This is a genomic window from Variovorax sp. MPBD4-3, from assembly GCF_058809745.1.
In genome coordinates this window covers 1-55355 of the sequence record NZ_JBXASW010000028.1, presented here as the reverse complement: position 1 = coordinate 55355, position 55355 = coordinate 1, and the positions used below count along the sequence as shown (strand labels likewise).

Here is a 55355-nt window from a genome sequence, read left to right as displayed (position 1 = left end):
GAAAGGCCCGATCCATGTCATTCCTCAGGCTCACCGACGTGACCAAGTTCTATGGCGCCACCCGCGCGGTGTCGGCCATGAACCTGGCGGTGGAAAAGGGCGAGTTCGTCTCGCTGCTCGGCCCTTCGGGCTGCGGCAAGACCACCACGCTGCAGATGATTGCGGGCTTCGAGGCCGTGAGCAGCGGCCGCATCGAGCTCGCGGGCAAGGACATCACGCATGCCAAGGCCAACACGCGCGGCCTGGGCATCGTGTTCCAGACCTACGCCCTGTTCCCGCACATGACGGTGGCTGACAACGTGAGCTTCGGCCTGGAGATGCGCAAGATGCCCAAGGCCGAGCGCGCCGAGCGGGTGAAGCAGGCGCTGGCGCTGGTGCACCTGGAGGCGCACGCCGGGCGCTATCCGCGCGAGTTGTCGGGCGGCCAGCGTCAGCGCGTGGCGCTGGCGCGCGCGCTCGTCATCGAGCCGCCGGTGCTGCTGCTCGACGAACCGCTGTCCAACCTCGACGCCAAACTGCGCGAGGAAATGCAGTTCGAGCTGCGCCAGATCCAGCGCAAGGTCGGCACCACCACGGTGATGGTCACGCACGACCAGAGCGAGGCCATGTCCATCAGCGACCGCGTGGTGGTGATGGAAGGCGGCCGCGCCACGCAGATCGACCATCCGCAGCGGGTGTACGAGCATCCGAGCACGCGCTTCATCTCCACCTTCGTGGGCAAGGCCAACCTGCTCGACTGCCGCGTGTCGAGCAGCAGCGCCACGCGCACCTGCGTGGAGGTCGGCGCGCTCTCGCTCGACGTGGACGACACCGGCTTCGGCATGGACGCCGCCGCGCTGCTGAGCGTGCGGCCCGAGAAGCTGCAGCTGGTGCCGCCGGGCCAAGGCCGCCTCGACGGCGAGGTGCAGGAGCGGTTCTTCCTCGGCAGCCAGTGGCTCTACCGCATCGCCACGCCGGTCGGCGACCTCACGGTGCTGAGCCCCAACGACGGGCGCGACGCGCTGGACGAAGGCGCCCGCACCGGCATCGACTGGCCGGCGCACTGCATGCGGCTGCTGCCGGCCGAAGAAAGGGCTGTCGCAGCATGAGCGCCTCGAAGAGCAAGGCCACCCCGTGGTGGCTCTCCGGCCCGGCGCTGCTGCTGTTCACCGCGCTGCTGCTGGTGCCGCTGGCGCTCACGGCGGTGCTGTCGTTCAACGTGTACGACCCGGCCACCGGCCCCAAGTCGAGCGAGTTCACGCTCGCGCACTACGCGCTGGTGTTCTCCGATTCGTACTACCTCGGCATCTTCTGGCGCACCTTCTGGGTCTCGGCGCTGGTCACGGTGATCTGCGTGGTGGTCGGCGCGCCTGAGGCCTATGTGCTCAGCCGCATGCGCAACCCGTGGCGCTCGGTGCTGCTGCTGGTGGTGCTGGCGCCGCTGCTGGTGTCGGTGGTGGTGCGGGCCTTCGGCTGGAGCATGCTGCTGGGCCCCGAAGGCGCGGTGAACGGGCTGCTGGGCCTCGTCGGCATCGGGCCGGTGAAGATTCTCTACACCAACGCGGCCGTGATCATCGCGCTGGTGCACGTGATGCTGCCCTTCATGGTGATCCCGGTATGGACATCGCTGCAGAAGCTGGACGCGGGCGTGGAGAACGCGGCGCTGTCGCTCAACGCCACGCCCTTCACCACGCTGCGGCGCATCGTGCTGCCGCAGGTGATGCCGGGCATTCTTTCCGGCAGCCTGATCGTGTTCGGCCTGGCCGCGAGTTCGTTCGCCATCCCGGGGCTGCTGGGCGGGCGGCGGCTGAAGATGGTCGCGACCATCGTGTACGACGAATACCTGAGCGAGCTCAACTGGCCGCTGGGTGCTGCTGTTGCGCTGGTCCTTCTGGTAGCGAACCTCGTTGTGATGCTGAGCTACAACCGCCTCGTAGAAGGCCGCTACAAGAAAGCGCTGGGCTGAAGCGATGAACAGGAACGGCCCCATCGCCCTCGCGTTCAACGCGCTCGTCATCGTCTTCATGCTCGCGCCGCTGGTGGTGGTGTGCATCGTGGCGTTCACGCCCGAGAACACGCTGACCATCCCGACCACGCGCTTCTCGCTGCGCTGGTTCGAGGCGGTGTTCGCGCATCCCGACTTCATGCAGTCGTTCTGGAACAGCCTGTGGCTGGCGCTCGGCTCGGCCACCATCGCGACGCTGCTCGCGGTGCCGGCGGGCATGGCGATCACGCGCTACGAGTTTCCGGGGCGCGATTTCCTCAACGGCCTGTTCCTGTCGCCGCTGATCGTGCCGCACCTGGTGCTGGGCGTGGCGCTGCTGCGGCTGTTCGCGCTGGTCGGCGGCACCGGCAGCTTCGGCTGGCTGGTGATGGCGCATGCGCTCATCGTCACGCCCTACACGCTGCGGCTGGTGGTGGCGGCGCTGGTGGGCTTCGACCGCAGCGCAGAGCAGGCCGCGCTGTCGCTGGGCGCGAGCCAGGCCACGGTGTTCCGCCGCATCACGCTGCCGATGATCCTGCCGGGCGTCACCGGCGGCTGGATGCTGGCCTTCATCAACAGCTTCGACGAAGTGACGATGTCGATCTTCGTCACCGCGCCGAGCACGGTGACGCTGCCGGTGCGCATGTACATGTATGCCACCGAGTCGATCGACCCGCTGATGGCGGCGGTGTCGGCGCTGATGGTGGCGGTGACGGCCTTCGCGATGGTGCTGCTGGACCGCATCTACGGCCTGGACCGCGTGCTGGTGGGGCGCAGATAAATGACGACGACTCCAACCGCCCTGCTTCACCGCGTGGCCGAAACCACCGGCCGCGAGGCCGTGCACTTCACGCTCGACGGCGCTCCGGCCAGCGCGCTGGCCGGCGACACCGTGCTGACCGCCGTGCTCACCCAAAGCGCCCAGCTGCGCCGCAACGAGTTCAGCGGGCTGCCACGCGCGGGCTTCTGCATGATGGGCGCCTGCCAGGACTGCTGGATCTCCACCGGCGAAGGCGAGCGGCTGCGCGCCTGCTCGACCTTCATCGCGCCCGGCATGGCGCTCGTCACCGGAAAGAACGGCGCATGACGACGACAACAGGCGAACTCCGACCCGCGATCGTCGGCGCCGGCCCGGCCGGCGTGCGCGCGGCGCAGACGCTGGTGGCGCATGGCCTGCGGCCGGTGGTGATCGACGAGGCGCCGCGCGCCGGCGGGCAGATCTACCGCCGCCCGCCCGCGGGCCTCGCGCAGCGAACCGCCAGAACGCTCTACGGCTTCGAGTCGAAGCGTGCCGACGCGCTGCACCAGACCTTCGACGCTCTGAGGGGCCGCATCGACCACCGCCCCGACAGCCTGGTGTGGAACGCGCAGGACCACCAGCTCGACGTGCTGCACAACCCGACGCGCGGCACGAGCCGTGTGCCCTACAGCCATCTGATCGTGGCGACGGGCGCCACCGACCGCGTGCTGCCGGTGCCGGGCTGGACGCTGCCGGGCGTGTACACGCTGGGCGGCGCGCAGGTCGCGCTCAAGTTCCAGGGCTGCGCCATCGGCCGGCGCGTGGTGTTCATGGGCACCGGGCCGCTGCTGTACCTGGTGGCGTACCAGTATGCGAAGGCCGGCGTGCAGGTGGCGGCGGTGCTGGACACCGCGCGCCTGGCCGACCAGCTCGCCGCCACGCCCGCGATGCTGTCGCAGCCGGCGGTGTTCGCCAAGGGCGTGTACTACGTCGGCTGGCTGCGCGCGCACGGCATTGCGCTGCACGGCGGCGTGCGGCCGCTGCGCGTGCTGGGCGACGAGGCGCAGGGCCGCGTCACCGGCGTGGCCTGGCAGGACGGCAACGAAGAGCGCACGCTGGCCTGCGATGCCGTCGGCTTCGGCTACGCGCTGCGCTCCGAAACTCAACTGGCCGACCTGCTCGGCTGCCGCTTCGACTACGCGCCGCTGCACCGCGCACACCTGCCGGTGCGCGACGCGGCGGGCCGCGCGAGCGTCGAGGGCGTGTACCTGGCCGGCGACGGCGCCGGCATCATGGGCGCGGACGCGGCCGAGTGGGCCGGCGAACGCGCGGCGCTGGCGCTGCTTTCGGACAACGGCGTGGCGGTCGACACCGCGCGCGCCGCCGACCTCGAACGCAGGCTCGACCGGATCACCGGCTTTCGCCACGGCCTGGAGCGCGCCTTCCCCGTGCCCGATGACTGGGCCGCGCATGCGCCCGACGAGCTCGTGGTCTGCCGCTGCGAGAACGTCACGGCAGGCAGCCTGCGCCGGACGATCGCCGATGCCGGCGCCAGCGAGATGAACCGCCTGAAGGCCCTGTCGCGCGTCGGCATGGGCCGCTGCCAGGGCCGCATGTGCGGCGTGGCCGCGGCCGAGATCCTCGCGCATGCCACGCGGCAGCCGCTGCAGCAGGTCGGACGGCTGCGCGGCCAGGCGCCGATCAAGCCGATCCCGATCCGGCTCGTGCCCGCGGAAGGAAGCGGCGCATGAGCGGCATCAGGAAACTGCAGACCGAGGTCGCCATCGTCGGCGGCGGCATCGTCGGTTCTTCCGCCGCGCTGGCGTTGCGGCGCATGGGCGTCGACGTGGTGCTGCTGGAGCGCGACTTCTGCGGTTCGCGCTCCAGCGGCGTGAACTTCGGCGGCGTGCGGCGCCAGGGCCGGCCGCTGAGCCAGCTGCCGCTGGCGCAGCGCGCGCACCGCATCTGGGGCCGGCTGCCCGAGCTGCTGGGCACCGACGGCGAATACCTGCGTTCGGGCCATTTCAAGATCGCGCGCAGCGAGGCCGACATGGCGTCGCTGGAGCGCTACCGCGCGCTCAGCAGCGACTTCGACCTGGGCCTGGAACTGATCTCCGCCGCGCGGCTGCGCGCCGAATGCCCCTGGCTCGGCACACGCGCCGTGGGCGGCTCGCTGTGCATCGAGGACGGGCAGGCCAACCCGCGGCTGGTGTCGCCGGCCTTCGCGCTCGCTGCGCGACGCGCGGGCGCGCAGGTCTTCGAGCGCCACCAGGTCGACGAGGTGGCGCACGACGGCGCGCTGTTCACGGTGCGCTCGGGCAACGAGCTCGAAGTGCGCGCGCCGGTGCTGCTCAACTGCGCGGGCGCCTGGGCCGGCGCCATCGCCAGCCAGTTCGGCGAGACGCCGCCGATGCGCTCCCGCAGCCCGCTGATGGCGGTGACCGAGCCGTTGCCGCGCTTCATGGCGTGGAGCCTCGGCGTGGAGGGCGGCGGCATCTACTGCCGGCAGGTGGAGCGCGGCAATCTCGTGCTCGGCGGCGGCACCGGCATCACGCTCGATGCCGACCGCGCACGCGCCGAGCGCGACGGCATCGCCACGCTCGCGATGCAGGCGGTGGAACTGCTGCCCGCGCTGCGCCATGCGCACATCATCCGCACCTGGGGGGGCACCGAGGGCTACCTGCCCGACCGCGAACCGGTGCTGGGGCCCAGCCGCACCACGCCCGGCCTGTTCCACGGCTTCGGCTTCGCGGGCGCGGGCTTCCAGATCGGCCCGGCCGCCGGCGAGGTGCTGGCCGAACTGGCGCGCGACGGACGCAGCGACACGCCCATCGACGCCTTTGCCATCGAGCGCTTCGACGAACAACCCGTTTCTTCACCCGTCCCCACCTGAACCTGATTGGAGAGCATCACCATGTCACGCACCGCCAAGTCCCCGAGCCCCGTCCTTCTCCTGGCCGCCCTGCTCGCGGCCGCCGGCACCGCCGGCGCGCAGACCAAGACCCTCTACATCGGCATGAACGGGGGCACCATGGAGAAGGCGTACACGCAGTACGTGTTCCCGGCCTTCGAGAAAGCCTACGGCGCCAAGGTGGTGGTGGTGCCCGGCACCTCGTCCGACATCCTCGCGAAGGCGCAGGCCAACAAGGACAAGCCGCAGATGCACGTGATGTTCCTGGACGACGGCATCATGGTGCGCGCCATCGGCATGGGCCTGTGCCAGAAGCAGAAGCCCAGCCAGTCGCTCAGCGAGATCTATCCCGCGGCGCGCTTCAAGGACGACATGGCCAGCGGCGTGAGCCTGGGCATGACCGGCCTGGCCTACAACGCCAAGATGTTCAAGGAGAAGGGCTGGGCGCCGCCCACTTCGTGGATGGACCTGGCCGACCCCAAGTACAAGGGCAAGGTGGTGTTCCAGTCGATGTCGTCGTCGTCCTTCGGGCTGCACGGCTTCCTGATGTTCAACCGCATCCAGGGCGGCAACGACAAGAACGTGGAGCCGGGCTTCAAGGCCTGGCCCACCACCGTCGGGCCGAACGTGCTGGAGTACATCCCGAGCTCGGCCAAGCTGTCGGAGATGGTTCAGACCGGCGAGGCGGCCATCTTCCCGCTGACGCCCACGGCCGTCGCGGCGCTCAAGACCAAGGGCATTCCGGTGGAGTACGCGCCGCCCAAGGAAGGCGCGGTGGTGCTGATGGTGGGCCAGTGCGTGATCGCCAACAACAGCGAGCCCGAGCTGTCGCAGAAGCTCGCCGAGTTCCTGCTGAGCCCGGTGGCGCAGGCCAACGTGCTGCAGTACGGCGCGCAGATCCCGACCAACCCCAAGACCCCCGCCGAGGGTGAAGGCGCCGCGCAGGTGGCGGACATCAACAAGTGGATGAAGACGGCCGTGACCATCGACTGGGAAAGCATCAACGCCAATCGCCCCGCGTGGAACGCGCGCTGGAACAAGACCATCGAAAAATAGGGCTCGCCCCCAGGCTACGCGCACTTCGTGTCGCTGCGCCAACCCCCTACCGGGGGCAACACCTGAGGCCCGGCAAAGCCGGTTCCTCGGTGTTTCTGGTGTTGGACGGGAGCTATTGCCGGGCCGTCCTGCGCAGCAGCACCGGCAGGCACAGCAGATAGAGCGACGCGGCCGGAGCTAGTCCTGCGCCTCGCCGCAAATCCAGCCGGCGGCCTTCTCCGCCATCATCAGCGTAGGGCTGTTGGTGTTGCCGCTGGTGATGGTGGGCATCGCGCCCGCATCCACCACGCGCAGGCCCCGCACGCCGCGCACGCGCAGCTTCGAGTCGAGCACCGCCATCGGGTCGCCGTCGGCGCCCATCTTGGTGGTGCCGACCGGATGGAAGATGGTGGTGGCGATGTCGCCGGCCAGGCGGGCCAGGTCTTCGTCGGTCTGGTACTGCACCCCGGGCTTCCATTCCTCGGGCTTGTACTTGGCGAGCGCGGGCTGCGACGCGATGCGGCGCGTCACCCGCAGCGAGTCGGCCGCCACCTTGCGGTCTTCGTCGGTGCTCAGGTAGTTGGGGGCGATGGCAGGCGCGTCCTGGAAGCGCCCGCTCTTGATGCGCACCGCGCCACGGCTGGTGGGGTTGAGGTTGCACACGCTGGCGGTGAACGCCGGAAAGCTGTGCAGCGGATCGCCGAAGGCATCGAGCGACAGCGGCTGCACGTGGTACTGCAGGTTGGGCCACTCGTGCTCTGGCGAGCTGCGCGTGAAGGCGCCGAGCTGCGACGGCGCCATGCTCATCGGGCCGCTGCGCCTGAGCATGTACTCGAGCCCGATCTTCGCCTTGCCGACCATCGACGAGGCCAGCACATTGAGCGTGGGCGCGCCGCTGATCTTGTAGACCGCGCGGATCTGAAGGTGGTCCTGCAGGTTGGCGCCGACGCCGGGCGCGTCGACCACCACCTCGATGCCGTGCTGGCGCAGCAGCGCGGCCGGGCCGATGCCCGAGAGCTGCAGGATCTGCGGCGAGCCGATGGCGCCCGCGCTCAGGATCACCTCGCGCGTGGCTTGCGCGGTGACCGTCTCGCTGCCGTTCCACACCTCGGCGCCGGTGCAGCGGCGCGTGCCGTCGGGCAGCGTCTCGAACAGCAGGCGCGACACCTGCGCGCCGGTCCACAGCTCGAAGTTGGGCCTGCCATAGCAGGTCGGACGCAAGAAGGCCTTGGCGGTGTTCCAGCGCCAGCCGTTCTTCTGGTTGACCTGGAAGTAGCCCACGCCCTCGTTGCTGCCGCGGTTGAAGTCGGTGGTGTGCGGCACGTCGGCCTGGGCCGCGGCTTCGGCGAAGGCGTCGAGGATGTCCCAGCGCAGCCGCTGCTTCTCGACGCGCCATTCGCCGCCGGCGCCGTGCATCTCGTCGGCGCCGAGGTAGAAGTCTTCGTGTTTCTTGAAGGCTGGCAGCACGTTCTGCCATCGCCACGACTCGTCGCCCGTGAGCTGCGCCCACTGCTCGTAGTCGCGCGACTGGCCGCGCATGTAGATCATGCCGTTGATGCTGGAGCTGCCGCCCAGCGTCTTGCCGCGCGGATAGCGCAGCACGCGGCCGTTGAGGCCGGCGTCGGACTCGGTGCTGTAGAGCCAGTCGGTGCGCGGATTGCCGATGCAATACAGGTAGCCGACCGGAATGTGGATCCAGTGGTAGTCGTCCTTGCGGCCGGCCTCGATGAGCAGCACGCGCTTGCTCTTGTCGGCGCTTAGCCGGTTGGCCATGAGCGAGCCGGCGGTGCCGGCCCCGATGATGATGTAGTCGAATTGGGTCTCGCTCATGGCGTTTGACTTGTCTCTCTTTTTTGTTCGACGAAATTTCTGGCCGGGATGGCGGCGCCCCTCGCGCCGCACTGCATGCTACTTGGCCGTGGGCATGACGAACTCGGCACCCTTGCCGATGCTCTCAGGCCAGCGCTGCATGACCGACTTCTGCTTGGTGTAGAAGCGCACGCCCTCTTCCCCGTAGGCATGCATGTCGCCGAACAGCGAGCGCTTCCAGCCGCCGAAGCCGTGCCAGGCCATGGGCACCGGGATCGGCACGTTGATGCCGACCATGCCGACCTGGATGCGGCGGCTGAATTCGCGCGCCACGTTGCCGTCGCGGGTGAAGCAGCTCACGCCGTTGCCGAACTCGTGCGCGTTGACCAGGTCGACCGCGTCCTTGAAGTTGGCCACGCGCACGCAGCTGAGCACCGGGCCGAAGATTTCTTCCTTGTAGATGCGCATCTCGGGCGTGACGTGGTCGAACAGCGTGCCGCCCATCCAGAAACCGTCGCCGCATCCTTCGCCCGCCTTGTTGCCGTCGAACTCGCGGCCGTCCACCAGCAGCTTCGCGCCTTCCTTCTCGCCCAGGTCGATGTAGCCGGTGATGCGTTCATGCGCGGCGCGCGTGACGATCGGGCCCATCTCGGCCGCGAGGTTGGTGCCGTTGAGCACCTGCAGCGTCTTTGTGCGCTCGATGAGCTTGGGGATGATCTTGTCGGCCACGTCGCCCACCAGCACCGCCACGCTGATGGCCATGCAGCGCTCGCCGGCCGAGCCGTAGCCCGCGCCGATCAGCGCGTCGACGGTCTGGTCGATGTCGGCGTCGGGCAGCACCACCATGTGGTTCTTCGCGCCGCCCAGGGCCTGCACGCGCTTGCCGTGGCGGGCGCCGGTTTCGTAGATGTAGTTGGCGATGGGCGTGGAGCCGACGAAGCTGATGGCCTTGACGTCGGGGTGCTCCAGCAGCGCGTCGACCGCGGCCTTGTCGCCCTGCACCACGTTGAACACACCGTCGGGCAGGCCGGCTTCCTTCAGCAGCTCGGCCATGCGCAGCGAGGGCGTCGGGTCGGTCGGGCTGGGCTTGAGCACGAAGGTGTTGCCCGCGGCGATGGCCACCGGGAACATCCACATCGGCACCATCACCGGGAAGTTGAAGGGCGTGATGCCGGCGACCACGCCCAGGGGCTGGCGCAGCGTCCAGTTGTCGATGCCGGTGCTCACCTGGTCGGTGAAGTCGCCCTTGAGCAGCTGCGGAATGCCGCAGGCGAACTCGACGATGTCGATGCCGCGGCTGACTTCGCCCTGCGCGTCGGTGAAGACCTTGCCGTGCTCGGCGGTGATCATGCGGGCCAGCTCGTCCTTGTGCTCGTTGAGCAGCTGCAGGAACTTGAACATGACGCGCGCGCGGCGGATGGGCGGGGTGTCGGCCCAGGCCGGGAAGGCGGCCTGCGCGGCGGCCACGGCGGCGGAAACCTGCGCCACATCGGCCAGGCCGACCTTGCCGGTGACGGCGCCGGTGGCGGGGTTGGTCACGTCCTGCGTGCGGCCGGAAGTGTTGGCGGCAGGCTGGCCGCCGATGAAGTGGTCGATGTTCGTGGTGGGCATGGGGACTGTGCTTTCGCGTGACGGGTCAAGAGGGGGAATGCGGCCAGTTTAGGCAGCGTGCCCCCTCGCGCCTAGACACGAAACTTGAATTTATTGTTCACCATGGCGAACAATGGATGCATGAAACCCCAAAATATCGAGTCGCTCTGGACCCACCTGCACTGGCTCACGGTGCTGGCGCAGCAAGGCAGCTTCACCGCCGCCGCGCTGCGCCTGGGCGTGAGCAAGGCGGCCATGAGCCAGCGCATCGCCGAGCTGGAGCATGCGGCCGGCGCGCCATTAGTGCAGCGCACGACGCGCAGCGTGCGGCTCACCGAGGCGGGCCGGCGGCTGGTGGACGACATGCGCGCGCCCTTCGAGCAGATTGCGCACAGCTTCGCCGGCGTGCGCGACCTGGCGGGCGTGCCGCGCGGGCTGGTGCGGGTGACGGCGCCGGTGGCCTTCGCGCGCCAGCAGCTGGTGCCGCGGCTGGCCGACTTCCTGCGCGCGCAGCCCGAGGTGCGCATCGAGCTCGACCTGTCGGACCGGCTCAGCTCGCTCGCAATGGAGGGTTTCGACCTCGCGATCCGCCACACCGCCGCCCCGCCCGACACCCACGTGGCCTGGACGCTGTGCGAGACCCAGTCGGTGCTGGTGGCCAGCCGCGCCTACCTGCGCCGCCGCGGCACGCCGCGCGAGCCCCAGGCGCTGGCCGGCCACGACTGCCTGCACTACCCGCGCGCCCAGGAAACGCCGACCTGGCACTTCGAGGCCAAGGCCTCGGCGCCGCGTATCACGGTGCCGGTGTCGGGGCCGCTGGTGGCGAACAACAGCGAGGCGCTGCGCGACGCGGCGCTCACCGGGCTGGGCATCGCGCTGGTGCCCGACTTCAGCGCGCAGTCGGCGCTGCAGTCGGGCAAGCTGCAGCAGGTGCTGCCGCAATGGCGATCGGTGGGCGCTTTCGGCGAGCGGCTGTATGCAATACGGCCCTATGCCACGCACGTGCCGCAGGCGGTGACGGCGTTCGTGGCATGGCTGCGCGAGGCGCTGGCGGACGGCTTCGCGGCCTGAGCGGGTGGGCGTTCGCCGTGAGAGCCCGTGGCCTCGGCGCGCCCGAGGTGTTAATTAAGAAAAGCTGAAGAAACGGCGTGGTGCCCTACGCGAACGAGGGGTCTGCAACACGTGCACGGCGGATGCACCCGGTTACGATGCGCGATTCGCACCTGGCTTTTGTTAACTTTCCCGCTCGTACGCCCTATGTCCCCTGCCCAATCGCCTGCCGACGCTCCAGCCGCCGACAGCGCGTGGCCCGGCCTCGGACAGCAGGAGCGGGACGGCCGGCAGTGGACCGTGGCCACCGGCCGCTGGACCACGCTGGCGATGTCGTCCAAGCCGGCCTGGCAGGCGCTGTCGAAGAGCCTGGAGGCAGCCCCGGCAACCGACGACCGCGCCTGGGACCTGCGCGCGATCGAGCAGCTCGACCACATCGGCGCGCAGCTGCTGTGGGAACACTGGCGCCACGCCTGGCCCGCCGCGCTGGAGATGGCGCCGCAGCACAAGGCGGTGCTCGACCATGTGGCGCAATACACCGTCGCCACGCCCGAGGAACCCTCGCCCACGCTGAACGACCGCCTGCGCGCGTTCTCGCACAACGGCCCGCGCGCGATGATCGTGATGCGCGACTTCACCAGCCTGCTCGGCCAGCTCGCGATCGACCTCTGCGCGCTGGTCCGCGCGCCGCACCGCGGACCGTGGCGCGATTTCTCCGGGCACCTGTACCAGTTCGGCGCCACCGCGCTGCACATCACGGCGCTGGTCGGGCTCCTGATCGGCGTGGTGCTGGCCTACCTGATCTCGCAGCAGCTGCGGCAGTACGGCGCCGAGACCTTCGTGGTGAACATCCTCGGCCTCTCGCTGATCCGCGAGCTGGGGCCGGTGCTGGCGGCGGTGCTGATCGCCGGGCGCTCGGGCTCGGCCATCACCGCGCAGATCGGCGTGATGCGCGTGACCGAAGAGCTCGACGCGATGCGCGTGATGGGCATCGCCCATGGCTTCCGGCTGGTGATGCCGCGCGTGCTGGCGCTGGCCATCGCCATGCCGCTGATCAGCCTGTGGACCTCGATGGCGGCGCTCGCGGGCGGCATGCTGGCTGCCGACGCGGCGCTCAATATCTCGCCGTCGTACTTCCTGTCGGCGCTGCCGCGCGCGGTGCCCATTTCCAACCTGTGGCTGGCCATGGCCAAGTCGGCGGTGTTCGGCGTGCTGATCGCGCTGATCGGCTGCCACTTCGGCATGAAGGTCAAGCCCAACACCGAGAGCCTGGGGCGCGGCACCACCTCGTCGGTGGTGACCTCTATCACCGCGGTGATCCTGGTGGACGCGCTCTTCGCCGTGCTCTTCAAAGGCATCGGCTTCCGGGGATGACGAGATGAGCATGCCCGTGCGCCCCGACACCGACCAGACCGTGGTGGACATCCGCGGCCTGTGGACGGTGTTCAAGAACGCCGACGGCGAGCAGGTGGTGCATCGCGACCTGCGGCTGCACATCGACCGCGGCGAGGTGCTGTCGCTGGTCGGCGGTTCGGGCACCGGCAAGACGGTGCTGCTGCGCCAGATCCTCGGGCTGGAAAAGCCCACGCGCGGCCATGTCGAGGTGCTGGGCCAGGAACCGGGCGAACTCAGCGCCTCGGGCGCGGCCAACGTGGGCATGCTGTTCCAGCACGGCGCGCTGTTTTCGGCCTTCAGCGTGCTGGAGAACATCGCGTTTCCGCTGCGCGAGCTGAAGCTGCTGCCCGACGAGCTGATCCGCCACGCGGCGCTGGTGAAGCTGCAGATGGTGGGCCTGGAGCCCCGGCACGCCAACATGAGCCCGTCGGACCTGTCGGGCGGCATGATCAAGCGCGTGGCGCTGGCGCGCGCGCTCATCATGGACCCGCCGCTGCTGCTGCTGGACGAGCCCACGGCCGGCCTCGACCCCGAGGCCTCCGACAGCTTCTGCAACCTGCTGCGCGGCCTGCACCGCGAGCTGGGCCTGACGGTGGTGATGGTCACGCACGACCTGGACACGCTGTTCGACCTGAGCACCCGCATCGCGGTGCTGGCAGACCAGAAGGTGATCGTCACCGGCGCGGCGCGCGAGGTCATCGCGTATCCGCATCCGTTCATCCACGAATATTTTCTCGGCGGGCGCGGGCAGCGCGCCCTGGAGGCCCTGCACGACAAGCCCGCCGACGCAACTCTCGCATCGCAGCCCGCCGCGGAGGCGGGCCGCTGAAAGGTAGGTAGCCACCATGGAAAACAAGGCCCATGCCCTCGCCGCCGGCGCCTTCGTGCTCGGCCTGATCGCCGCGCTCGTCGCGCTGGTGATCTGGTTCACGCGCGACAACACCGTGCGCAACGTCTACGAACTGTCCACGCGCGAAGCCGTGAGCGGCCTGCAGCCGCAGGCCATGGTGCGCTACCGCGGCATCGCGGTGGGCAAGGTGACGTCGATCGACTTCGACCCCAAGGTCAAGGGCAACGTGCGGGTGCGCATCACGGTCGACGAGCGCGTGCCGCTCACCACCTCCAGCTTTGCCACGCTGAGCTACCAGGGCGTGACCGGCCTGGCCTTCATCGCGCTGGACGACAAGGGCGAGTCGACCGTGTCGCTCAAGCCGGACAACGACGACCCGCCGCGCATCCCGCTCAAGCCGTCGATGCTGGCGCAGCTGCAGGACCGCGGCGAAGCCATCATCAACCAGGTCGAGGAAGTGACCAAGCGCGCCAACCAGCTGCTGAGCGACCCCAACCAGAAGCGCGCCGCCGATGCGCTGGAGAACATCGCGGCCGCCTCGGCCAGCGCCAACACGCTGCTCAAGACGCTCGACAACACGGTCAAGACCGGCCTGAACCCGGCGCTGACGAAGCTGCCCGACACCATGGCCTCGGTGAAGAAGGCGGCGGGCGACGTCTCGCGCGTGGCCAACAACTTCAACACCACCGTCGTGCGGCTGAACGCGCCCGACGGCCCGGTCGAGCGCCTGAGCGACGGCACCAAGGCGCTGGCGCAGGCGGTCGACTCGTTCAACTCGGCCACGCTGCCGCGCGTGAACCGCGTGGCGGACGACACCTCGCACGCCATCCGCCGGCTGGGCCGCGCGGCCGACAGCATCAACGACAACCCGCAATCGCTGCTGTTCGGCAACGGCGGCACGGCGGCGGGCCCGGGCGAGCCGGGTTTCAGCGCCCCCGCCGCGACGCGGCCCTGAGGGAGAGAAGAGGCCCATCATGACCATGAACGCCACCATCCATGCCATCCGTTCGCTGGCGAAGCCGCGCCGCGCTGCCGCCACGGCGGCGCTGGCCGTCGGCTTCGCGCTGCTGGCGGCCGGCTGCGGCGCGCTGCCCGACAAGCCCGCGCGCGCAACGCTGTACGACTTCGGCCCCGGCCCCACCACTGCCACCGCCACGCAGGCGCAGGCATCGGCCCCGGCGCAGATGCGCCCCACCCTCGCGCTGGCCGAGTTCGAGAGCAACAGCCGCCTCGACGGCACGCAGATCCTCTACCGCCTGGGCTACGCCGACGCCAACGAGCTGCGGCCCTACGGCCAGTCGCGCTGGAGCATGCCGCCGGCGCAACTGCTGCGCCAGCGGCTGCGCGACACGCTGTCGGAGCGCCGCACGGTGCTCGGCCCGGAAGAAAGCGCGACCATCTCGCGCAGCAAGGGCGAAGTGCCCGACACGCTGCGCATCTCGCTCGACGAGTTCAGCCACTATTTCGATTCGGCCAGCGCCAGCGTGGGCCTGGTGCGCCTGCGCGCCACGCTGATCCGCGGCACCCCCGCCGGCGACCGCGTGCTGGGCCAGCGCCTTTTCACCGTGCGCAGCCCCGCGCCGAGCGCCGACGCGCCCGGCGGGGTGAAGGCGCTGGTCTCGGCCAGCGACGCCGCCGTGGCCGATGTGGTGCAGTGGGTCGACCAGTTGCAGAAGTGATCGACTCAACCAACATAGATATTCGAAAAATGCGGAAAATGCTAATATCTATGTATGCCGAAGAAGTCCCAAGCTCTGGCGGCCATGCCTTCAGCCATTTCCGCAGAGCTTCGCGCCCTGGGCGCCAACTTGGCCATCGCCAGGAAGCGCCGAAAACAATCCATTGAGAATTGGGCCGCTCGCATTGGCGTGTCCGCACCAACAGTGGCCCGGATGGAAAGCGGGGATCCGAGCGTAGGCATGGGTATTTACGCGACCGCGCTCTGGATGATCGGTCGCAGCCAGCAACTCCCGACACTCGCTGACCCTTCACAAGATCTTGGCGCGCTCGAAGATGACATCCGTGAGGCACAGCAGCGCGCCGTGAGGCGGGCGCCGTCCATCAGCCAGCGCCTGGCTCAAGACTCGCCGACGCGCGAGGTCGGCAGCGTCAAGCAGATCCTGGAGACTCTTCGCGCTTCGCAAAGCTCCACCGGGATCGATCCCCCGCGACGTCTTCCTGAAATCCAGAGAAGCGAGCACCCGTCTCCCTCCGGCCTGGACCAGGGTCGGATGCAACGGCAGAAGGATGCGGTGAATCTTCGGGGGGACGCGCCTGTGGCTGGATCCCAGGCGAAGTCTCTGCGCGATACCTTGAACGCACTTCGCATCGCAAATAACTCTGGTCTGCCCGCCCCCGGAAAGAAGAAATCGAAGTGACGCCAGCAGACCTTTCAACGTTCGAGCCCCGGGACACGCTGTTCCTGTGGTGGCTAGGGGATCCTGTCAGTCCGCGCCTGATCGGAGAACTGAGGACGTTTCGCGCCATGCGCGGCGTTTCCCTGCGCTACTCGACAGACTGGTTGAATTCGGGCTTTGCAATCAGCGAGAACTGCCCGCTGATAGATCTCGAATTCATCCCGGAAGACGTGGAGACAGCGGTCGGGGCCGTCGACGACGCGCGGCCCGACCGATGGGGCGAGCGTGTCATCAATGCACTCGACAAGCCCCAAAGGCGATCGCTGATGGAATACCTTTTCTATGCGGGAGACGATCGATTCGGCGCCCTCGGGGTGTCCCTGTCAGACGTCGAATATGTGCCGCGCACACTGGGACCGCTGCCTGGAATGGCAGACGTTGCATCGATCCAGGCGATGGTCGAATCCGTGCTTTCGGGCCAAGCCGTGCCGGACGCGAAGCGCCGACTGATCGTGCCCAGTGTGACGATGGGAGGGGCTCGGCCCAAAGCCCTTGTCGACATCGAAGGGGCGCAATGGATCGTGAAGTTCTCCGAGCATGGCGAGGATGTGGACATGCCGCTGGTCGAGCACGCAACCATGACGCTCACGAAGAAGGCTGGAATCAGTTCGGCGGAAACGCGGGCAATCCCGCTAGCCAGGGGGCACGCGGTTGCCGTAAAGCGCTTCGACCGCATCGGCAATGCCAGGGTGCATGCGCTCTCTGCGAACACGGCCTTGAAAGCGGCTGGAGTGCGAGTGCCAGGCTACCCGGAGCTCGCGCAATTGCTACGCCGCCGAGGCGTTGTGAAGAATCAGCTTTTTCGCAAGGACATGGCTGAGCTGTTTGATCGCATGGTGTTCAACATACTCATCGACAACACGGACGATCATGAGAAGAATCACGTGCTCCTTCAATCGGACGCCGCGGAGTACGAACTGTCCCCGGCGTTCGATGTACTGCCTACCGGGCACGCGCTCGGCTACCAGGCAATGCGTGTCGGCAAGAAAAATCAAGACTCCACTATCGAGAACGCGTTCAGCGAGCATGCGCAATTCGGACTCAGCGCGGACGATGCCGCACTGAGCATCCGTCGTGTTGCGGGCGTGGTCGACGGCTGGAAAGATCACTTCGCCGCGGCCGGTGTAGGCGAGCAAGACATCGAGAACCTAGCCAGGCAGATTGATCGTGCCTTCCTGCTAGATCAGCGCATTGCGGTGCGGTGATCGTGGTGGGTGGAGCGCCGGTGTTGCTTGGCGACTGCTTCAGCCCCAACCCGCCAGCAACTTCGGCAACAGGTCTTCCGACTCCCCCCGCAACACCACGGAGGCCGCATCGTCCAGGTGCGGCAGCGGCTCCAGGTTCAGCGTGACGAGCCGTGCACCGTGCGCCAGCGCCGTCTGCGGCAGTTCGGCGGCCGGGTAGACGATGGTGGTGCTGCCCACCACCATGAACAGATCGCACTCCTGCGCGGCCACCTGCGCGTCGAGCAGCACGCCGGCATTCAGCATCTCGCCGAACATCACGACGTCGGGGCGCGCATGCGAGCCGCAGCGCAGGCAGCGGTGGAAGGGCCAGGGGCCGCTTCGGTTGCCGCAGCGGTCGCAGCGCCAGCGGCGCAGCGAGCCGTGCAGTTCGAGCACGTCCTGCCCGCCGGCCAGCGTGAGCAGGCCGTCGACGTTCTGCGTCACCAGCCGCGTGGCCGGCCGCAGCCGCTGCAGCGCCGCGAGCGCGGCGTGGCCCGGATTGGGCTGTGCCGATTCGATCACCGACATGCGCTGCGCCCAGAACTTCGTGAACCCCGACGGATCGCGCGCCAGGTCTTCGGCGTGGGAGAACTGCAGCGCGTTCTGGCTCTTCCAGAGGCCGTCGGCGTCGCGGTAGGTCGGAATGCCGGAGGCGCGGGACAGGCCGGCGCCGGAGAACACCACGATGCGCCGGGCATCGCGCAGCAGCCGTGCGGCCGCCTGTACTGCTTCGAAGGTGGAGGTGTTTTCTGGTGTGACGCGCGTCATCGCTCTGGTTTGGGGGAATTCGCCGGGGCGGGAACGGCGGTGGCGCCCAGGCGCTGCGACACGGTGTCCGCACAGGCCTTGAGCGCGCGGGAGATCTCGCCGTCCCACGCCGTATCGAAGATGCCGGCCGGGCCGATGGCGGTGACGGCCAGCACGATGGCGCCAGTGTGGTCGAACACCGGCGCGGCCATGGCGCTCACGCCCTCGATGACCTCGCCGTCGGAGCGGCTGATGCCGTGGTCGCGCACTTCTTTCAGCTGGCGCTCGAAGTCGCTCCATGAAGGCAGCGGCTGCACCGGCGGCATGCCGGCCGGCTGCGCGGGCTCGGCGCCCTTGCGCTGCTTCTGGCGCTGGCGCTCTTCCTCGAGCAGGCGGCGCACCACCTCGGCGTCGAGGTAGGTGGCGAAGACGCGGCCCGAGGCGGTGTTGGTCAGCGAGAACACCGTGCCGTGCCGCATGTTCACGTGCACAGGCGACGGCGACTCGGCCGTGCGGACGATGGTCGCGCCGCGCGCGCCCCACACGGCCAGCGCCACGGTGTGGCCGATCTGCTGGGCGAGCTGGCCGATCAGCGGCGTGGCGATGTGCACCGGGTCGGCCTGCTGCAGGCTGATGAGCCCCAGTTGCAAGGCCAGCGGGCCGAGCAGATAGTGGCCGCTGGCGCGGTCCTGCTCGATGAGGCCCAGGCGCCCGAAGCTGACCATGTACGGGTGCGCCTTGGCCGCCGTCATGTCGGCTTCCCGCGCCAGGTCCTTCAGCGCCATGGGCCGGCCGTGGTGCACCAGCGCCCGCAGCAGCTGGCCGCCGACCTCGATGCTCTGGATGCCGCGCTGGGCGCGGTCGGTGTCAGTGGCCATGGCTGCCTTTGGCGTCCGGTTGTTCGTTCATGAAGAAGGGATTAGACATTAACTGATCCGGCGCTTACACTCCGAAAATTCGTTAACCGCAAATTCGTTCGACTTAAACGAATCACAGATTCCAACCCACCGACGGAGACACACGATGAGCCAAGCCAAGAAATTCGCCAGCCAGGCCGACATGGAAGAGAAGAAGATCACCTTCAGCCAGATCTCCGAACATGCCTGGGCCTACACCGCCGAGGGCGACCCCAACACCGGCATCGTCATCGGCAACGACTGCGTGCTGGTGGCCGACACCCAGGCCACCCCCGCCATGGCCGCCGACGTGGTGCGCCGCATCCGCGAGGTGACCGACAAGCCCATCAAGTACGTGGTGCTCACCCACTACCACGCGGTGCGGGTGCTGGGCGCGGCAGGCTACGGCGCCGAGCACATCCTGGCCAGCCAGGACACGCGCGACCTGATCGTCGAGCGCGGCGAACAGGACAAGGCCAGCGAAATCGGCCGCTTCCCGCGCCTGTTCCAGAACGTCGAGACCGTGCCCCCGGGCCTGACCTGGCCCACCATGACCTTCACCGGCAAGATGACGCTGTGGCTGGGCAAGCTCGAAGTGCAGCTCATCCAGCTGGGCCGCGGCCACACCAAGGGCGACACCGTCGTCTGGCTGCCGCAGGAACGCACGCTGCTGTCGGGCGACCTGGTCGAGTTCGGCGCCACGCCGTACGCCGGCGACGCCTACTTCAAGGACTGGCCGCAGACGCTGGACAACATCGCCGCGCTCAAGCCCGTGGCGCTGGTGCCGGGCCGCGGCGCCGCGCTCACCACGCCCGAGGCCGTGGCGGAGGGCCTGACGGGCACGCGCAACTTCATCTCCGACGTGTACGCCAGCGTGCAGGAAGGCGTGAAGGCCGGCCGCGACCTGAACGCGGTCTACAAGGAGACCTACGAAAAGCTCAAGCCCAAGTACAGCCAGTGGGTGATCTTCGACCACTGCATGCCCTTCGACGTGAGCCGCGCCTACGACGAGGCCTCGGGCCATGCCGATCCGCGCGTGTGGACGGCCGAGCGCGACATCGAGATGTGGAAGGCGCTCGAAGGCTGATCCCGCATCGCTCCCTCCCCCGCTGGGGGAGGGCTGGGGTGGGGGCAGGCAGAGCGTCCGAAGTGAACGCCGCGTGCCCCCATCCCGACCTTCCCCCAAAGGGGGAAGGAGCAAGACAAGGACAAAGGACACGGAGACAAGTACGTGATCGACTATCAAAGCCTGCGCTTCGACTACAAGCGCCACGCCGACCAGGACGCGGCGGCACCGGCGCGACACCCCGTCGTGATCGTCGGCGCCGGCCCGGTGGGCCTCACGCTGGCCATCGACCTCGCACTGCGGCAGGTGCCCGTGGTGCTGCTCGACAACGACAACACCCTGTCCAGCGGCTCGCGCGCGATCTGCTTCGCCAAGCGCACGCTCGAGGTGTTCGACCGCCTCGGCTGCGGCGACCGCATGGTCGACAAGGGCGTGTCGTGGAACGTCGGCAAGGTGTTCTTCCATGACGAGCAGGTCTACAGCTTCGACCTGCTGCCCGAGCCCGGCCACGAGCGCCCGGCCTTCATCAACCTGCAGCAGTACTACGTCGAGGGCTACCTCGTCGAGCGCGTGGCCGCGCTGCCGCTCATCGACCTGCGCTGGAACCACAAGGTGACCGGCATCGAGCAAGGCGGCGACGGCGCGGTGCTGACGGTGGAAACGCCCCAGGGCGAGTACCGGCTGCGTGCCGGCTACGTCGCCGCCTGCGACGGCTCGCGCTCCCCCACGCGCCAGATGCTGGGCCTGGAAGCAAAAGGCCGGATCTTCCGCGACCGCTTCCTGATCGCCGACATCACGATGGACGCGCACCTGCCCACGGAGCGCCGCTTCTGGTTCGACCCCTCGTTCCACCCCGGCCAGAGCGTGCTGCTGCACAAGCAGGCCGACGGCATGTGGCGCGTCGACTTCCAGCTCGGCTGGGACGCCGACCCGGCGGAAGAGCGCAAGCCGGAGAACATCACGCCGCGGGTGCGCGCGCTGCTCGACAGCATCGGCTTCGAGGGCGTGCAGTTCCAGATCGGCTGGGCCAGCGTCTACACCTTCGCCTGCCAGCGCATGGAGCGCTTCCGCCACGGCCGCGTGCTGTTCGCGGGCGACTCGGCGCACGGCGTGTCGCCGTTCGGCGCGCGCGGCGCCAACTCGGGCGTGCAGGACGCGGACAACCTCGCCTGGAAGCTCGCGGCCGTGGTGCAAGGCCAGGCGCCCGATGCGTTGCTCGACAGCTACGCCAGCGAACGCGAATTCGCGGCCGACGAGAACATCCGCAACTCCACGCGCGCCACCGACTTCATCACGCCCAAGAGCGACGTGAGCCGCCTCTTCCGCGACGCGGTGCTGGAGCTGACCCGCCGCCATGCCTTCGCGCGCACGCTGGTCAACAGCGGGCGCCTGTCGGTGGCCACGGTGCTGCGCGATTCGCCGCTCAACACGCCCGACGCCGACGCCTTCGCCGGCACGATGGTGCCCGGCGCGGCGGCTGCCGACGCACCCGTGGCCCGCGCCGGCGGCAGCACCGGCTGGCTGCTGCGCGAATGCCATGCCGAGCGCTTCACCGCGCTGGTGTTCGGCCAGGGCGACGCCGCCGAGCGCAGCCTGCAGGCGCTGAAGGAATGCGACCTGCCGCTGCACGTGGTGCGCGTGGAAGACACCACGCCCGACGGCGAACTCGCCACGCGGCGCTACGACGCGCGGGCCGGCACCGTCTACCTGCTGCGGCCCGACCAGCACGTGTGCGCGCGCTGGCGCAGCCCCACGCCCACCCTCATCCGCGCGGCCGTCGACCGCGCACTGGCCAAGGCATGAACGCCATGCAAGCACCACAGCAACTGATCACCACGCCCAACCTCGAGGCGCCCGACGATTTCTACGAGGCGCTCATCGAAGCGCACCAGGGGCTTTCCAACGAAGAGAGCCACGCCTTCAACGCCCGCCTGGTGCTCGTGCTGGCCAACCACATCGGCTCGCTGGCCGTGCTGCGCGAGGCCTTCGACGCGGCGCGCGCCGGCTGAGTCCCGGCCTTCGCATTCCAACCTCATCGCGATTTTTCGAAAGAGAAAACACATGACCCAAGCAACCCCGCCCTCCGAACGGCGCTACCAGAGCGGCTTCGGCAACGAATATGCCTCCGAGGCGGTGCCCGGCGCCCTGCCCCAGGGCCGCAACAACCCGCAGCGCGGCCCCTTCGACCTCTACACCGAGCTGATCTCCGGCACCGCCTTCACCGCGCCGCGCCACGAGAACCGCCGCACCTGGCTGTACCGCCGCCAGCCCTCGGTGGTGTCGGGCCGCTACCAGCCGTATGCGCAGCCGCACTGGACCACCGGCGCCGACCGCGAGATCGCGCTGCCGCCCGAGCCGCTGCGCTGGCATCCGCAGCCGCTGGACGGCGCGGACGGCGTCGACTTCATCGACGGCATGCACACCATCGCGGCCAACGGCGACGCCGAGTCGCAGGTCGGCATCGGCTCGCTGATGTACCTGGCCGGCCGCTCGATGGAGCGCCGCGCCTTCGTCAACGCCGACGGCGAAATGCTGCTGGTGCCCCAGCAGGGCCGCCTGGTCGTCACCACCGAGCTGGGCGTGCTCGACGTGAAGCCCGGCGAAATCGCGGTGTTGCCGCGCGGCATGGCCTTCAAGGTGGCGCTGCCGGACGGGCTCTCGCGCGGCTACGTGTGCGAGAACTACGGTGCGCACTTCCGCTTGCCCGAACTCGGCCCCATCGGCTCGAACGGCCTGGCCAACGCGCGCGACTTCCAGGCGCCAGTGGCGGCCTTCGAAACGGAGGAAGGCGGCTACGAGATCGTCAAGAAATTCGGCGGTCGCTTCTGGCAGGCGCCGATGAAGCAGTCGCCCTTCAACGTGGTCGCCTGGCACGGCAACCTGTCGCCGGTGAAGTACGACACGGCGCACTTCATGGTGATCGGCTCGATCAGCTTCGACCATCCGGATCCGTCGATCTTCACCGTGCTGACATCGCCCAGCGACACGCCTGGCACCGCCAACTGCGACTTCGTGATCTTCCCGCCGCGCTGGATGGTGATGGAGAACACCTTCCGCCCGCCGTGGTTCCACCGCAACCTCATGAGCGAGTTCATGGGCCTGGTGCTGGGCGAGTACGACGCCAAGCCGGGCGGCTTCAAGCCCGGCGGCGCGAGCCTGCACAACTGCATGGTGCCGCACGGGCCGGACGAGGAAGCCTTCGACAAGGCCACGAATGCCGACCTCAAGCCGCACAAGCTCGACAACACGCTGGCCTTCATGTTCGAGAGCCGCTACCGCTTCATTCCCACCAACTTCGCGCTGAAAAGCAGCGCACTCGACACAGACTACGCCGACTGCTGGGCCGGCCTGAAAGATCAATTCAAAGCATGAAGACTGTTTTCACCCTCACCCGCCGCGCGACGGCCGTCGCACTGCTGGCCGTGCCCTTCCTTGCGCACGCGGCCGACTATCCGTCGAAGCCGATCAGGTTCGTCGTGCCCTACACGCCCGGCGGCACCACCGACCTGGTGGCGCGCACCGTGGGACAGAAGGTGTCGGAGAAGCTGGGCCAGCCGGTGCTGATCGACAACCGCGGCGGCGCGGGCGGCAACATCGGCATGGACGCCGTGGCCAAGGCCGCGCCCGACGGCTACACCATCGGCTTCGGCGCCATCTCGACCAATGCGCTGAACCCGCACATCTACAAGTCGATGGCCTTCGACCCGCGCAAGGACTTCACCGCCATCAGCCTGCTGGGCACCTCGACCATCGTGCTGGAAGTGCCCGCCGCCTCGGCCATCAAGACCGTGCCCGACCTGATCGCCGCCGCCAGGAAGAACCCGGGCATGCCCTACGCCACCGCGGGCGCCGGCACCTCAATGAACCTGGCCGGCGTGATGTTCGCGCAGATGACCGGCACCGAACTCGTGCACGTGGCCTACAAGGGCAGCGGTCCGGCCATCACCGACATGCTGGGCAACAACATCGGCGTGATGTTCGACAACCTGCCGGCCTCGCTGCCGCACATCCAGGCCGGCAAGCTGCGCGCGCTGGCGGTGGCGGGCCCGGCGCGCTCGCCCTCGCTGCCCGACGTGCCGACCATGGCCGAAGCGGGCCTGAAGGGCTATGCGCTGGAGCCTTGGTTCGGCGTGTACGGCCCGGCCAACCTGCCGGCGCCGGTCGTCAAGGCGCTGAACGAAGCTTTTGTCGAAGCGCTCGCCATGCCCGACGTGAAGGCCAAGCTGGCACAGGCCGGCTTCTCGCCGCGCGGCTCGTCGCCGCAGGAGCTCGCGAAGCTGAGCGAAACGGAATACAAGCGCCTGGGCGACGTCGCCAAGAAGGCCGGCATGTCTGCAGACTGAACAAATTCAAAGAGAGATATCCATGACCGCACTGAACGCCACCCATGACCCGAAGCTGCGCAGCTGGGTCGCCTCGGCCAACGAGGCCGGCAACGACTTCCCCATCCAGAACCTGCCCTTCGGCCGCTTCCGCGCCGCGGGCAGCAGCGAGGCCTTCCGCATCGGCGTCGCCATCGGCGACCAGGTGCTGGACCTGCGCGCCACCGGCCTCGTCGACACCGACGACATGAACGTGCTGATGAACGCCAGCGTGAAGGACCGCCAGGCCCTTCGCGCCGCCATCTCGGCCGGCCTGGCCGAAGGCAGCGACAAGCAGGCCGCATGGTCGAAGGCGCTGCTGGCGCAGGCCAAGGCCGAGATGACGGTGCCATGCCGCATCGGCGACTACACCGACTTCTACACCGGCATCCACCACGCGACCACCATCGGCAAGCTGTTCCGCCCCGACCAGCCGCTGATGCCCAACTACAAGTGGGTGCCCATCGGCTATCACGGCCGCGCCTCGTCGATCGGCATCAGCGGCCAGAGCTTCAAGCGCCCGCAGGGCCAGACCAAGGCACCGGACGCGGAGACGCCGAGCTTCGGCCCTTGCAAGCGGCTGGACTACGAACTGGAGCTGGGCTTCCTGGTCGGCCAGGGCAATGCGCAGGGCGAGCCGATCGCCATCGGCGAGGCGGAAGACCACCTGTTCGGCGTGACGCTGCTCAACGACTGGTCGGCGCGCGACATCCAGGCCTGGGAATACCAGCCGCTCGGCCCCTTCCTGTCGAAGAACTTCGCGAGCACGCTGTCGCCGTGGATCGTGACGGCCGAGGCGCTGGCGCCGTTCCGCGCGAAGTTCGAGCGGCCCGCCGGCGATCCGCAGCCGCTGCCCTACCTCGACTCGCCCGCCAACCGCGAAAGCGGCGCGCTCGACATCACGCTCGAAGTGCTGCTGCAGACCGCGAAGATGCGCGCGGCCGGCGAGGCGCCCGTGCGCCTCACGCGCAGCAACACCACCCAAGCCGCCTACTGGACGGCCGCGCAGCTCATCGCGCACCACACGGTAAACGGCTGCAACCTGCAGCCGGGCGACCTGCTGGGTTCGGGCACGCTGTCGGGCTCCGGCCCCGGCGAGGCGGGCTCGCTGATCGAGCTGACGCTGGGCGGCAAGCAGCCGATCACGCTGGCGAACGGCGAGAAGCGCACGTTCCTGGAAGACGGCGACACGCTGGTGATCCGCGGCTACTGCGAACGCGCCGGCGCCATACGCATCGGCCTGGGCGAAGTCAGCGGCACGGTGGTCTGATTGCTCAGGGCGCGGTGGCGGGCGTCGTCGTTGCCGCGGCCGGCCATGCCACTTCGCTGGCCACGCGCGGCTTGCCGATCGGCGCGGTCGCCTTGCCGATCTTGATGGCCGCCAGGTCGGCCTCGCTGGGGTACTGGTTGGCGAGCCAGTAGTCGAACACCCGGCGCGCGATGGGCGCCGCGGCGCCCGCGCCCCAGCCCGCGTTCTCGACGATCACTGCAATGGCGATCTTCGGGTCGTTCACCGGCGCGAAGCCCATGAACAAAGCGTGGTCCCGCTGGTGCTCTTCGAGCGCGCGGGCGTTGTACTTGGTGTTCTGGGCCTGCGTCACGGCCTGCGCAGTGCCCGTCTTGCCCGCCGCCTGGTAGGCCGCGCCCGCGAACACGCCACGCGCCGTACCGCTGGTGACCACGCTGGTCAGGCCCTCGCGGATCACCGAGATGGCCGACGCCGTGTAGCCGAGGTTTTCCGCCGGCGGCTGCGGCATCGGCACCACCTGCCCGCTCACCGTGTTGCGCGTGGCCAGCACGAGGTGCGGCTTGTGCTTGAGGCCGCCGTCCGCCACGATGGCCGTGGCCTGCGCCAGCTGCAGCATCGTGAAGTTGTTGTAGCCCTGCCCGATGCCCAGCGAGATGGTCTCGCCCGCATACCACTTCTTGGCCTCGGGGCGCTTGTAGGCGTTGCGCTTCCACTCGGTGCTCGGCAGCACGCCGCGCACTTCGCCGCCCAGGTCGATGCCGGTGATCTGGCCGAAGCCCAGCGGCTTCATGGAGTCGTGGATCAGGTCCACGCCCATCTCGTTGGCCAGCGAGTAGAAATAGATGTTGCTCGACAGCTGGATCGCGCGGCGCATGTCGACGCCGCCCAGGTTGCCTTCGGGGCTGCCGAAGCGGTGGCCGCCGAAGTTGAAGTAGCCGGGGTCGTTCACCACCACGCTGGGGCCGCGCTTGCCGGTCTGCAGCGCCGCCAGCGCCATGAAGGGCTTGTAGGTGGAGCCGGGCGGGTAGGTGCCGCGCAGGGCGCGATTCAGCAGCGGCTTGTCGATGGATTCGGTCAGCGCCGCCCAGCTCTCGTTGTCGATGCCTTCGACGAACAGGTTGGGGTCGAAGGTGGGCTTGCTCACGAAGGCCAGCACCTCGCCGGTCTTGGGGTCGATGGCCACCACCGCGCCGCGGCGGTCGCCGTACATGTCCTCGATCAGCTTCTGCAGCTTGATGTCGAGCGACAGCATCACGGTGTTGCCCGGCGTGGCCGGATGGCTGGCCAGGCGGCGCACGGCGCGCCCGCCGGCGGAGGTTTCCATCTGCTCGACGCCGGTCTGGCCGTGCAGCGTCTTTTCGTAGCTCTGCTCGATGCCGAGCTTGCCGATGTAGTCGGTGCCCTTGTAGTTGGCCTGCTCTTCCTCGTCCCAGTCTTCCATCGCGGTCTTCTCGCGCTGGTTGATGCGGCCGATGTAGCCGAGCACGTGCGAGGCCAGCTCGCCCTGCGGGTAGTTGCGGAACAGCCGCGCCTTGATTTCCACGCCCGGGAAGCGGTAGCGCTGGGCCGCGAAGCGCGCCACCTCTTCATCGCTCAGGCGGGTGCGGATGGGGATGGAATCGAAGCTGCGCGAGTCTTCGCGCAGGCGCTTGAAGCGGCGGCGGTCGCGTGGCGACACTTCGAGCACCTGGGTCAGGCTGTCGATGGTTTCCTCGACGTCGTTGACCTTGGAAGGCGTGATCTCCAGCGTGTAGGCCGAATAGTTGGAGGCCAGCACGATGCCGTTGCGGTCGAGGATCAGGCCCCGGTTCGGCACCACCGGCACCACCGCCGTGCGGTTGCTCTCGGCCTGCTCGGCCAGGTCTTCGTGGCGCGTGACCTGCAGGTACACCAGCCGCGCGCACAGCAGCCCGAAGGCGAACAGCACCGCCAGCCCGATGACGATCACCCGGCGCTTGAAGCGCGCGAGGTCGGCGACGACGTTGCGGATTTCGGTCATGGCGGTGGGAGCTTAGGCGCGCGCAGGTGCGATGGCAAATGGGAGCCGAATGCCGCACGAAAGCAGGACGGATTGACTGGGGAACACCGCGGAACGGGCTTTGCCCGGCCGCCGGTGTTGCCCCCGGCGAGGGGGTTGGCGAAGCGACACGAAGTGCGCGGAGCCTGGGGGCGAACTCATAGCGGGCGGTTCTCGTCGGGTTCCGGGGTGCGGCGCTGCGGGGCAAGTAACAGTGCGGTGGCCAGGGGCCAGAGCGCGGCCTCGATGGCCGGGGAGATCAGCACCGTCCAACCCGGAAACACGCCGCCGCCGATCATCCGCGTGACGACCTCGATCAGCTGCGACAACGCAAAGAGCGGCAGCACCTGCAGCGCCTGCGACAGCACCGGATACCAGAGCAGGCGCCGGTGGATGGTGATCGCGAAGAAGCCCAGCGTGGTGTAGGACAGCGCATGCTGGCCGAGCATGGACGACTGGTGCACGTCCATGCACAGGCCGAAGACGAAGGCCGCGCCGATGCCCACGCGGGCGGGCTGGTGCACGCCCCAGAACACGATCACCAGCGCCAGCAGGTCGGGCATCCAGACGGCGCGGCCGATCGGCACCATGTTGACGAGCAGCGCCACCACCAGGCTGGTCCACATGAAGAAGGGGCTGACGGGCAGCAGGAGCTGCTGCTGGCCGGGACGCTTGATCATCGACGTTCTCCCGGCTTCTTTTCGTTCTTGCCCGCGCCGGGCTTGCCTTCCGGCCGCTTGCGCTGGGTGGTGGCGGGCGGCGCCGGCGGCGGCGCGGTGGGCGCGCCGGTGGGCTCGAGCACCAGCACGTAGCGCGCGGCCGTCACATGGGCCAGCGGCACGCAGTAGATGCGGGCGAAGGCCGAATCGGCGCGGCGCTCGATGCGTTCGATCTTCGCGACCGGCAGGCCGGTGGGGTAGATGCCGTCGACGCCGCTGGTGGAGAGCAAATCGCCCTCCTGCAGGTCGGCATTGGCAGCCATGAAACGCAGCTCCAGGCCGCCGCCGTGGGCCGACGCATCGCCGAAAGCCACGCTCCGCACGCCGGTGCGGGTGTTCTGCACGGGAATGGCCAGGTCGCGGTCGATCACCAGCGTGACCTCGCTCGTGAAGGGCAGCACCTGCGTGACCTGGCCCAGCACGCCGCGCGCGTCGATCACCGGCGAGCCGGCCACCACGCCCTGGGTCATGCCCTGGTCGATCACGATCTTGCGGGTGTAGGGGTCGGCCGCGTCGTACATCACCTCGGCCGCGCGGCCCGGCGTGGTCGTGGCCTGGCGCAACTCGAGAAGCTCGCGCAGGCGGGCGTTGTCCTGGGCCAGCGTGTCGGCCTGCGCGGCGCGCTCGGCCTGCATCATGAGCGCCTTGCGGGCGTCGGCCTCGTTGCGCTGGGCGGTCTGCAGGTCTTCGAGGTAGCGGCCGCCGCCCAGCAGGGCCTGCACCGGCTTGAGCGCCACCCATTGCACCGGGTACAGCACCGCGCCGATGCCCGCGCGGATGGGCTGCACGATGTGGAAGCGTGCGTCGGCCACCATGAGGAACAAGGCCAGCGCGCCGAAGAAGATCAGCTTGCTGAGTGCCGACTGCCCCTGGTTGAACAGGGGTGGCGCTGTGCGATCGAGCGTGCCCAGGGGCATGAATTCGGCCTAGTTTTCACCGCGCCATGCGCGAGTTACGGCACAAGAAATTAACACATCACGATGCCAGAAATACCGCGGAACCGGCTTCGCCGGGCCGCCGGTATTGCCCCCTGCAAGGGGGTTGGCGCAGCGACACGAAGTGCGCGAAGCCTGGGGGTGTGCCTCGATTATTCGCTCGTGAAAATGCTGCCCAGGCGGTCCATGCGCTCCAGCGCGATGCCGCAGCCGCGCACCACGCAGGTCAGCGGGTCTTCGGCCACCAGCACCGGCAGGCCGGTTTCCTCGGCCAGCAGGCGGTCGAGGTCGCGCAGCAGCGCGCCGCCGCCGGTCAGCATCATGCCGCGCTCGGCGATGTCGGCGCCCAGTTCGGGCGGCGTCTGTTCGAGCGCGTTCTTCACGGCCGAGACGATGTTGTTGAGCGGATCGGTCAGGGCTTCCAGCACTTCGTTGCTGCTGATGGTGAAGCTGCGCGGCACGCCTTCGGACAGGTTGCGGCCCTTGACTTCCATTTCCTTGACTTCGGAGCCCGGGAAGGCCGAGCCGATGTTCTTCTTGATGACTTCGGCCGTCGGCTCGCCGATCAGCATGCCGTAGTTGCGGCGGATGTAGTTGATGATGGCTTCGTCGAAGCGGTCGCCGCCCACGCGCACGGAGCCCTTGTAGACCATGCCGCCCAGCGAGATGACGCCCACTTCGGTGGTGCCGCCGCCGATGTCCACCACCATCGAGCCCGAGGCTTCGCTGACGGGGAGGCCGGCGCCGATGGCCGCGGCCATGGGTTCCTCGATGAGGTAGACGGAGGTGGCGCCTGCCGCCTCTGCCGCGTCCTTGATGGCGCGGCGCTCGACCTGGGTGGAGCCGCAGGGCACGCAGATGATGATGCGCGGGCTCGGCGTGAGCAGCGTGCGCGGGTGCACCATCTTGATGAACTGCTTGATCATCTGCTCGGTGATCACGAAGTCGGCAATGACGCCGTCCTTCATCGGGCGGATCGCCTCGATGTTGCCGGGCACCTTGCCCAGCATGGCCTTGGCTTCGCGGCCGACGGCCTGGATCACCTTCTTGCCGTGGGGGCCGCCTTCATGGCGGATCGCCACGACGGACGGTTCGTCCAGCACGATGCCCTTGTTGCGGGCGAATATCAGGGTGTTGGCGGTGCCGAGGTCGATCGCAAGGTCGGTGGAAAAGTACCGACGGAAAGCTCCAAACATGTGCGGAATCCTCTGAGCACGGCCTGCGCATCGGCAGGTCGTCGCTCTATTTTTTGGGTCGTTTGACGGGGTGAATTGATCGTTTTTGGCGCAAAAGCCGGCGCGTTCGCGGGGGTTGCGGCAAAGGCGGGATAATAACCGAATCCCCTCTGATTCCCGTATTAGCACCGGCTTCGCGGTGCGATTCCCCCTGCTTTTTTTAGCGTTCCGACCCTATGGCACTTTCCGCTTCCGATATTGCGCGCATCGCCTCTCTGGCGAGGCTGCAGCTTGCTCCCGACGAAAGCGAGCGCATGCTCAGCCAGCTCAACGGCTTTTTCGACGTCGTCGAACGCATGCGTTCGGTGGACACCTCCGGCGTCGAGCCGCTGGCCCACCCCGTGGCGGCCATCGAAGACATCACGCTGCGCCTTCGTGACGACGTGGCGAGCGAGCCCAACAATCGCGAAGCCAACCAGAAGAGCGCCCCGGCCGTCGAGGCCGGCCTGTTCCTCGTGCCCAAGGTGATCGAATGACGAGCAGCAACCCCGAACTGCACCAGATGGGCGTGGTCGCGCTGGCCCGGGCGCTGGCCGACCGCAAGGTTTCGGCCGTCGAGGCCTCCCAGGCATTCCTCGGCCGCATGAAGGCCCATGAATCGCTCGGCACCTTCGTCGACGTCAACGAAGAAGTCACGCTGGCCCAGGCCCGCGCCGCCGACGCGCTCATCGCCGCCGGCAATGCCCCGGCGCTGGCCGGCGTGCCCATTGCGCACAAGGACATCTTCGTCACCACCGATTTCGCCACCACCGCCGGCTCGAAGATGCTCGCGGGCTACCGCTCGCCCTTCGACGCGACCGTGGTCAAGCGCCTGGCCGAGGCCGGCGCGGTCACGCTCGGCAAGCTGAGCTGCGACGAATTCGCGATGGGCTCGGCCAACGAGAACATCGCCGTGCCCGCCGTGGGCCACGACAAGGCCGTGCCCGTGCAGAACCCCTGGAACCGCGAGCGCATTCCGGGCGGCTCCTCGGGCGCCAGCGCGGCTGCCGTGGCGGCGCGCCTGGCCCCCGCGGCCACCGGCACCGACACCGGCGGCTCGATCCGCCAGCCGGCGTCGTTCTGCGGCGTGACCGGCATCAAGCCCACCTACGGCCGCGCCTCGCGCTACGGCATGGTGGCTTTTGCGTCCAGCCTCGACCAGGCCGGCCCGATGGCCCGCTCGGCCGAAGACTGCGCGCTGCTGCTGTCGGCATTCTGCGGCCCCGACCTCGACCGCGATTCCACCTCGCTCGACAAGCCCGCCGAGAACTTCGCCCGCTCGCTGAACGACTCGCTCGAAGGCCTGCGCATCGGCGTGCCAAAGGAGTTCTTCGGCGAAGGCGTGGCGCCCGGCGTGCGCGCGGCCATCGACGCGGCGCTCGCGCAGTACGAGAAGCTCGGCGCCAGGCGCGTCGAGGTGACGCTGCCGCGCACCGAGCTGTCGATCCCCGTGTACTACATCATTGCCGCGGCCGAGGCCTCGAGCAACCTGAGCCGCTTCGACGGCGTGAAGTTCGGCCATCGCGCCAAGGACTTCATCGACCCCGCGAGCAAGAAGAGCGCGCTCACTCAGATGTACGAGCGCACGCGCGCCGAAGGCTTCGGCGACGAAGTCAAGCGCCGCATCATGATCGGCACCTACGTGCTGTCGCACGGCTACTACGACGCCTACTACCTGCAGGCGCAGAAGGTGCGCCGCATGATCGCCGACGACTTCCAGCAGGCTTTCAAGCAGTGCGACGTGATCGCCGGCCCCGCCGCGCCCACCACCGCATGGAAGCTCGGCGAACACGGCGGAGACCCCGTGGCCGACTACCTCGCCGACATCTTCACGCTGCCCGCATCGCTGGCCGGACTGCCCGGCATGAGCGTGCCCGCGGGCTTCGACGGCGGCATGCCGGTGGGCCTGCAGCTGATCGGCAACTACTTCGGCGAAGCGAAGCTGCTGAATGCAGCGCACCGCTTCCAGCAGGCCACCGACTGGCATTCGCGCACGCCGGAGGGCTTCTGAAATGAGCGAGACAGTGAACACCTTCGAAGCACAACAACAGGGCCGCCCGACCGGCCCGCTGGTGCGCGGCTATGAAGTCATCATCGGCTTCGAGACCCATGCGCAGCTTTCCACCGCGAGCAAGATCTTCAGCCGCGCCTCCACCGCTTTCGGCGCAGAGCCCAACACGCAGGCCTGCGCAGTCGACCTCGCGCTGCCCGGCACGCTGCCCGTGATGAACAAGGGCGCGGTCGAGCGCGCCATCAAGCTCGGCCTGGCGCTGGGCTCGCACATCGCGCCGCGCAGCGTGTTCGCGCGCAAGAACTACTTCTACCCCGACCTGCCCAAGGGCTACCAGATCAGCCAGTTCGAGATCCCCGTAGTGCAGGGCGGCTCGGTGTCGTTCTTCGTGGGCGAAGAGCAGAAGACGGTGCGCCTGGTGCGCGCCCACCTCGAGGAAGACGCGGGCAAGTCGCTGCATGAAGACTTCGTCGGCCAGAGCGGCATCGACCTGAACCGCGCCGGCACGCCCCTGCTGGAGATCGTGACCGAGCCCGACATGCGCTCCACCGCCGAGGCCGTGGCCTATGCGAAGGAACTGCACAAGATCGTCACCTGGATCGGCATCTGCGACGGCAACATGCAGGAAGGCAGCTTCCGCTGCGACGCCAACGTGTCGGTGCGCCGCCCCGGCGACAAGCTCGGCACGCGCCGCGAGATCAAGAACCTGAACAGCTTCAAGTTCATGCAGCAGGCGATCGACTACGAGATCCGCTGGCAGATCGAGGAGATCGAGGACGGCCGCGCGATCGAGCAGGCCACCGTGCTGTTCGACCCCGACACCGGCGAGACGCGCGCCATGCGCGCCAAGGAAGACTCGGCCGACTACCGCTACTTTCCCGACCCCGACCTGCCGCCGCTGGTGATTGCCGCCGACTGGATCGAGCGCGTGAAGGCCACCATGCCCGAACTGCCGCGCGCGATGGCAGAGCGCTATGTGCGCGACCACGGCCTGTCGGAATACGACGCCGCCCAGCTCACGCAGAGCGCCGCGCTCGCCGGCTACTTCGACGAAGCCGTGAACGCGGGCGCCACGCCCAAGCTCGCGAGCAACTGGATCACCGGCGAAATGGCGCGCCGCCTGAATGCCGCCGAAATCGGCATCGAGGCCGCGCCGGTGAAGGCGCAGCAACTGGCCCAGCTGGTCAAGCGCATCGCCGACGGCACGCTGCCCAACAACGCCGCGCGCCAGGTGTTCGACGCGCTGTGGACCGGCGAAGGCAGCGATGTCGACGCCATCATCGAGGCGAAAGACCTGAAGCCGATGAACGACACTGGCGCGCTCGACAAGATCCTCGACGAGGTGATCGCGAAGAACGCCAAGAACGTCGAGGAATACCGCGGCGGCAAGGAGAAGGCGCTCAACGCCCTCGTGGGCCAGGTCATGAAGGCCAGCGGCGGCAAGGCGAACCCTGCGCAGGTCACCGAACTGCTGAAGGCCAAGCTGGCCTGATCGAATGAAGCCGGGGCCTTGCGCAAGGCCCCGGTTGCTTCAGCGGTTGTTGCCGCCGTTCTGGGGCGACCAGAGCAGCTTGAGGCGCGCGCGCTCTTCGTCGAAGCGCGCATTCACCCGCTTCTTCTCTTCTTCCTGCTCGCCGATGAAGCGGTTCTGCACCGCCACGCTCTGCGTGTTGTCATCGAGCCTGCGCCGCACCGAGCCGGGCGCCTTGCCCGGGTCATGCTTGTAGAACTCCATCTCCTCGTCGATCTTGCGGCGGTCCTCGGCCAGCTCGGCGATGCGCTTGCGCGCCGCCTGCGTCACCGCATCGATCTGCGCCAGCGCCTCGGCGCGTTCGCGGTCGTGCGTGGCGGCATTCGGATAGCGCACCAGCAAGGCCCGCTCGCGCCGGCGCTCGTCAGTCAGGCGGGCGGCCTGGATGGCGGCTTCGCGGGCGCGGTCTTCGCGCTCCTGCAGCTCGCGCGCCGTGTACGTCGGCTCGACCTTGCGGCGGACGGAGCCGCTCGGGTTGAGCTCACGCTGCTCGCGGTCGCTGCATTCGGCAATGGGCCGGTCGGCGGTCAGCGTGCGGCCGCGGGCGTCGGTACAGGTGAAGATGCCGGGAGAGGCGCCTTCCGGTTTCTGCGATTGCGCATGCAACGCCCCGCAGAAGCCCGAGGCCGCCATGATCGATGCCGCCGCCAGCAGGCGAATCGGCTTGCCGTTGTCGCGTGCGTCGTGCATCGGCTGTACGCCTCAGCTCGCGCCGTAGCGCGTGCGGTAGGCCAGCACGCGTTCGCGATGCGTGCCCAGGTCGGCCGCCGCGCTGCCCGACAGATAGCTCAGCAGGTCGTCCAGCGTGGCGATGGCGATCACCGCCAGGCCGAGCTGGTTGCGCACGTACTGCACGGCGCTGTGGTCCACGTCGACGCCGTTCTCCGTGGCTTTCTCCTGGCGGTCGAGCGCGATGGCCACGGCATGCGGCGTGGCGCCGGCGGCCTGGATGGCGGCGATGGATTCGCGCACTGCCGTGCCGGCCGACATCACGTCGTCGACGATCAGCACGCGGCCCTTGAGCGGCGCGCCGACCAGGTTGCCGCCTTCGCCGTGCGCCTTGGCTTCCTTGCGGTTGTAGGCAAAGGGGTAGTTGCGGCCCCGGCGGGCCAGCTCGGCGGCCACCGTGGCGCCCAGCGGAATGCCCTTGTAGGCGGGGCCGAAGATCATGTCGAATTCGAGCCCGCTCTCGATCAGTCGGTCTGCATAGAATCCCGCGAGACGGGCGATCTTGCCGCCGTCGTCGAAGAGTCCCGAATTGAAGAAGTAAGGACTCATTCGGCCGGCTTTGGTCTTGAATTCGCCAAAACGCAGCACGCCGGCATCCAACGCGAACTGGACGAAGTCCTGTGCGACCGCGCTGCTTTTCTGACTATCTACAGCCATCGGAATTTCCTTGTGTTCAAACTGACCAGTCTCAATCTCAATGGCCTGCGTTCGGCCGCTACCAAAGGCGTGGCCGACTGGGTGGCCGAACTTGCGCCGGATTGTATTTGCATGCAGGAGATCCGCGTCCAGGCCAGCGACGTGGAAGGCCGCTTCGAGGAGATGGCGGGCCTGAAGGGCCACTTCCACTTCGCCGAGAAAAAGGGGTACGCCGGCACTGCCATCTACACCAAGCACGCTCCGAGCCAGGTCGTGGTGGGCTGGGGCGACGCCGAGTTCGACGCCGAGGGCCGCTACCTGGAACTGCGCTTCGACACGCCCGGGCGCAAGTTCTCGGTCATCAGCTGCTACTTCCCGAGCGGCAGCTCGGGCGAGGAACGGCAGGAGGCCAAGTTCCGCTTCCTCAAGGGCTTCTTCCCGCACCTGGTGGCGCTCAAGAAGGAGCGCGAGTTCGTCCTGTGCGGCGACATCAACATCGCCCACCAGCAGATCGACCTGAAGAACTGGCGCGGCAACCAGAAGAACAGCGGCTTCCTGCCCGAGGAGCGCGCCTGGATGACGCGCCTGCTCGACACCGGCACCGAAGGCGCGGGCCTGGTCGACGTGTACCGCAAGCTCAAGCCCGACACCACCGACGAGGCCTACACCTGGTGGAGCAACCGCGGCCAGGCCTACGCGAACAACGTGGGATGGCGGCTGGACTACCACCTGGCCACGCCGGCCATCGGCGCGCTGGCACGCACCGAGCAGATCTACAAGACCGTGAAGTTCTCGGACCATGCGCCGATCACGGTGGAGTACGACTTCACGCTGTAAGCCGGCCCATACCGCTCAGCGCGACAACTCGGGCAGCGCCTTCACCAGCGTGGCGACGAAGGCCTGCATGGCTTCGGTCTCGTGCGCGCCGCGCTTGGTGATGCGGTAGAAGTCGAGCCCCACCTTCGGCTTGGCCAGCACGTCGGTGCGCACGCGGTGGCGGCGGCAGGCCGCGAGCGCGAAGGTCGGCATCACGGCGGTGCCGAAGCCGGCCTCGACCATCGAGATCAGCGTGCCGAAGAAGTTGAACGCGGGCCGCTGCGCGTCGGCGCGGCCGATGGTGGCCAGGTGCTGGTCGATCACCTTCTGGATCGGGTTGCCGGGCGGCAGGCCGACCAGTTCCGCGCCGCGCAAGGACGACCACGGCGCGGTGCCGACGCCCGGTGGCACGTCGGCATCGTCTTCCAGGCGGCTCACCCGCATCAGCTGGAAGCGACCGACGGGCGTGCGCTCCAGCCCGGGGGCGGCCTTGAAGAAGAAGCCCAGGCCCATGTCGGCATCGCCGGCCGCGACCATCGCCTCCACGTCGCGCAGGTCGGCGTCGAACAGCCGCAGGCTGACTTGCGGATGCGCCGCGCGGAAGGTGGAGAACACCTGGGGCAGCAGGTGCGACGACACCAGCGGCGTGGCCGCTATGCGCAGCGTGCGGCGCGCCGCGTCGCCCGCCGCGCCCAGCTCGGCGGCCACGTCGTCGAGGTCGGTCATGAGCCGCTCGACCACCGGCAGCAGCCGCCGTCCTTCGGGCGTGAGGCTCACCACGCGCGTGGTGCGCTCGAACAGCCGGCAGCCGAGCTGCTTTTCCATCTCGCGGATCAGGATGCTGAGGCCGGCCTGGGTGATGTGCGCCTGCTCGGCCGCGCGGGTGAAGTTGCCGATGCGCGCCACGTGCAGGAACGCGCGCATCTGGCGGGTCGAGAGGTTCATAAGGATTCATGATAAATCCATATCACATCTAAATTTCCCAAATGGTTCGACTGCGGTCCTAATGCGCGCCGAGGCACAACGCACCAACACCAACGACCATGAGCAACGAAGTCATCATCCTGGGCGCCGGCATCGGCGGCCTGACCCTGGCGCTGAGCCTGCACCAGGCCGGCATCCCCTGCCGCGTGTACGAGTCCGTGCCCGAGCTGAAGCCGCTGGGCGTGGGCATCAACCTGCTGCCGCACGCGGTGCGCGAGCTCAGCGAACTCGGCCTGCTGAGCGCGCTCGACAGGGTCGGCGTGCGCACGCAGGAGGCGGTGTTCTTCACCGAGCACGGCCAGCTGGTCTTTCGCGAGTCGGCGGGACAGCACGCGGGCTACGACTGGCCCCAGTTCTCGATCCACCGCGGCGACCTGCAGACCGTGCTGCATGAAGAGACGCTCAGGCGCCTGGGCCCCGGCAGCGTGGTGTGCGGCCACCGCTGCACCGGCGTGACGCAGGACGCCGAGGGCGTCACCGTGCACTTCGCCGACGCGCCGGCGGTGCGCGGCGCGGTCGCGGTCGGCTGCGACGGCATTCACTCGGCATTGCGCAAGCAGCTCTATCCGAACGAAGGCGCGCCGCGCTATTCGGGCATCAACATGTGGCGCGGCACCGCGCCCTGGAAGCCCTTTCTCTCGGGCGGCAGCATGGTGCGCGCGGGCTGGCTCGCGGTCGGCAAGATGGTGATCTACCCGATCCGCAACGACATCGACGCCGAAGGCCGCCAGCTCGTGAACTGGGTCGCCGAGATCCACGCGCCGCAGCCCGCCATGCGCGACTGGAGCCGCGCCGGCCGGCTCGAAGACTTCCTGCCCGCGTTTGCCGACTGGCACTTCGACTGGCTCGACGTGCCGGCGCTCATCCTCGCCTCCGACACCATCCTCGAATATCCGATGGTCGACCAGGACCCGCTGCCGCGCTGGACCCACGGCCGGCTCACGCTGCTGGGCGACGCCGCGCACCCGATGGTGCCGCGCGGCTCCAACGGCGCCGGGCAGGCGATCATCGACGCGCGCTTCCTCGCAGGCGCGCTCAAGGACCAGGGCGTGGGCACGGCCGCGCTGGAAGACTACGACCGCGTGCGCGTCAAGGCCACCACCGAGGTGGTGCTGACCAACCGCAGCAACCCGCCCGACGCGATCCTGCGCGAAGTGTTCGAACGCTCGGGCGGCAAGCGCTTCGAGAAGATCGAGGACGTCGTGCCCGTGGCCGAGCTGCAGGCCATCTCGGACAACTACAAGCGCGTGGCCGGCTACGACCCCGTCACCCTGAAGGCGCGCGCTTCCTACCTTTGAGCATCACTGAAAAAGACACGGAGACACCACCATGCGTTCGCTTATCAAGAAGACCCTTGCCACCCTGCTCCTGGCCGCCGGCGCCACCGCCGCCTGCGCCTGGCCCGACCAGCCGATCACGCTGGTGGTGCCCTACACGCCCGGCACCGGCATCGACCTGGTGGCACGCCAGCTCTCGGCCCGCCTGCCCGCGAAGCTGGGCCAGCCGGTGGTCGTCGAGAACGTGGCCGGCGCCAGCGGCAACATCGGCAGCGAGCGCGTGGCGCGCGCCAAGCCCGACGGCTACACGCTGATGGTGCAGGTCAACACGCTGGTCATGAACCGCAGCCTCTACCGCTCGCTGAGCTACGACCCGGTGGCCGACTTCGCGCCGGTGTCGCTCTCTTCGTGGGGCACGCTGCTGCTGGTGACGAACCCGAACGTGCAGAAGGCGACGACCGTGTCGCAGATGGTGAGCGCGGCCAAGGCGGCGCCCGGCAAGCTGACGTACGCCACGCCGGGCGTGGGCACGCCGCACCACCTGTCGATGGCGCTGTTCATGCAGGGCACGGGCACCGAGATGCTGCACGTGCCGTACAAGGGCACGGCCGGCGCGGTGACCGACCTGCTGGGCGGGCGCATCGACTACATGTTCCTGCCGGTGCATGTGGCGCTGCAGCACATCCAGGTCGGCAAGCTCAAGGCCATCGCCACCGGCAGCAGCAAGCGCCTGCCGCAGCTGCCCGACGTGCCGACGCTGGCCGAGGCCGGCGTGACGGCCGACAACGTGGACATGTGGTACGGCGTGCTCGCACCCAAGGGCACGCCGCCTGACGTGGTCGCGCGGCTGAACAAGGAGATCGCGGCGGTGCTCAGGCAGCCCGAGGTGGCGACGTCCTTCGAATCGCAGGGCATGGTGCCCGCAAGCTCGACGCCGGCGGAGTTCGGCGCGTTGATCAGGAAAGACGCGGACCGATGGGCCGCGGTGGTGAAGCGCGGCAACATCACTGCCGACTGAGGCTGCAGCAGCAGGCTCAGCGCGGCGCCGAGGCCTTCCCCGCGTGCCGCGCCAGGTGCACCTGGTGCAGCGTGATCTTGCGCACCTCGGCCTGGCTGGTCTCGATGTGCGCGCGCAGCAGCATCGCGGCCTGGTCGCCGCGGTTCGCGCGCACGGCCTTCAATATCTTCGCGTGCTCGTCGTAGGTGGCGTCGATGCGCGGCTGCTTGGTGAAGTCGAGCCGGCGGATGATGCGGATGCGGTCGGTCACGTCGCCGTGCACGCGGGCCATCTCGGCATTGCCTGCGGCTGCCACCAGCGAGCAATGGAAGGCCTCGTCCCACTGCGCCACCTGCGCCATGTCGGCGCTGCGCTGCGCCGCCGGCACGAGCCAGATGCCGGCCAGCGTTTCCAGCAGGCCGCGGTCGATGTGGCGGTCGGTCTCGCACAGCCGGTGCACGGCGGTGGTCTCCAGCACCATGCGCAGGTCGTAGAGCTGCTCGAACTGGTCGAAGTCGAAGGGCAGCACGCGCCAGCCGCTGCGGAACAGCACTTCGACGAATCCCTCCTGCTGCAGCCGGAACAGCGCCTGGCGGATCGGCGTGCGCGACACGCCCAGGCGTTCGCTGATCTCGTTCTCGGTGAAGCGGTCGCCGGGCACGAGGATGAAGTCGGCCACGTCGCGCTTGAGCTGCGCGTAGACCTCGTCGGCGCGCGTGCGGAAAACGGTGGGGTCGGCGGGAGCGGCGGGGCTGGGTCGAACGGTAGACACGGAGGGGATGTTAGTCGCAGGAAGGCGCGTCACGACGGGCTGTGCAGCACCGCGAGCAAGGCGGCGCTCGGCGCGGTCCAGCCGACGATGCCGCCCTGGGCGCGCACCATGTCGAGCGTGGCCGCCTTGAACGCCGGGAAATAGCTTTCGGTGCAGTCTTCCAGCAGCAGGCTGTCGTAGCCACGGTCGTTGGCTTCGCGCATGCTGGTCTGCACGCAGACCTCGGTCGTGACGCCGCCGAACAGCAGGTGGGTGATGCCGCGCTGCTGCAGCAGTTCATGCAGGCCGGTGGCATAGAACGCGCCCTTGCCGGGCTTGTCGATGACGATCTCGCCGTCGATGGGGGCGAGTGCTTCGATGATCTGGTTGCCGGGCTCGCCGGCCACGAGGATGCGGCCCATGGGGCCCTGGTCGCCGATGCGCAGCGTGGGGTTGCCGCGGTTGCGCTTGGCGGGAGGACAGTCGCTGAGGTCCGCTGCGTGCGCTTCCCGTGTGTGCACCACGAGGCCACCGGCTTGCCTCCACGCTTGCAGTGCTTCCTTGGTTGCGGGGACGATGGCTTCGAGCAGCGAGACATCGTTGCCCAGCGTTTCGCCGAAGCCGCCGGGCTCGATGAAGTCGCGCTGCATGTCGATCAACACAAGCGCGGTGCGGGCCACTTCGAACTCGTAGGGGAAAGGGTTTGCCTGTTCTATACGCATGTGCTTGCTCGCTGTTTCTTCATGCCGCTGCCTTCAACGGCTCGTGGTGCCCGCCGCCCATGTGCGCCCCGATCACGTGCCGTTCGGCTCCGGCAGCCGGCGTCTCGAACACGATCTGGCCTTCGCTCATCACGACGATGCGGTCCGCCAGTTCGAGCAGTTCGTCGAGGTCTTCGCTGATCAGCAGCACCGCCCCGCCCTTCTCGCGCACCTGCACGATGCGCGAGTGGATTTCGGCGACGGCCGCGAAGTCGAGGCCGAACACGGGGTTCGCGGCGATCAGCACGTTGATGTCGCCGGCCAGCTCCCGCGCCAGCACCGCGCGCTGCACGTTGCCGCCCGAAAGGCTGCGGATCGGCGCGCCCTCGCCCTGGGTCTTCACGCCGTACTCGGCGATCCATTCGCGAGCCCGGCTGCGCCAGTACGGAAAGCTCAGCACGCCGCCGCGCGACAAAGGCGGTTGGTCGAAATCACGCAGCGCCATGTTCTCGGCAACGCTGAGGTCGCCGACACAGGCGTTGCGCAGCGGCTCTTCCGGGAGGCTGCGGACCTTGAGCTTGCGGTTCTCCGCGCGGTGCGCACCGTAGGGCTGCCCCATCACCGTGACCTTGCCCGCAAGGCGCGGACGCTGGCCGACGAGGGCCTCCACAAGTTCGCGCTGCCCGTTGCCGGAGACGCCGGCCACGCCAAGGATTTCTCCCGCGCGCACGGACAGGCTCAGGTCGTGCAGCGCCAGCGTGCCGCGGTCACCCTGCGCCTTGAGCCCTTCGACCTTCAATGCAACCGGCGCATCGGCGGGCACGGGCTTCCTCGCGATCGGCGTCGATGCCGTTGCCTGCTCGCCACCCATCATGGCCTGCGCCAGCTGCGCCGGGCTGGTGTCGGCCACGCGGCAGTGATGCACCGCCTTGCCCCGCCGCAGCACGGTGACGCTGTCGGCATACGCCATCACCTCGCGGAACTTGTGCGTGATGATGAGCACCGTGCACAGCCCGCTGCGCGCGAACTCGCGTACGTGGCCCAGCACCTCGTCGGCCTCCTGCGGCGTGAGCACCGAGGTCGGCTCGTCGAGGATCAGCAGGCGCGGCTTCAGGTACAGCTGCTTGAGCAGTTCGAGCTTCTGCTTCTCGCCGGCCGCAAGCTCGGCCGGGCGCACATCGAGGTCGAGGCTGAACGGCGTGGTCGCAAGAAATTCCTTCAGCTCCGCGCGCTTCGTCTTCCAGTCGATCAGCGCCGGCGTCTTGCCACCCGCGAGCAGCAGGTTTTCCGCCACCGTCATGCCCGGCGCCAGCGTGAAGTGCTGGTACACCATGCCGATGCCCAGCGCGCGCGCCACGATGGGGTTGGCGATGTCCTGCTCGCGTCCGTCGATCAGGATGCTGCCCTCCTCCGCGCGCTGGAAGCCGGCCACGCACTTCACCAGGGTGCTCTTTCCCGCGCCGTTCTCGCCGAGCAGCGCGTGCACGGTACCGGGCTCGACGCGCATGGTCACGCGGTCCATGGCGGTGAAGGCGCCGAAGCGTTTGGTGAGCTCGTAGGTGTCCAGCGCGAGCGCGCCTTTGCCTGGGGGGAGGCCGCCGATTGCGTTAGGTGATGTGGCGCTCATGTGTTTTTTCCTTCGCGTCTTTGCATGTTCGGGGTGCGTGCACAGGCCACCGGGTACTCCCCTCCGCGAATGTCCCCCGCCCTTCGGGCTCCTCCTTTGTTTCGCTGCGGGGAGCACCCGGCACCCTGTGCACATCGAGCGCGGCTCTCGTGCTGGCCGATCAACGACGGCTCTGAATGCTCACGCTGGCGGGGTGCCTTGCGCAGCGAAATAAAGGAGGAGGGGCGAAGCCCCGGGGGACATTCGCGGAGCAAGGCACCCCGTCGGCGTGAGCAGCGCCCTGAACAAAGGCAACTCATACAACCGCCAGCAAAGCCTGCGAAGTCGCATGCGCCCCGAACACGCCACCCTGCATCGTGATCATCTTCAGCGCCGCAAGATGATTTCCGTAGTCCGTCGCGGCCGTGCAGTCCGACAACAGCAGGCACTCGAACCCTCGGTCGTTGGCGTCACGCATCGTCGTGTGCACGCACACGTCGGTGGTGATGCCCGCGAGGATGATGTTCTCGATGCCGCGCGTACGCAGGATCAGTTCGAGGTCCGTCGCATAGAACGATCCCTTGCCCGGCTTGTCGATCACCACCTCGCCCGGCAGCGGCGCCAGCTCGGGAATGATCTCCCAGCCCGGCTCGCCGCGCACCAGGATGCGCCCGCACGGCCCGTCGTCGCCGATGCCCACGCCGTTCGCGCCGATCTGCCGCGAACGCCAGCGCTTGTTGGCCGGCAGGTCGCCGAGGTCGGGCCGGTGGCCTTCGCGCGTGTGGATGATGTGATAGCCCAGCGGCCGCAGCGCCGCCAGCGTGCGCGCGATCGGCTCGATGGGCGCCTGCACCAGCGACAGGTCGTAGCCCATCACGTCGACATACCCGCCCTTGCCGCAGAAGTCGGTCTGCATGTCGATGACGATGAGCGCGGTGTTGTCGGGCCGCAGCGCGCCGTTGTAGGGCCAGGCATAAGGCTCGGCGGCCACGTGGCGTTCGGTGGTGTTGGCGATGGTGGCGGTCATGGTCGTCATCCTGCGTAGTTGCGCTGCGGCGGCGCGAAGCCGCAACTCGTGCCGTCGGTCACCTTCACCTCGGCGCTCCACGGCAGCCTGTAGGTGCCGGCGGCCATGTCGTGCATGTAGGTGTAGGGGCAGTCCTGCGCGCCGCCCTTCACCGCCACGTACCCGCGGTGATAGAGCTGGTAGATGTTGTTCTCCACGCCCCAGCCGGTGCGGGCCTCGCGCACGAGGTCGGGTCGCAGCTCGGCGGTGATGATCTCGTCCACGCGGCCACCGCCCTCTACCAGCACCGTGCCGTCGAAGTTGCAGAACATGCCCTCGCCCATCGAGTCGAAGCTGCCTTCGCTGCCGCACAGGCACACGCTCGCGGTGTAGGCGAGGTTGCAGAAAGCGTTGGCCTGGTTGGTGATCTTCCACGCATGGCGGATGGGCGCGGTGTAGCCGGCCGTGCGCAGGATGATGTCCGCGCCCTTGTACGCGGCCTCGCGCGCCATCTCGGGGAACATGCCGTCGTGGCAGATGATGAGCGACAGCTTGCTGCCGTTGGGTCCGTCGCACACCGGAATGCTCAGGTTGCCGGGCTCCCAGGGTTCGACCGGCACCCACGGGTGCAGCTTGCGGTAGTAGAGCCTGATCTCGCCGTGGTCGTCGATGATGAGCCCGCTGTTGTACGGGTTGCCGCCGGGGTTGGCCTCCATGATGGAGAAGCAGCCCCAGATGCGGTGTTCGACGCAGGCCTGTTTGAAGGCCGCCACCTCGGGGCCGTCGAGCGTGCACATGATCTCGGGGTTGGTGTCCATCGAGAGCCCGTGCAGCGCGTACTCCGGGAACACCACGAGGTCCATGGTCGACTGGTTGCGGCGGGCCTTGCCCACCATCTCGCAGATGCGCTGCGTCTGTGCGGCGAGTTCGGCCGGCGTCTTCACGCTCGGCAGTTGCAGCTGCACCAGACCGACGACGACGCCGTGCGCCGATTTGTTGAGGCCTCCGAGACCGCTCATGACATTCAGCTCCTTGTGGAAGAGAGTTCGCCGGGGCTGCCGACGGCCGCGCTGCCCGGCTTGCAGGTGAACACCAGGATCACCAGCGTCAGCACATAGGGCACGGTGTTGAAGAGGTGGTAGCCCCAGCCGATGCCGATGGATTGAAGCGCCGGCCCGATGGCGCCCGCGCCGCCGAAGAGCAGCGCCGCGCCCACGCAGCGCAGCGGGCTCCAGCGCGCGAAGATCACGAGCGCCACCGCGATCAGGCCTTGCCCGCTGGAGATGCCTTCGTTCCAGCTGCCCGGATAGAAAAGCGTGAGCGACGCACCGCCGAGCCCCGCGATGAAGCCGCCCGCCGTGGTGGCCGCGATGCGCAGGCCCGAGACCGAGTAGCCGAGCGCGCGCGTGGCCTGTGCCGAATCGCCCGCCATGCGCACCAGCAGGCCGGCACGCGTGCGCGCGAAGCCCCACCAAAGCAACACCGCGAGCGCCACGCCGATGGGCACCAGCGCATTGAGCTGAAGCGCCGAGCGCACCACCGTGTTGTCGCTCCAGAAGCCCAGCGGAATCGCGGGAATCTGCGGTGCCTGCGGCTGGATGAGCGGCTTGCCCAGATAGAACGCGAGCCCGGTGCCGAGCAGCATCAGTGCGATGCCGGTGGCCACGTCGTTCACGCGGTCGAGCGAGCACAGCAGGCCGTGCAGCAGCGCGAGCGCCGCGCCGGCCACCGCGCCGACCAGCACGCCGAGCCAGGCCGAATCGGTGAGGTACGCGCCGCCGAAGGCCGCCATGGCCGACAGCACCAGCACGCCTTCGAGCCCGAGGTTGATGCGGCCGGATTTCTCGGTGAGGCACTCGCCCAGGCTCACGAACAGGAACGGGGCACCCACGCGCAGCGCGCCGCCGACGATGCCGGCCACCAGCGCGATCCATTGGTCGGCAGTCATGCGATGTGGCTCCTGTCGTAGTGCTTGGCCTCGGGCAGCATGCGGTCGCCGAACTTCTTCCAGTTGACCGTGCGCAGTCCCTCGCTCGCGAGGATCAGCACGAAGGCGATGCCCTGCAGCACCAGCACCGATGCATCGGGCAGGCCGAGGCGCCGCTGCAGCAGGCTGCCCGCAGCGCCGAAGCCGCCGAACAGGATCGCCACCGGCACGATGGCCACCGGGTTGTGCCGCGCGATGAACGACACCAGGATGCCCGCGTAGCCATAACCGGCGATCAGCGAGGCGTTGGCGTTGGTGTGCACCGCCGCCACCTCGACCGCGCCCGCCAGCCCCGCGCACGCGCCGCCGAGTCCGCAGGCCGAAAGAATGAGCCGCGTGGCCGGCAGCCCCACCAGCTGCGCGGTGCGCGGGTTGCCGCCCACCACGCGCACCGAGAAGCCCGAGGCCGTGGCGCGCAGCCACCAGCCGAGCCCCAGGCAGGCCACGACGCCGATCACCAGGCCCCAGTGCACGTCGGAACCGCCGATGCCGCCTATCAGCAGCCCGTCGTTCAATGCATGGGTCGAAGGCTTGTTCAGGCTCGCCGGGTCGCGCAGCGGCCCCTCGACCAGGTGCTTGAAGATGCCGATGGCGATGTAGGCCAGCAGCAGGCTGCTGATGGTCTCGTTGATGCCGCGAAACTGCCGCAGCCAGCCCGCGAGAACGATCCACACCGCACCGGCGACGGCGCCCGCGATGCACACGATCACCGTGCCGGCGGCATTGGCGGGCAGCGGCACCGCATGCGCCAGCGCCGCGCAGGCCAGCCCGCCCAGCACCAGCGCGCCTTCGCCGCCGATGATGATGAGCCCCGCGCGCGCGGGCAACGCCACGCACAGCGCGGTGAGCATCAGCGGCGCGGCGCGCTGCAGCGTGTTCTGCCACGAGAACCAGTCGCCGAACGCGCCCTTGAACAGCGTGGCCCAGACCTCCACCGGGTCGACGCCCGCGAAGGCCACCAGCAGGCCGAACACCAGCAGCGCCGCCGCGATGGCGAACACCGGCAGGGAAAACTCCTTGAGGACACTGCGCATGATGAAGTCTGCTTTCAGGTCAGGGCCGTCGCGCAACCGGCTTCGCCGGGCCGCTGACGGCGCCCCCTTGCCAAGGGGGTGGGCGAAGCGGCATGCAGTGCGCGAAGCCTGGGGGATGTCATCCGATGCTTCCGACGACGCCTTCGACGAGGTAGTTCATCTTCTCGAGCTCCAGGTCGGTCTGCTTGAGCACCTTGCCGGCCGGCACCACCACCGCGCCCTTGTTGTCCTTGATGCCGTCCTTGAAGATGTCGAAAGTGCCCGCGATCATCTTCGCCTTGATGTCGTCGGCCTGCTTCTTCGCGGCGTCGGGCACCATGGGACCGTAGGCGGACATCTTCACGTAGCCCTCCTTCAGGCCGCCGCGCAGGAAGTTCGGATGCGGCTTGCCGGCCTGGGCGGCGTCGATGATGGTCTTGTAGGCGGTGAGCCAGTTCCACTCGGCGCCGGTGAGGTACGCGTTGGGCGCCAGCTTGGCCTGGCTCGCGTGGTAGCCGCAGACCATCTTGCCGCGCTTGGCCGCCGTCTCGACCACCACCTTGGGGCCGTCCACGTGCATCGTGAACACGTCGCAGCCCTGGTCGGCCAGGCTGTTGGTGGCTTCGGCTTCCTTCACGGCCATCGACCAGTCGCCCGTGAAGATCACGCTGCAGGTGATGTTCGGCTTGACCGAGCGCGCGCCCAGCGTGAAGGCGTTGATGTTGCGCAGCACCTGCGGAATGGGCTTGGCCGCGACGAAGGCGATCTTGTTGCTCTTGGTCATGTGCGCGGCGATCACGCCGTTGAGGAACTGGCACTCGTCGATGTAGCCGAAGAAGCTGCCCACGTTCTTCGGGTGCTTGCCTTCGGTCCAGAGGCCGCCGCAGTGCGAGAAGCGCACGTCGGGGTTCTTGGGCGCCACCGCGAGGATGTGCGGGTCGAAGTAGCCGAACGACGTGGGGAACAGCAGCTTGGCGCCGTCCTGCGAAATCATGCCGGCCATGGTCTTCTGCACGGCGGCGGTCTCGGGCACGTTCTCTTCTTCCACCACCTTGATGCCGGGCATCTTCTTGACTTCGGCGGCCGCCTGCGCGTGGGCCTGGTTGTAGCCGTAGTCGTCGCGCGCGCCGACGTAGATCACGCCGACGGTGAGCGGCTTGGCCTGTGCGCCGGCAAGGGCGCTCCAGCTTCCGAGCGATCCGGCGGCGCCCAGCGCGGCCAGGGTCTTGAGGGAATCGCGGCGATTGAGAGGGCTGGTCATGACGTACTCCGTTGCTGGAAAACAGGTTGAAGGATCGAGGGAAAAAAGAAGTGCCTGGGGGTCTCAGCCCAGCAGGCTGACGTGGGCCGAAACCACGCGCCAGCCCTCGGGCGTGCGCATCCAGGTCTGGCTCTGGCGGCCGGTGCGCTCGGCGCCTTCGCGGCGGAACTCGCAGTTCGCGGTGGCGAAGTCGCGCCCGTAGGTGGTGATGACGGTGACGAGCAGTTCGCGCGCAAGGCCCTGCGAGGGGCGCGACGCGCGAAAAGCCCGGATCTCGTCGTAGCCGTAGAGGTTTTCGGTGGCGCCGTAGCGCAGCGTGGTCGGGCTGTTCCAGAACAGTTCGTCGAGCACCTCGACCTTGTTGTTCACCAGCGCGTCCTCGTAGCGGGCGAAGGCGGCCTGCACCTCGGCGAGCACATCGGGCAGGTTGACGTCGCTTGCGTTCATGCGGGTGTCTTCTCCACATTCAGTGCGGCGACGGGCGCGTGCGCCACGCCCGCGGCTTCGAGTGCCGCGGCCACGCGCAGCACGAGGTCTTCGCGCCAGGGTGCGGCAATCACCTGCACGCCGATCGGCAGGTCGGGAAGATCCGGCAGGTTGGCGTGCGCGCTCCATACCGGCACCGCGCACACCGGCAGGCCGATGCATGAGAAGGGCTGGGTCAGCAGCCCCATGTTGGGCCGCACCGGCAGCACCTGGCCGTTGACCTCGAAGGTCTCCGCGCCGATCGGCGTGGCCGCGCTGGGCGTGGCCGGTGCCAGCAGGATGTCGTAGCGGGCGAACAGGCGCGCCACCGCCTCGGCATACACCCGGCGCACGCGCTGCGCGCGCGCCACCCATGCGGCAGGCAGCAGCGCACCGGCCAGGAAACGGTCGCGCGACAGCGGCTCGAAGTCGTGCGCGCGGCGGCGCAGGTCGTCCAGGTGCAGCGCGGCGCCTTCGGCGTTGGTGATGAGGAAGGCGGCGGCGCGCCCGGCCTCCACCAGCGGCAGTTCGACGCTGGCCCGCGAGACGCCCGAGCCCAGCGCATCGGCGACCAGATCGACGGCAGCCAGCGCCTGGGCCCCGGCGCGCTGGTGAAAGTAGCCGCCGAGCACGCCGATGCGCAGGCCCCGCGCGCCCTGCGCCAGCACGCCCGACACCGGTTCGACGCCACGCTGGGCGCAGCCGGGGTCGTGCGGGTGGCCCGCGTCCTCGGGTCCCTGCAGCGCGTCGTAGACCAGCGCCAGGTCGCGCGCCGAACGGGCGAAGGGGCCGAGATGGTCCAGGCTGGACACGAACGGAAAGCTCCCGGTGCGCGGCAGCCGCCCGAAGGTGGGCTTCATGCCGAACACGCCGCACAGCGACGCTGGCACGCGGATCGATCCGTTGGTGTCGGAACCCAGCGTGAGCGGCACCTGCCCCGCGGCCACCGCGGCGCCCGAGCCGCCCGACGAACCGCCCGCGATGCGCGTGAGGTCATGCGGGTTGCGCGTGGGGCCTTCATGGCTGTTCTCGGTGGTGAAGCCGTAGGCGTACTCGTCCATGTTGAGCGCGCCCACCAGCACGGCCCCCGCGCGCTCCAGCCGCCGTACCAGCGCTGCGTCTGCGCGTGCAGGCGCGGTCTGGTACTCGATCTTCGAGCCAGCGAGCGTGGGCAGGCCGGCGATGTCGAACAGGTTCTTCACCGCGAAGGGCACGCCGAGCAGCGGCAGTTCGCGGGTGCGCGCGCCGTTCGTCGACGCCAGCGAGGCATCGACCTGCGCCGCGCGGCGCAACGCGCGCTCGGCCAGCACGGCGGTGAAGGCGTTGACCCGGCCATCGGTGGCGTCCACGCGCTCGAGGCTGGCCTGCACCAGCGCGGTGGCGCTCGCGGCGCCGGAGCGCACCGCTTCGGCCATGGCCGTCGCGTCGCGCCCGAGCAGATCCGCCGCGCTCATGCTTCCTTCTCCTCGGGTTCCACCGGCGAGAAATGCACCGCCGGCTCGGCCGACATGGGCAGCGGCACCGACTCCACCACCGCGGCGAACTCGGCCGCGAGCGCGAAGTAACGCAGCACGCCGGGGCGGTGCGCGGGCGACAGGGGCAACGCGAGCGCCGCGGCGGCGGCGTCGACGTAGCTTTCGATCTGCGTGGGTGTCATGGTCGGCTCCTTGTGTCGATGCCCTAGCGGCGGACTTCGCGCTGGAAGATGTCGAGGCTGAGCTTCTTCATGGCCACGAAGGTCTCGGTGCTCAGCGTTTCCACGGTGCGCGGGCGGGCATCGCCGTAACGCAAGATCTCGGCCACCCGGGTGGGCCGCTTGGTCAGCAGCAGCACCTCGTCGGCCAGGTACACCGCCTCTTCGAGGTCGTGCGACACCAGCAGCATGGTGGTGCCGGTCTGCATGAACACCTCCTGCAGCTTCTCGCGGATGAAAAGCGTCATCTCGAAGTCGAGCGCCGAGAAAGGCTCGTCGAGGAACAGCACCTCCGGGTTGGGCGCGAGCGCACGCATGATCGACGCAGTCTGCTGCTGGCCGCCCGAGAGTTCGTACGGAAAGCGCTTGAGGTCGAACTTCACGTCGAAGGACGCCACCAGCTCTTCCATGCGCCGGTCGACCTCGGCCTTGCTGCGCCCTTCGAGCTTCAGCGGGTAGGCGATGTTGTCGATGGTGCGCATCCACGGGAACATCGCCTCGCGGTAGTTCTGGAACACGTAGCCGATCTTGGTGTCCTTGCGCTGCTTGCCGTCGAACAGGATCTCGCCCGAGTCGATGGGAATGAGCCCCGCGATCATGTTGATGAGCGTGGACTTGCCACAGCCGTTGGGCCCGAACACCGACACGATGGCGTGCTTGGGAATGTCGAGGTCGAAGTTCTCGTACAGCGGCCAGCCCGCGAAGTACTTGGTGAGGCCGCGGATGGTGATGTGCGTGCCGGCCGGGCCGGGCCTGAAGGCCGGCCTGGGCACGTCGGCGTACACCGGGCCGTTGATGACGATGTCCTGCGTGACTTTCATCTTCCGCTCCAGTGCACGATGCGGCGTTCTGCAATCAGGAAGAGGATGTTGAGCGCGTAACCCAGCGCACCCGCCGCAAGAATCGCCGCGTACATGCTCTTCACGTTGAGCACCTGCTGCGCGTCGATGATGCGGTGGCCCAGCCCCGTGTCGGAGCCGATGAACATCTCGGCCACGATGACGATCACCAGCGCCATCGACACCGCCGAGCGCAGGCCCACGAAGCTGGGCTGCAGGCTTTCCCACACCAGCACGTCCTTGAAGATCTGCCAGCGCGAGGCGCCCATGACGCGCGCCGCCATCACGCGCTGCTTGCGTGCGTTGATGACGCCGTAGGCGCTGTTGAACACCACGATGAGCAGCGCGCCGAAGGCCGCGATGGCCACCTTGTTGACGTCGCTCACGCCGAAGATCAGCAGGAACAGCGGAATCAGCGCGGACGACGGCGTGGAGCGGAAGAAGTCGATCAGGAACTCCACGCTGCGGTACGCCTTCTCGTTGCTGCCCAGCAGCACGCCCAGCGGCACACCGATGGCCGCCGCGATGACGAAGGCCTGCACGGTGCGCCACACGGTCATGGCGAAGTCGGTGAGCAGCGGACCGCCGGCCAGGCCGGTGATGAGCGCGGCGATGGTGTCGGCCGGCGTGGGCAGAAGGATGGGCTTGATGAAGCCCAGGCGCACCACCAGGTCCCACGCGATGAACAGCACCACGGGCCCGATGAAGGGCAGCAGCCGGTCGCGCAGCGGCGGCTTCGGTGCGACGGTGGCGGCGGCACCGCCCGGCGGGGTCCACGGCGCGGCCGTGGTGACGTTGGCTTCACCCATTGGGAACTCCTTCAGGACTGCTTTTTCGGGAACACCGAGGAACCGGCTTTGCCGGGCCTCAGGTGTTGCCCCCGGTAGGGGGTTGACGAAGCGACACGAAGTGCGCGAAGGCTGGGGTCGAGCCTCATGTCAGGCCTTGCAGAGGAGTGTGTCCACCGCGACCTTCTTCTCGAAGATGCCTTTCTCGGTGAACAGGTCGTAGAACTTCTGGAAGTACGCGACGTCGCTGGGCTTGAACTCGTTGTAGAGCATGTAAGACGCGAGCGGCACTTCGGCCGTGAGCTTGCCTTCGATGGCGGTGTAGCCCTTCATGAACTGGCGCGCCTCGTCGGGCTTGGTGCGCACCAGGTCCACGCCGCGCGCATAGGCGGCGATGTACTTCTTAGCGATCTCCGGGTTCTTCTTGATGAACTCGGTGGTCAGGCTGGCTGCGCCGCCGTGCCAGGGCGCCATCGGGTCGCCGAGGATGTACCTGGCAACCACGCCGGCCTCGATGACGCGCGTGGTGCCGTTCATGCGGCCCACGGTGCCGGTGGGCTCCAGCGTGTAGCAGGCGTCGACCTGGCCCGCGACCAGCGCGGCCACGTGCTGGCCGATGGGCAGCTCGCTCACGGTCGCGCCCTTGGCGCCCGCGCGCTCCAGCATGGTCTTGCACAGCGTGACGTTCTGGATGCCGGGGCCCGAGGCGACCTTCTTGCCGGCCAGCTCGGCCATGGTCTTGATGGGGCTGTCCTTGGCGACGATGAATTCGTCGAGCACGTACTTGGCGTTGCTCGGGTTGGTGCAGAAGATCTTGAACAGGCCCGGCTGCGCGATCTCGCCGATGGCGAGGTTGGCCGAGCCGGTGCCGTTGGCGCTGCCGTCGCAGCGGCCGGCGAGCATGCCTTCCATCACCTGCTGCGCGCCGGCGAACTTGAGCGGCTCGACGTCGAGGCCGGCTTCCTTGAAGTAGCCCTTGTCGACCGCCGCGAAGAACGGCAGGCCGGCGGCCACGGGCCAGAAGCCGATGCGCAGCTTTGCCGCAGCCTGCGCACGCACGATGGCGGGCGCGGCCAGCACGGCCAGTCCGGCGGCGCCGGCCTGCAGCAGCCGGCGGCGGCTGCCGCGGTTCGACGCGGGGGGTTTTTCTTGGTTGCTCATCGGAACTCCTGATCAGTTGGAACTCGGGGTGGCGCGGCTCGCGACGTATGCGCGCCAGCCGCCATGGAGGGTCACGTCCTGCGCGCCGGCCAGGGCATGGCCCTCGCAGATGAAGCCTTTGACCCAGCTGCCGTCGGCCAGCTGGACGCTGCCCAGGCCCAGGGGCGGCGGAATGAGGGCGAGAAAGCTGCCGACCTGCGCCAGGGGCACGGCCCACACTTCGAGCGCGATGGCGGCGCCGCCTGCATCGCCTTCGGCCACGCGCTGCAGGCCGGGCTTGGGCGGCACGGTGCCCGGCAGCGCGTAGAGGCGGTAGAAGGGCGAGGTCGTCGTGGCACGCAGCAGCTTGGCTCCACGTTCAGCGAGCTGGCTGTTGAGCGGCATGCCCGAGAGATGCGCGCCGACCACTGCAATGGACAGGGTGTCCGCGCCTGGCGCGGCAAGGCCGGGAATGGCGCGCGGCGCGGGCAGCGGCTCGCCGGTCGCGCCTTGGGCGAGCCCGGTGGCGTGGTGGTAGCGCTGGCCCAGGTCGGCCAGCGCGAGGTCGCTGCCGCAGGGGCCGATCAGCGTGATGCCGAAGGGCAGGCCGTCCGCGCGCAGGCTGCTGGGCACGGAGAGCGCGGCGTAGTCGAGCAGGTTGACGAAGTTGGTGTACGCGCCGAGGTTGCGGTTGAGCGCCACCGGGTCGGCGCGCATCTGCTCGCGGGTGTAGTGCGTGGGCGCGGTGGGCACGAGCAGCACGTCGATGTCGCGCCACATCGGCTCGACCTGCTGCGCGATGGCGCGCAGCCGTGCCTGGGCCTCGAACACGTCGGCGGCGCCGTAGTTGCGCCCGCTCGCGAGGATGCCGCGCACGGGCTCGATGACCTCGTCGCCGTGCGCATCGAAGAACTCGCGCACCGCGGCGTAGCGCTCGGCGACCAGCGCGCTTTCATAGAGCAGCGCGGCGGCCTCGGCGAGCGGGGCATAGGAAATGGTGACGGGCGAGCCGCCCATGGCCAGCAGCCGCGCGGTCGCGTCGTTGAACGCCCGTTCGGCGGCGGTGTCGCCGAAAAAGCTCAGCCTGTCGGGCACGCCGAAGCGGAAATGCGCGGGCAGCGGCTTGCGGCTCAGGGGAATGTCGCGGGAGTAAGGGTCGCGCGCGTCATGGCCCGCGGCGGCCAGCAGCACGTCGACCGCCGTGGCGACGGTGCGCGCGAAGATGGAGACGCAGTCGGCGCTCTGCGCCGCGGGCACCACGCCGAAGGTGCTCAGCAGGCCGCGCGAAGGCTTGAGGCCGACGATGTTGTTGAGCCCGGCCGGCACGCGGCCCGAGCCCGCGGTGTCGGTGCCCAGCGCGAAGTCGACCTCGCCGGTTGCCACCACATAGGCCGAACCCGAGCTGGAGCCGCCCGAAACGTACCGTGCGTCGAAGGCGTTGGGCACCTCGCCGTACGGCGAGCGCGTGCCGTTCAGGCCGCAGGCGAACTGGTCGAGGTTGGTCTTGCCGGCCAGCGATGCACCGGCTTCGAGCAGGCGCTGCACCACGGCCGCGTGGACCGTGGGGAGCCGGTCGAAGGCCGGGCAGGCCGCCGTGGTGGGCACGGCGGCCACGTCGATGTTGTCCTTGACCGCGAAGCGCAGTCCGGCGAGCGGCAGGGCGAAGTCCAGGGCCTTGCCGGCCGCCGCATCCGCCAAGGGCGCGGCGAATTTCGCGATCCAGGCGGCGTCGGGCGACCCGCTTTCCCGGTTTTCTTCATGCACCATCATTAGGCATCCAAACATGTGTACAAGTTGAGATGCAAACGGCGTGCCAGCGGCTGCCGAGGTCGCGCAGCCCGCTCGATAGGTATCAGCCGTTGGGTGTCATGTCGTGAAACACCGCGGAACCGGCTTCGCCGGGCCGCAGGTGTTGCCCCCCTGCAAGGGGGTTGGCGCAGCGACACGAAGTGCGCGAAGCCTGGGGGTGAGCTATTTCCTTGCGTCGCGGTAGAGCTTCTCGACCTTGGGCAGGTTGGCTTCCAGCTTCGTGATGCGGTCCGGCCCGCTCGGGTGCGTGGAAAGGAAGTTCAGGCTCCCCTGGTTCTTCGACGCCGCGGCCATCTTCTGCCACAGCGACACCGAAGCCTTCGGGTCGTAGCCCGCGCGCGCCGCGAGTTCCAGCCCCACGAGGTCGGCCTCGGTCTCGTCGCTGCGGCTGAACTTGAGGGTGATGAGCTGCGTGCCCGCGCGCGCCGCCAGGTCGCCCACCTGGCCCCAGCCGAGCATCTGCGCACCCAGCGAGAGCACCGCGCCGGTGCCCGCGCTCTTGGCCATGCGGGCGCGCGCGTGTTCGCGCAGCGCGTGAGCCATTTCGTGGCCCATGACCATCGCGACCTCGTCGTCCGTGAGCTTGAGCTGGTCGAGGATGCCGGTGAAGAAGGCGATCTTGCCGCCGGGCATGCAGAAGGCGTTGATCTGCTTGCTGCCGATCAGGCTGACCTCCCACTTCCAGCTGCGGGCGCGCGAGTTCCACGGCGTGGCAAACGGAATGAGGCGGGTCGCGATGGCGCGCAGGCGCTGCAGCTGCGGGTTGTTGTCGCCGGCGAGCGCGCCCTTGGCGCGGGCCTGTTCGAGCAGCTGGCCGTATTGCTGCACCCCGGCCGCCTCGATCTTGTCGGCGGGCACGAGGTTGCGCGCCACCGATGCCTTGCCCACGTCGACCTGCGCCAGCGCCGGGCCGCCCAGCGCCGCGCCGGCGGCGGCCAGCAGGAAGGCGCGCCGGGGATTCCAGGGCGACGCCGCGGAAGGAAGGGCGGAGACGGCGGCGGTGCCGGAGGAAGAGCGCTCGCATCGTATGCACATAGGGGCCGGATCATAGGAACAAATGAAGACAAAGGGGCCGCCCGAGGGCCCGCGCCGCTCATGGACAATCCGGGCACATGTCCGCCTCGCC

The 55355-nt window shown here is 68.7% G+C and carries 53 protein-coding genes; 26 read left to right on the top strand and 27 right to left on the bottom strand.

Translation table 11 applies throughout. The features are described from left to right. The first annotated feature begins 14 nt into the window (after positions 1-14). From AC1RVW_RS17470 to AC1RVW_RS17440, 7 genes are read left to right on the top strand one after another with little or no spacing between them, the layout of a single operon-like run. Positions 15-1088: an ABC transporter ATP-binding protein gene (locus AC1RVW_RS17470; RefSeq protein WP_081266963.1), complete on the top strand. Its 1074-nt coding sequence runs from the start codon at positions 15-17 to the stop codon at positions 1086-1088. Then, entirely contained in the window at positions 1085-1945 is an 861-nt protein-coding gene (locus AC1RVW_RS17465) for an ABC transporter permease (protein WP_493201391.1), read from the top strand. The genes AC1RVW_RS17470 and AC1RVW_RS17465 overlap by 4 nt, the downstream gene beginning before the upstream one ends. A 4-nt stretch (positions 1946-1949) precedes the next feature. Then, the gene (locus AC1RVW_RS17460; protein WP_081266965.1) at positions 1950-2744 is read left to right on the top strand and encodes an ABC transporter permease; all 795 of its coding nucleotides are present in this window, start codon (positions 1950-1952) and stop codon (positions 2742-2744) included. Next, positions 2745-3050, top strand: coding sequence for a (2Fe-2S)-binding protein (locus AC1RVW_RS17455; protein ID WP_081266966.1), 306 nt, complete (start codon positions 2745-2747; stop codon positions 3048-3050). After that, entirely contained in the window at positions 3047-4453 is a 1407-nt protein-coding gene (locus AC1RVW_RS17450; protein WP_493201388.1) for an FAD/NAD(P)-dependent oxidoreductase, read from the top strand. The genes AC1RVW_RS17455 and AC1RVW_RS17450 overlap by 4 nt, the downstream gene beginning before the upstream one ends. Continuing rightward, positions 4450-5595 carry an NAD(P)/FAD-dependent oxidoreductase gene (locus AC1RVW_RS17445; RefSeq protein WP_493201386.1) on the top strand — a complete coding sequence of 382 codons (1146 nt, stop codon included), beginning with the start codon at positions 4450-4452 and terminating at the stop codon, positions 5593-5595. The genes AC1RVW_RS17450 and AC1RVW_RS17445 overlap by 4 nt, the downstream gene beginning before the upstream one ends. Before the next feature lie 21 nt (positions 5596-5616). After that, the gene (locus tag AC1RVW_RS17440) at positions 5617-6669 is read left to right on the top strand and encodes an ABC transporter substrate-binding protein (RefSeq protein ID WP_081266998.1); all 1053 of its coding nucleotides are present in this window, start codon (positions 5617-5619) and stop codon (positions 6667-6669) included. Between the two features lie 177 nt (positions 6670-6846). Here AC1RVW_RS17440 and AC1RVW_RS17435 read toward each other — a convergent pair whose 3' ends face one another. Next, positions 6847-8478 (bottom strand): GMC family oxidoreductase, encoded by a 1632-nt coding sequence (locus tag AC1RVW_RS17435; protein ID WP_493201383.1) that lies wholly within the window; start codon positions 8476-8478, stop codon positions 6847-6849. 78 nt (positions 8479-8556) lie between these two features. Next, positions 8557-10068: a CoA-acylating methylmalonate-semialdehyde dehydrogenase gene (locus AC1RVW_RS17430; protein WP_493201381.1), complete on the bottom strand. Its 1512-nt coding sequence runs from the start codon at positions 10066-10068 to the stop codon at positions 8557-8559. A 120-nt stretch (positions 10069-10188) separates the two neighbouring features. Between AC1RVW_RS17430 and AC1RVW_RS17425 the strand changes: the two genes are divergently transcribed. The 7 genes from AC1RVW_RS17425 (at position 10189) to AC1RVW_RS17395 (ending at position 16964) form a co-directional block, all read left to right on the top strand. Further along, positions 10189-11118 carry a LysR family transcriptional regulator gene (locus AC1RVW_RS17425; RefSeq protein ID WP_081266972.1) on the top strand — a complete coding sequence of 310 codons (930 nt, stop codon included), beginning with the start codon at positions 10189-10191 and terminating at the stop codon, positions 11116-11118. A 186-nt stretch (positions 11119-11304) separates the two neighbouring features. Further along, positions 11305-12471, top strand: coding sequence for an MlaE family ABC transporter permease (locus tag AC1RVW_RS17420; protein ID WP_493201379.1), 1167 nt, complete (start codon positions 11305-11307; stop codon positions 12469-12471). 4 nt (positions 12472-12475) lie between these two features. After that, on the top strand, positions 12476-13321 hold the full coding sequence (locus AC1RVW_RS17415) for an ABC transporter ATP-binding protein (RefSeq protein WP_081266974.1): 846 nt from the start codon (positions 12476-12478) through the stop codon (positions 13319-13321). A gap of 16 nt (positions 13322-13337) precedes the next feature. After that, positions 13338-14297: an MlaD family protein gene (locus AC1RVW_RS17410; RefSeq protein WP_106936057.1), complete on the top strand. Its 960-nt coding sequence runs from the start codon at positions 13338-13340 to the stop codon at positions 14295-14297. 25 nt (positions 14298-14322) lie between these two features. Next, on the top strand, positions 14323-15021 hold the full coding sequence (locus AC1RVW_RS17405) for an ABC-type transport auxiliary lipoprotein family protein (protein WP_493201406.1): 699 nt from the start codon (positions 14323-14325) through the stop codon (positions 15019-15021). Positions 15022-15105: 84 nt separating this feature from the next. After that, positions 15106-15720 carry a hypothetical protein gene (locus tag AC1RVW_RS17400; RefSeq protein WP_493201376.1) on the top strand — a complete coding sequence of 205 codons (615 nt, stop codon included), beginning with the start codon at positions 15106-15108 and terminating at the stop codon, positions 15718-15720. Then, complete coding sequence (locus AC1RVW_RS17395) at positions 15717-16964, top strand: type II toxin-antitoxin system HipA family toxin (RefSeq protein WP_493201374.1); 1248 nt, start codon at positions 15717-15719, stop codon at positions 16962-16964. Before AC1RVW_RS17400 ends, AC1RVW_RS17395 begins: the two co-directional genes overlap by 4 nt. A gap of 39 nt (positions 16965-17003) precedes the next feature. On the opposite strand, the gene AC1RVW_RS17390 is transcribed toward AC1RVW_RS17395, so the two are convergent. Together AC1RVW_RS17390 and AC1RVW_RS17385 are read right to left on the bottom strand one after the other, a co-directional pair. After that, on the bottom strand, positions 17004-17753 hold the full coding sequence (locus AC1RVW_RS17390; protein ID WP_493201372.1) for an SIR2 family NAD-dependent protein deacylase: 750 nt from the start codon (positions 17751-17753) through the stop codon (positions 17004-17006). Next, positions 17750-18610 carry an IclR family transcriptional regulator gene (locus tag AC1RVW_RS17385; protein ID WP_081266978.1) on the bottom strand — a complete coding sequence of 287 codons (861 nt, stop codon included), beginning with the start codon at positions 18608-18610 and terminating at the stop codon, positions 17750-17752. The genes AC1RVW_RS17390 and AC1RVW_RS17385 overlap by 4 nt, the downstream gene beginning before the upstream one ends. Positions 18611-18755: 145 nt before the next feature. Here AC1RVW_RS17385 and AC1RVW_RS17380 point away from each other — a divergent pair, with 145 nt between their 5' ends. The 6 genes from AC1RVW_RS17380 to fahA all read left to right on the top strand — a co-directional run bounded on the left by AC1RVW_RS17380 (position 18756) and on the right by fahA (position 25325). Further along, on the top strand, positions 18756-19715 hold the full coding sequence (locus AC1RVW_RS17380) for an MBL fold metallo-hydrolase (RefSeq protein WP_493201370.1): 960 nt from the start codon (positions 18756-18758) through the stop codon (positions 19713-19715). A gap of 144 nt (positions 19716-19859) precedes the next feature. Next, positions 19860-21497: an FAD-dependent oxidoreductase gene (locus tag AC1RVW_RS17375; RefSeq protein WP_493201368.1), complete on the top strand. Its 1638-nt coding sequence runs from the start codon at positions 19860-19862 to the stop codon at positions 21495-21497. 5 nt (positions 21498-21502) lie between these two features. Further along, on the top strand, positions 21503-21703 hold the full coding sequence (locus tag AC1RVW_RS17370) for a DUF2783 domain-containing protein (protein ID WP_081267002.1): 201 nt from the start codon (positions 21503-21505) through the stop codon (positions 21701-21703). A gap of 52 nt (positions 21704-21755) precedes the next feature. After that, on the top strand, positions 21756-23066 hold the full coding sequence (gene hmgA, locus AC1RVW_RS17365; protein ID WP_081266981.1) for a homogentisate 1,2-dioxygenase: 1311 nt from the start codon (positions 21756-21758) through the stop codon (positions 23064-23066). Continuing rightward, positions 23063-24037: a Bug family tripartite tricarboxylate transporter substrate binding protein gene (locus tag AC1RVW_RS17360; protein WP_493201365.1), complete on the top strand. Its 975-nt coding sequence runs from the start codon at positions 23063-23065 to the stop codon at positions 24035-24037. Before hmgA ends, AC1RVW_RS17360 begins: the two co-directional genes overlap by 4 nt. A gap of 22 nt (positions 24038-24059) precedes the next feature. Next, complete coding sequence (gene fahA / locus AC1RVW_RS17355) at positions 24060-25325, top strand: fumarylacetoacetase (protein WP_493201363.1); 1266 nt, start codon at positions 24060-24062, stop codon at positions 25323-25325. A gap of 4 nt (positions 25326-25329) precedes the next feature. Here the strand turns inward: fahA and mrdA are convergent, their stop codons facing one another. From mrdA to AC1RVW_RS17335, 4 genes are all read right to left on the bottom strand, one after another. Further along, positions 25330-27303 carry a penicillin-binding protein 2 gene (gene mrdA / locus AC1RVW_RS17350; RefSeq protein WP_493201361.1) on the bottom strand — a complete coding sequence of 658 codons (1974 nt, stop codon included), beginning with the start codon at positions 27301-27303 and terminating at the stop codon, positions 25330-25332. Positions 27304-27479: 176 nt separating this feature from the next. Further along, on the bottom strand, positions 27480-28001 hold the full coding sequence (mreD, locus tag AC1RVW_RS17345; protein ID WP_081266985.1) for a rod shape-determining protein MreD: 522 nt from the start codon (positions 27999-28001) through the stop codon (positions 27480-27482). Then, positions 27998-28957, bottom strand: a complete 960-nt coding sequence (mreC, locus tag AC1RVW_RS17340; protein WP_493201358.1) for a rod shape-determining protein MreC — start codon at positions 28955-28957, stop codon at positions 27998-28000. Before mreC ends, mreD begins: the two co-directional genes overlap by 4 nt. A gap of 170 nt (positions 28958-29127) precedes the next feature. Beyond that, positions 29128-30171 (bottom strand): rod shape-determining protein, encoded by a 1044-nt coding sequence (locus tag AC1RVW_RS17335; RefSeq protein ID WP_007833435.1) that lies wholly within the window; start codon positions 30169-30171, stop codon positions 29128-29130. A gap of 215 nt (positions 30172-30386) precedes the next feature. On the opposite strand from AC1RVW_RS17335, the gene gatC reads away from it, so the two are divergent. Genes gatC through gatB form a run of 3 tightly spaced genes read left to right on the top strand, consistent with a single transcriptional unit; the run spans position 30387 to position 33692 of the window. Continuing rightward, entirely contained in the window at positions 30387-30686 is a 300-nt protein-coding gene (gene gatC / locus AC1RVW_RS17330; protein ID WP_081266987.1) for an Asp-tRNA(Asn)/Glu-tRNA(Gln) amidotransferase subunit GatC, read from the top strand. Continuing rightward, a complete protein-coding gene (gene gatA / locus AC1RVW_RS17325) occupies positions 30683-32200 on the top strand; it encodes an Asp-tRNA(Asn)/Glu-tRNA(Gln) amidotransferase subunit GatA (protein ID WP_493201354.1) in 1518 nt (505 codons plus the stop codon). Before gatC ends, gatA begins: the two co-directional genes overlap by 4 nt. A gap of 1 nt (position 32201) precedes the next feature. Then, on the top strand, positions 32202-33692 hold the full coding sequence (gene gatB / locus AC1RVW_RS17320) for an Asp-tRNA(Asn)/Glu-tRNA(Gln) amidotransferase subunit GatB (RefSeq protein WP_493201352.1): 1491 nt from the start codon (positions 32202-32204) through the stop codon (positions 33690-33692). 39 nt (positions 33693-33731) lie between these two features. Here the strand turns inward: gatB and AC1RVW_RS17315 are convergent, their stop codons facing one another. Both AC1RVW_RS17315 and pyrE read right to left on the bottom strand, forming a co-directional pair. Beyond that, positions 33732-34421 carry a DUF4124 domain-containing protein gene (locus AC1RVW_RS17315; RefSeq protein WP_106936067.1) on the bottom strand — a complete coding sequence of 230 codons (690 nt, stop codon included), beginning with the start codon at positions 34419-34421 and terminating at the stop codon, positions 33732-33734. A gap of 12 nt (positions 34422-34433) precedes the next feature. Further along, positions 34434-35117, bottom strand: coding sequence for an orotate phosphoribosyltransferase (gene pyrE / locus AC1RVW_RS17310; RefSeq protein WP_081266990.1), 684 nt, complete (start codon positions 35115-35117; stop codon positions 34434-34436). Positions 35118-35129: 12 nt separating this feature from the next. On the opposite strand from pyrE, the gene AC1RVW_RS17305 reads away from it, so the two are divergent. Continuing rightward, positions 35130-35933, top strand: coding sequence for an exodeoxyribonuclease III (locus AC1RVW_RS17305; RefSeq protein ID WP_081266991.1), 804 nt, complete (start codon positions 35130-35132; stop codon positions 35931-35933). A gap of 15 nt (positions 35934-35948) precedes the next feature. Here the strand turns inward: AC1RVW_RS17305 and AC1RVW_RS17300 are convergent, their stop codons facing one another. Next, positions 35949-36857, bottom strand: coding sequence for a LysR family transcriptional regulator (locus AC1RVW_RS17300; protein ID WP_493201349.1), 909 nt, complete (start codon positions 36855-36857; stop codon positions 35949-35951). 98 nt (positions 36858-36955) lie between these two features. On the opposite strand from AC1RVW_RS17300, the gene AC1RVW_RS17295 reads away from it, so the two are divergent. Both AC1RVW_RS17295 and AC1RVW_RS17290 read left to right on the top strand, forming a co-directional pair. After that, the gene (locus AC1RVW_RS17295) at positions 36956-38194 is read left to right on the top strand and encodes a flavin-dependent oxidoreductase (RefSeq protein ID WP_493201347.1); all 1239 of its coding nucleotides are present in this window, start codon (positions 36956-36958) and stop codon (positions 38192-38194) included. Positions 38195-38225: 31 nt separating this feature from the next. Further along, a complete protein-coding gene (locus AC1RVW_RS17290) occupies positions 38226-39191 on the top strand; it encodes a tripartite tricarboxylate transporter substrate binding protein (RefSeq protein WP_493201345.1) in 966 nt (321 codons plus the stop codon). 16 nt (positions 39192-39207) lie between these two features. Here AC1RVW_RS17290 and AC1RVW_RS17285 read toward each other — a convergent pair whose 3' ends face one another. The 16 genes from AC1RVW_RS17285 to AC1RVW_RS17210 form a co-directional block, all read right to left on the bottom strand. Then, positions 39208-39942 carry a GntR family transcriptional regulator gene (locus AC1RVW_RS17285; RefSeq protein ID WP_199851863.1) on the bottom strand — a complete coding sequence of 245 codons (735 nt, stop codon included), beginning with the start codon at positions 39940-39942 and terminating at the stop codon, positions 39208-39210. Positions 39943-39971: 29 nt separating this feature from the next. Next, on the bottom strand, positions 39972-40643 hold the full coding sequence (locus AC1RVW_RS17280) for a cysteine hydrolase family protein (protein ID WP_493201343.1): 672 nt from the start codon (positions 40641-40643) through the stop codon (positions 39972-39974). Positions 40644-40662: 19 nt separating this feature from the next. Next, entirely contained in the window at positions 40663-42249 is a 1587-nt protein-coding gene (locus AC1RVW_RS17275; protein WP_493201341.1) for an ABC transporter ATP-binding protein, read from the bottom strand. Between the two features lie 295 nt (positions 42250-42544). Next, positions 42545-43255: a biuret amidohydrolase gene (gene biuH, locus AC1RVW_RS17270; RefSeq protein WP_081268422.1), complete on the bottom strand. Its 711-nt coding sequence runs from the start codon at positions 43253-43255 to the stop codon at positions 42545-42547. A gap of 5 nt (positions 43256-43260) precedes the next feature. Next, a complete protein-coding gene (locus AC1RVW_RS17265; protein WP_493201338.1) occupies positions 43261-44253 on the bottom strand; it encodes a formamidase in 993 nt (330 codons plus the stop codon). A 5-nt stretch (positions 44254-44258) separates the two neighbouring features. Next, positions 44259-45182: an ABC transporter permease gene (locus AC1RVW_RS17260; protein WP_106936076.1), complete on the bottom strand. Its 924-nt coding sequence runs from the start codon at positions 45180-45182 to the stop codon at positions 44259-44261. Beyond that, positions 45179-46255, bottom strand: coding sequence for an ABC transporter permease (locus AC1RVW_RS17255; RefSeq protein WP_493201336.1), 1077 nt, complete (start codon positions 46253-46255; stop codon positions 45179-45181). The genes AC1RVW_RS17260 and AC1RVW_RS17255 overlap by 4 nt, the downstream gene beginning before the upstream one ends. A gap of 118 nt (positions 46256-46373) precedes the next feature. Continuing rightward, positions 46374-47495, bottom strand: coding sequence for a BMP family ABC transporter substrate-binding protein (locus AC1RVW_RS17250; protein WP_081268396.1), 1122 nt, complete (start codon positions 47493-47495; stop codon positions 46374-46376). Positions 47496-47558: 63 nt separating this feature from the next. Beyond that, positions 47559-47942: an oxalurate catabolism protein HpxZ gene (gene hpxZ / locus AC1RVW_RS17245; RefSeq protein WP_493201333.1), complete on the bottom strand. Its 384-nt coding sequence runs from the start codon at positions 47940-47942 to the stop codon at positions 47559-47561. Beyond that, positions 47939-49414, bottom strand: a complete 1476-nt coding sequence (locus tag AC1RVW_RS17240) for an AtzE family amidohydrolase (RefSeq protein WP_493201331.1) — start codon at positions 49412-49414, stop codon at positions 47939-47941. The genes hpxZ and AC1RVW_RS17240 overlap by 4 nt, the downstream gene beginning before the upstream one ends. Beyond that, positions 49411-49617, bottom strand: a complete 207-nt coding sequence (locus AC1RVW_RS17235; protein ID WP_081268399.1) for an AtzG-like protein — start codon at positions 49615-49617, stop codon at positions 49411-49413. Before AC1RVW_RS17235 ends, AC1RVW_RS17240 begins: the two co-directional genes overlap by 4 nt. Before the next feature lie 23 nt (positions 49618-49640). Next, entirely contained in the window at positions 49641-50474 is an 834-nt protein-coding gene (locus AC1RVW_RS17230; RefSeq protein WP_493201329.1) for an ABC transporter ATP-binding protein, read from the bottom strand. Then, positions 50471-51301, bottom strand: coding sequence for an ABC transporter permease (locus tag AC1RVW_RS17225; RefSeq protein ID WP_493201327.1), 831 nt, complete (start codon positions 51299-51301; stop codon positions 50471-50473). Before AC1RVW_RS17225 ends, AC1RVW_RS17230 begins: the two co-directional genes overlap by 4 nt. Before the next feature lie 129 nt (positions 51302-51430). Then, positions 51431-52441 carry an ABC transporter substrate-binding protein gene (locus AC1RVW_RS17220; protein ID WP_493201325.1) on the bottom strand — a complete coding sequence of 337 codons (1011 nt, stop codon included), beginning with the start codon at positions 52439-52441 and terminating at the stop codon, positions 51431-51433. A 12-nt stretch (positions 52442-52453) separates the two neighbouring features. Continuing rightward, positions 52454-54190 (bottom strand): allophanate hydrolase, encoded by a 1737-nt coding sequence (atzF, locus tag AC1RVW_RS17215; RefSeq protein WP_493201404.1) that lies wholly within the window; start codon positions 54188-54190, stop codon positions 52454-52456. 201 nt (positions 54191-54391) lie between these two features. Beyond that, entirely contained in the window at positions 54392-55264 is an 873-nt protein-coding gene (locus tag AC1RVW_RS17210) for a M48 family metallopeptidase (protein WP_493201323.1), read from the bottom strand. Positions 55265-55355: the final 91 nt, after the last annotated feature.

Bases quoted from the DNA above. Each gene is read 5' to 3' on its own strand.
- AC1RVW_RS17470 (WP_081266963.1), top strand. From the start codon at position 15: ATGTCATTCCTCAGGCTCACCGACGTGACCAAGTTCTATGGCGCCACC.
- AC1RVW_RS17465 (WP_493201391.1), top strand. From the start codon at position 1,085: ATGAGCGCCTCGAAGAGCAAGGCCACCCCGTGGTGGCTCTCCGGCCCG.
- AC1RVW_RS17460 (WP_081266965.1), top strand. From the start codon at position 1,950: ATGAACAGGAACGGCCCCATCGCCCTCGCGTTCAACGCGCTCGTCATC.
- AC1RVW_RS17455 (WP_081266966.1), top strand. From the start codon at position 2,745: ATGACGACGACTCCAACCGCCCTGCTTCACCGCGTGGCCGAAACCACC.
- AC1RVW_RS17450 (WP_493201388.1), top strand. From the start codon at position 3,047: ATGACGACGACAACAGGCGAACTCCGACCCGCGATCGTCGGCGCCGGC.
- AC1RVW_RS17445 (WP_493201386.1), top strand. From the start codon at position 4,450: ATGAGCGGCATCAGGAAACTGCAGACCGAGGTCGCCATCGTCGGCGGC.
- AC1RVW_RS17440 (WP_081266998.1), top strand. From the start codon at position 5,617: ATGTCACGCACCGCCAAGTCCCCGAGCCCCGTCCTTCTCCTGGCCGCC.
- AC1RVW_RS17435 (WP_493201383.1), bottom strand. From the start codon at position 8,478: ATGAGCGAGACCCAATTCGACTACATCATCATCGGGGCCGGCACCGCC.
- AC1RVW_RS17430 (WP_493201381.1), bottom strand. From the start codon at position 10,068: ATGCCCACCACGAACATCGACCACTTCATCGGCGGCCAGCCTGCCGCC.
- AC1RVW_RS17425 (WP_081266972.1), top strand. From the start codon at position 10,189: ATGAAACCCCAAAATATCGAGTCGCTCTGGACCCACCTGCACTGGCTC.
- AC1RVW_RS17420 (WP_493201379.1), top strand. From the start codon at position 11,305: ATGTCCCCTGCCCAATCGCCTGCCGACGCTCCAGCCGCCGACAGCGCG.
- AC1RVW_RS17415 (WP_081266974.1), top strand. From the start codon at position 12,476: ATGAGCATGCCCGTGCGCCCCGACACCGACCAGACCGTGGTGGACATC.
- AC1RVW_RS17410 (WP_106936057.1), top strand. From the start codon at position 13,338: ATGGAAAACAAGGCCCATGCCCTCGCCGCCGGCGCCTTCGTGCTCGGC.
- AC1RVW_RS17405 (WP_493201406.1), top strand. From the start codon at position 14,323: ATGAACGCCACCATCCATGCCATCCGTTCGCTGGCGAAGCCGCGCCGC.
- AC1RVW_RS17400 (WP_493201376.1), top strand. From the start codon at position 15,106: ATGCCTTCAGCCATTTCCGCAGAGCTTCGCGCCCTGGGCGCCAACTTG.
- AC1RVW_RS17390 (WP_493201372.1), bottom strand. From the start codon at position 17,753: ATGACGCGCGTCACACCAGAAAACACCTCCACCTTCGAAGCAGTACAG.
- AC1RVW_RS17385 (WP_081266978.1), bottom strand. From the start codon at position 18,610: ATGGCCACTGACACCGACCGCGCCCAGCGCGGCATCCAGAGCATCGAG.
- AC1RVW_RS17380 (WP_493201370.1), top strand. From the start codon at position 18,756: ATGAGCCAAGCCAAGAAATTCGCCAGCCAGGCCGACATGGAAGAGAAG.
- AC1RVW_RS17370 (WP_081267002.1), top strand. From the start codon at position 21,503: ATGCAAGCACCACAGCAACTGATCACCACGCCCAACCTCGAGGCGCCC.
- hmgA (WP_081266981.1), top strand. From the start codon at position 21,756: ATGACCCAAGCAACCCCGCCCTCCGAACGGCGCTACCAGAGCGGCTTC.
- AC1RVW_RS17360 (WP_493201365.1), top strand. From the start codon at position 23,063: ATGAAGACTGTTTTCACCCTCACCCGCCGCGCGACGGCCGTCGCACTG.
- fahA (WP_493201363.1), top strand. From the start codon at position 24,060: ATGACCGCACTGAACGCCACCCATGACCCGAAGCTGCGCAGCTGGGTC.
- mrdA (WP_493201361.1), bottom strand. From the start codon at position 27,303: ATGACCGAAATCCGCAACGTCGTCGCCGACCTCGCGCGCTTCAAGCGC.
- mreD (WP_081266985.1), bottom strand. From the start codon at position 28,001: ATGATCAAGCGTCCCGGCCAGCAGCAGCTCCTGCTGCCCGTCAGCCCC.
- mreC (WP_493201358.1), bottom strand. From the start codon at position 28,957: ATGCCCCTGGGCACGCTCGATCGCACAGCGCCACCCCTGTTCAACCAG.
- AC1RVW_RS17335 (WP_007833435.1), bottom strand. From the start codon at position 30,171: ATGTTTGGAGCTTTCCGTCGGTACTTTTCCACCGACCTTGCGATCGAC.
- gatC (WP_081266987.1), top strand. From the start codon at position 30,387: ATGGCACTTTCCGCTTCCGATATTGCGCGCATCGCCTCTCTGGCGAGG.
- gatA (WP_493201354.1), top strand. From the start codon at position 30,683: ATGACGAGCAGCAACCCCGAACTGCACCAGATGGGCGTGGTCGCGCTG.
- gatB (WP_493201352.1), top strand. From the start codon at position 32,202: ATGAGCGAGACAGTGAACACCTTCGAAGCACAACAACAGGGCCGCCCG.
- AC1RVW_RS17315 (WP_106936067.1), bottom strand. From the start codon at position 34,421: ATGCACGACGCACGCGACAACGGCAAGCCGATTCGCCTGCTGGCGGCG.
- pyrE (WP_081266990.1), bottom strand. From the start codon at position 35,117: ATGGCTGTAGATAGTCAGAAAAGCAGCGCGGTCGCACAGGACTTCGTC.
- AC1RVW_RS17300 (WP_493201349.1), bottom strand. From the start codon at position 36,857: ATGAACCTCTCGACCCGCCAGATGCGCGCGTTCCTGCACGTGGCGCGC.
- AC1RVW_RS17295 (WP_493201347.1), top strand. From the start codon at position 36,956: ATGAGCAACGAAGTCATCATCCTGGGCGCCGGCATCGGCGGCCTGACC.
- AC1RVW_RS17290 (WP_493201345.1), top strand. From the start codon at position 38,226: ATGCGTTCGCTTATCAAGAAGACCCTTGCCACCCTGCTCCTGGCCGCC.
- AC1RVW_RS17280 (WP_493201343.1), bottom strand. From the start codon at position 40,643: ATGCGTATAGAACAGGCAAACCCTTTCCCCTACGAGTTCGAAGTGGCC.
- AC1RVW_RS17275 (WP_493201341.1), bottom strand. From the start codon at position 42,249: ATGAGCGCCACATCACCTAACGCAATCGGCGGCCTCCCCCCAGGCAAA.
- biuH (WP_081268422.1), bottom strand. From the start codon at position 43,255: ATGACCGCCACCATCGCCAACACCACCGAACGCCACGTGGCCGCCGAG.
- AC1RVW_RS17265 (WP_493201338.1), bottom strand. From the start codon at position 44,253: ATGAGCGGTCTCGGAGGCCTCAACAAATCGGCGCACGGCGTCGTCGTC.
- AC1RVW_RS17260 (WP_106936076.1), bottom strand. From the start codon at position 45,182: ATGACTGCCGACCAATGGATCGCGCTGGTGGCCGGCATCGTCGGCGGC.
- AC1RVW_RS17255 (WP_493201336.1), bottom strand. From the start codon at position 46,255: ATGCGCAGTGTCCTCAAGGAGTTTTCCCTGCCGGTGTTCGCCATCGCG.
- AC1RVW_RS17250 (WP_081268396.1), bottom strand. From the start codon at position 47,495: ATGACCAGCCCTCTCAATCGCCGCGATTCCCTCAAGACCCTGGCCGCG.
- hpxZ (WP_493201333.1), bottom strand. From the start codon at position 47,942: ATGAACGCAAGCGACGTCAACCTGCCCGATGTGCTCGCCGAGGTGCAG.
- AC1RVW_RS17240 (WP_493201331.1), bottom strand. From the start codon at position 49,414: ATGAGCGCGGCGGATCTGCTCGGGCGCGACGCGACGGCCATGGCCGAA.
- AC1RVW_RS17235 (WP_081268399.1), bottom strand. From the start codon at position 49,617: ATGACACCCACGCAGATCGAAAGCTACGTCGACGCCGCCGCCGCGGCG.
- AC1RVW_RS17230 (WP_493201329.1), bottom strand. From the start codon at position 50,474: ATGAAAGTCACGCAGGACATCGTCATCAACGGCCCGGTGTACGCCGAC.
- AC1RVW_RS17225 (WP_493201327.1), bottom strand. From the start codon at position 51,301: ATGGGTGAAGCCAACGTCACCACGGCCGCGCCGTGGACCCCGCCGGGC.
- AC1RVW_RS17220 (WP_493201325.1), bottom strand. From the start codon at position 52,441: ATGAGCAACCAAGAAAAACCCCCCGCGTCGAACCGCGGCAGCCGCCGC.
- atzF (WP_493201404.1), bottom strand. From the start codon at position 54,190: ATGATGGTGCATGAAGAAAACCGGGAAAGCGGGTCGCCCGACGCCGCC.
- AC1RVW_RS17210 (WP_493201323.1), bottom strand. From the start codon at position 55,264: ATGTGCATACGATGCGAGCGCTCTTCCTCCGGCACCGCCGCCGTCTCC.